The sequence below is a fragment of the Mesorhizobium sp. P2_E10 genome (genome assembly GCF_056404235.1).
This window is the reverse complement of record NZ_JBFUEK010000007.1, coordinates 162,036-217,136: the sequence shown is the minus strand read 5'-3', so window position 1 is coordinate 217,136 and position 55,101 is coordinate 162,036. Positions and strand designations below refer to the sequence as shown.

The 55,101-nt window shown below is 62.0% G+C and carries 54 protein-coding genes and 1 tRNA gene (2 of these 55 running past the window's edge); 24 read left to right on the top strand and 31 right to left on the bottom strand.

Features of this window, described 5'->3' with window-relative positions; all coding sequences use genetic code 11:
* Both AC1D0N_RS20450 and AC1D0N_RS20445 read left to right on the top strand, forming a co-directional pair.
* Positions 1-581, top strand: partial view of a uracil-DNA glycosylase family protein gene (locus AC1D0N_RS20450; RefSeq protein WP_477247035.1) — the 3' portion only. 37 nt of this gene lie to the left of the window's left edge; the window shows 581 of its 618 coding nt (coding positions 38-618); its start codon lies off the left edge, out of view; its stop codon occupies positions 579-581.
* 207 nt (positions 582-788) lie between these two features.
* Complete coding sequence (locus AC1D0N_RS20445; RefSeq protein ID WP_477247033.1) at positions 789-1,280, top strand: Lrp/AsnC family transcriptional regulator; 492 nt, start codon at positions 789-791, stop codon at positions 1,278-1,280.
* 13 nt (positions 1,281-1,293) lie between these two features.
* On the opposite strand, the gene AC1D0N_RS20440 is transcribed toward AC1D0N_RS20445, so the two are convergent.
* The 14 genes from AC1D0N_RS20440 to moaA all read right to left on the bottom strand — a co-directional run bounded on the left by AC1D0N_RS20440 (position 1,294) and on the right by moaA (position 11,315).
* Positions 1,294-1,542: a hypothetical protein gene (locus AC1D0N_RS20440; RefSeq protein WP_477247031.1), complete on the bottom strand. Its 249-nt coding sequence runs from the start codon at positions 1,540-1,542 to the stop codon at positions 1,294-1,296.
* A gap of 110 nt (positions 1,543-1,652) precedes the next feature.
* Positions 1,653-2,219 carry a DUF3299 domain-containing protein gene (locus AC1D0N_RS20435; protein ID WP_477247029.1) on the bottom strand — a complete coding sequence of 189 codons (567 nt, stop codon included), beginning with the start codon at positions 2,217-2,219 and terminating at the stop codon, positions 1,653-1,655.
* Positions 2,220-2,265: 46 nt separating this feature from the next.
* Positions 2,266-2,841, bottom strand: a complete 576-nt coding sequence (locus AC1D0N_RS20430; RefSeq protein WP_477247027.1) for a GNAT family N-acetyltransferase — start codon at positions 2,839-2,841, stop codon at positions 2,266-2,268.
* Positions 2,804-3,505 carry a DNA alkylation repair protein gene (locus AC1D0N_RS20425; RefSeq protein ID WP_477247025.1) on the bottom strand — a complete coding sequence of 234 codons (702 nt, stop codon included), beginning with the start codon at positions 3,503-3,505 and terminating at the stop codon, positions 2,804-2,806. The genes AC1D0N_RS20430 and AC1D0N_RS20425 overlap by 38 nt, the downstream gene beginning before the upstream one ends.
* Positions 3,506-3,513: 8 nt before the next feature.
* Entirely contained in the window at positions 3,514-4,383 is an 870-nt protein-coding gene (locus AC1D0N_RS20420; protein WP_477247023.1) for an NAD(P)-dependent oxidoreductase, read from the bottom strand.
* A gap of 106 nt (positions 4,384-4,489) precedes the next feature.
* The gene (locus AC1D0N_RS20415) at positions 4,490-5,308 is read right to left on the bottom strand and encodes an ABC transporter permease (RefSeq protein WP_477247021.1); all 819 of its coding nucleotides are present in this window, start codon (positions 5,306-5,308) and stop codon (positions 4,490-4,492) included.
* Positions 5,305-6,018, bottom strand: a complete 714-nt coding sequence (locus AC1D0N_RS20410; protein WP_477247019.1) for an ABC transporter permease — start codon at positions 6,016-6,018, stop codon at positions 5,305-5,307. The genes AC1D0N_RS20415 and AC1D0N_RS20410 overlap by 4 nt, the downstream gene beginning before the upstream one ends.
* A gap of 119 nt (positions 6,019-6,137) precedes the next feature.
* Entirely contained in the window at positions 6,138-6,920 is a 783-nt protein-coding gene (locus AC1D0N_RS20405) for an ABC transporter substrate-binding protein (protein ID WP_477247017.1), read from the bottom strand.
* Positions 6,921-7,077: 157 nt separating this feature from the next.
* Positions 7,078-7,587 carry a molybdopterin-guanine dinucleotide biosynthesis protein B gene (gene mobB, locus AC1D0N_RS20400; protein ID WP_477247015.1) on the bottom strand — a complete coding sequence of 170 codons (510 nt, stop codon included), beginning with the start codon at positions 7,585-7,587 and terminating at the stop codon, positions 7,078-7,080.
* On the bottom strand, positions 7,584-8,216 hold the full coding sequence (gene mobA / locus AC1D0N_RS20395) for a molybdenum cofactor guanylyltransferase MobA (protein ID WP_477247013.1): 633 nt from the start codon (positions 8,214-8,216) through the stop codon (positions 7,584-7,586). Before mobA ends, mobB begins: the two co-directional genes overlap by 4 nt.
* Before the next feature lie 29 nt (positions 8,217-8,245).
* Entirely contained in the window at positions 8,246-9,166 is a 921-nt protein-coding gene (locus AC1D0N_RS20390; RefSeq protein WP_477247011.1) for a DMT family transporter, read from the bottom strand.
* Between the two features lie 147 nt (positions 9,167-9,313).
* Complete coding sequence (locus AC1D0N_RS20385; protein WP_477247009.1) at positions 9,314-9,673, bottom strand: hypothetical protein; 360 nt, start codon at positions 9,671-9,673, stop codon at positions 9,314-9,316.
* Between the two features lie 119 nt (positions 9,674-9,792).
* Positions 9,793-10,266, bottom strand: coding sequence for a hypothetical protein (locus AC1D0N_RS20380; RefSeq protein WP_477247007.1), 474 nt, complete (start codon positions 10,264-10,266; stop codon positions 9,793-9,795).
* Between the two features lie 53 nt (positions 10,267-10,319).
* Complete coding sequence (gene moaA, locus AC1D0N_RS20375) at positions 10,320-11,315, bottom strand: GTP 3',8-cyclase MoaA (protein WP_477247005.1); 996 nt, start codon at positions 11,313-11,315, stop codon at positions 10,320-10,322.
* Between the two features lie 198 nt (positions 11,316-11,513).
* On the opposite strand from moaA, the gene AC1D0N_RS20370 reads away from it, so the two are divergent.
* Together AC1D0N_RS20370 and AC1D0N_RS20365 are read left to right on the top strand one after the other, a co-directional pair.
* On the top strand, positions 11,514-11,867 hold the full coding sequence (locus AC1D0N_RS20370) for a gamma-butyrobetaine hydroxylase family protein (protein WP_477247004.1): 354 nt from the start codon (positions 11,514-11,516) through the stop codon (positions 11,865-11,867).
* A gap of 66 nt (positions 11,868-11,933) precedes the next feature.
* Entirely contained in the window at positions 11,934-12,545 is a 612-nt protein-coding gene (locus tag AC1D0N_RS20365; RefSeq protein ID WP_477247002.1) for a pyridoxamine 5'-phosphate oxidase family protein, read from the top strand.
* A 22-nt stretch (positions 12,546-12,567) separates the two neighbouring features.
* On the opposite strand, the gene AC1D0N_RS20360 is transcribed toward AC1D0N_RS20365, so the two are convergent.
* Positions 12,568-13,020: a MarR family winged helix-turn-helix transcriptional regulator gene (locus AC1D0N_RS20360; protein ID WP_477247000.1), complete on the bottom strand. Its 453-nt coding sequence runs from the start codon at positions 13,018-13,020 to the stop codon at positions 12,568-12,570.
* Positions 13,021-13,068: 48 nt separating this feature from the next.
* Here AC1D0N_RS20360 and AC1D0N_RS20355 point away from each other — a divergent pair, with 48 nt between their 5' ends.
* Positions 13,069-13,980, top strand: coding sequence for an alpha/beta hydrolase (locus AC1D0N_RS20355; protein WP_477246998.1), 912 nt, complete (start codon positions 13,069-13,071; stop codon positions 13,978-13,980).
* A gap of 7 nt (positions 13,981-13,987) precedes the next feature.
* On the opposite strand, the gene AC1D0N_RS20350 is transcribed toward AC1D0N_RS20355, so the two are convergent.
* Positions 13,988-14,392: a rhodanese-like domain-containing protein gene (locus AC1D0N_RS20350; protein WP_477246996.1), complete on the bottom strand. Its 405-nt coding sequence runs from the start codon at positions 14,390-14,392 to the stop codon at positions 13,988-13,990.
* 276 nt (positions 14,393-14,668) lie between these two features.
* On the opposite strand from AC1D0N_RS20350, the gene AC1D0N_RS20345 reads away from it, so the two are divergent.
* The gene (locus AC1D0N_RS20345) at positions 14,669-16,549 is read left to right on the top strand and encodes a L,D-transpeptidase family protein (protein ID WP_477246994.1); all 1,881 of its coding nucleotides are present in this window, start codon (positions 14,669-14,671) and stop codon (positions 16,547-16,549) included.
* A gap of 29 nt (positions 16,550-16,578) precedes the next feature.
* Here the strand turns inward: AC1D0N_RS20345 and AC1D0N_RS20340 are convergent, their stop codons facing one another.
* The 3 genes from AC1D0N_RS20340 to AC1D0N_RS20330 form a co-directional block, all read right to left on the bottom strand.
* On the bottom strand, positions 16,579-17,025 hold the full coding sequence (locus AC1D0N_RS20340) for a hypothetical protein (RefSeq protein WP_477247198.1): 447 nt from the start codon (positions 17,023-17,025) through the stop codon (positions 16,579-16,581).
* Between the two features lie 147 nt (positions 17,026-17,172).
* Complete coding sequence (locus AC1D0N_RS20335; protein WP_477246992.1) at positions 17,173-17,916, bottom strand: lysozyme inhibitor LprI family protein; 744 nt, start codon at positions 17,914-17,916, stop codon at positions 17,173-17,175.
* Between the two features lie 84 nt (positions 17,917-18,000).
* Positions 18,001-18,258, bottom strand: a complete 258-nt coding sequence (locus tag AC1D0N_RS20330; protein WP_477246990.1) for a PepSY domain-containing protein — start codon at positions 18,256-18,258, stop codon at positions 18,001-18,003.
* 429 nt (positions 18,259-18,687) lie between these two features.
* Between AC1D0N_RS20330 and AC1D0N_RS20325 the strand changes: the two genes are divergently transcribed.
* Positions 18,688-20,460, top strand: a complete 1,773-nt coding sequence (locus tag AC1D0N_RS20325; protein WP_477246988.1) for an adenylate/guanylate cyclase domain-containing protein — start codon at positions 18,688-18,690, stop codon at positions 20,458-20,460.
* A 127-nt stretch (positions 20,461-20,587) separates the two neighbouring features.
* Positions 20,588-24,913 (top strand): cytochrome P450, encoded by a 4,326-nt coding sequence (locus AC1D0N_RS20320; RefSeq protein ID WP_477246986.1) that lies wholly within the window; start codon positions 20,588-20,590, stop codon positions 24,911-24,913.
* Positions 24,914-24,929: 16 nt separating this feature from the next.
* On the opposite strand, the gene AC1D0N_RS20315 is transcribed toward AC1D0N_RS20320, so the two are convergent.
* Together AC1D0N_RS20315 and AC1D0N_RS20310 are read right to left on the bottom strand one after the other, a co-directional pair.
* A complete protein-coding gene (locus AC1D0N_RS20315; RefSeq protein ID WP_477246984.1) occupies positions 24,930-25,616 on the bottom strand; it encodes a Crp/Fnr family transcriptional regulator in 687 nt (228 codons plus the stop codon).
* 158 nt (positions 25,617-25,774) lie between these two features.
* The gene (locus tag AC1D0N_RS20310; protein ID WP_477246982.1) at positions 25,775-26,077 is read right to left on the bottom strand and encodes a hypothetical protein; all 303 of its coding nucleotides are present in this window, start codon (positions 26,075-26,077) and stop codon (positions 25,775-25,777) included.
* 269 nt (positions 26,078-26,346) lie between these two features.
* Here AC1D0N_RS20310 and AC1D0N_RS20305 point away from each other — a divergent pair, with 269 nt between their 5' ends.
* The 3 genes from AC1D0N_RS20305 (at position 26,347) to AC1D0N_RS20295 (ending at position 31,920) form a co-directional block, all read left to right on the top strand.
* A complete protein-coding gene (locus AC1D0N_RS20305; protein WP_477246980.1) occupies positions 26,347-30,012 on the top strand; it encodes a S8 family serine peptidase in 3,666 nt (1,221 codons plus the stop codon).
* Positions 30,005-31,525, top strand: a complete 1,521-nt coding sequence (locus tag AC1D0N_RS20300; RefSeq protein WP_477246978.1) for an MBL fold metallo-hydrolase — start codon at positions 30,005-30,007, stop codon at positions 31,523-31,525. The genes AC1D0N_RS20305 and AC1D0N_RS20300 overlap by 8 nt, the downstream gene beginning before the upstream one ends.
* Before the next feature lie 119 nt (positions 31,526-31,644).
* On the top strand, positions 31,645-31,920 hold the full coding sequence (locus AC1D0N_RS20295; protein WP_477246976.1) for a hypothetical protein: 276 nt from the start codon (positions 31,645-31,647) through the stop codon (positions 31,918-31,920).
* Here AC1D0N_RS20295 and AC1D0N_RS20290 read toward each other — a convergent pair.
* From AC1D0N_RS20290 to AC1D0N_RS20275, 4 genes are all read right to left on the bottom strand, one after another.
* Positions 31,917-32,297 carry a hypothetical protein gene (locus tag AC1D0N_RS20290; protein WP_477246974.1) on the bottom strand — a complete coding sequence of 127 codons (381 nt, stop codon included), beginning with the start codon at positions 32,295-32,297 and terminating at the stop codon, positions 31,917-31,919. The two genes, AC1D0N_RS20295 and AC1D0N_RS20290, sit on opposite strands and share 4 nt — an antisense overlap.
* Positions 32,298-32,317: 20 nt before the next feature.
* Entirely contained in the window at positions 32,318-32,992 is a 675-nt protein-coding gene (locus AC1D0N_RS20285) for a peroxiredoxin-like family protein (protein WP_477246972.1), read from the bottom strand.
* Positions 32,993-33,482: 490 nt separating this feature from the next.
* Positions 33,483-33,557 (bottom strand) — tRNA-Val (locus tag AC1D0N_RS20280).
* Between the two features lie 140 nt (positions 33,558-33,697).
* Positions 33,698-34,384: a phosphoglycolate phosphatase gene (locus AC1D0N_RS20275; protein ID WP_477246970.1), complete on the bottom strand. Its 687-nt coding sequence runs from the start codon at positions 34,382-34,384 to the stop codon at positions 33,698-33,700.
* Between the two features lie 149 nt (positions 34,385-34,533).
* On the opposite strand from AC1D0N_RS20275, the gene rpiA reads away from it, so the two are divergent.
* From rpiA to gor, 3 genes are all read left to right on the top strand, one after another.
* Positions 34,534-35,265, top strand: a complete 732-nt coding sequence (rpiA, locus tag AC1D0N_RS20270) for a ribose-5-phosphate isomerase RpiA (RefSeq protein ID WP_477246968.1) — start codon at positions 34,534-34,536, stop codon at positions 35,263-35,265.
* Positions 35,252-35,851: a DUF2059 domain-containing protein gene (locus AC1D0N_RS20265; protein ID WP_477246967.1), complete on the top strand. Its 600-nt coding sequence runs from the start codon at positions 35,252-35,254 to the stop codon at positions 35,849-35,851. Before rpiA ends, AC1D0N_RS20265 begins: the two co-directional genes overlap by 14 nt.
* A gap of 121 nt (positions 35,852-35,972) precedes the next feature.
* On the top strand, positions 35,973-37,364 hold the full coding sequence (gor, locus tag AC1D0N_RS20260) for a glutathione-disulfide reductase (protein ID WP_477246965.1): 1,392 nt from the start codon (positions 35,973-35,975) through the stop codon (positions 37,362-37,364).
* A gap of 66 nt (positions 37,365-37,430) precedes the next feature.
* Here gor and mgtE read toward each other — a convergent pair whose 3' ends face one another.
* Complete coding sequence (gene mgtE, locus AC1D0N_RS20255; protein WP_477246963.1) at positions 37,431-38,795, bottom strand: magnesium transporter; 1,365 nt, start codon at positions 38,793-38,795, stop codon at positions 37,431-37,433.
* A 394-nt stretch (positions 38,796-39,189) separates the two neighbouring features.
* A complete protein-coding gene (locus AC1D0N_RS20250; protein ID WP_477246961.1) occupies positions 39,190-41,076 on the bottom strand; it encodes an ABC transporter ATP-binding protein/permease in 1,887 nt (628 codons plus the stop codon).
* Between the two features lie 591 nt (positions 41,077-41,667).
* On the opposite strand from AC1D0N_RS20250, the gene AC1D0N_RS20245 reads away from it, so the two are divergent.
* Positions 41,668-42,102, top strand: a complete 435-nt coding sequence (locus AC1D0N_RS20245; RefSeq protein WP_477246959.1) for a hypothetical protein — start codon at positions 41,668-41,670, stop codon at positions 42,100-42,102.
* Between the two features lies 1 nt (position 42,103).
* Here AC1D0N_RS20245 and AC1D0N_RS20240 read toward each other — a convergent pair whose 3' ends face one another.
* Both AC1D0N_RS20240 and AC1D0N_RS20235 read right to left on the bottom strand, forming a co-directional pair.
* On the bottom strand, positions 42,104-42,784 hold the full coding sequence (locus AC1D0N_RS20240; RefSeq protein WP_477246957.1) for a DsbA family oxidoreductase: 681 nt from the start codon (positions 42,782-42,784) through the stop codon (positions 42,104-42,106).
* 24 nt (positions 42,785-42,808) lie between these two features.
* Positions 42,809-44,629, bottom strand: a complete 1,821-nt coding sequence (locus AC1D0N_RS20235; RefSeq protein WP_477246955.1) for an extracellular solute-binding protein — start codon at positions 44,627-44,629, stop codon at positions 42,809-42,811.
* 244 nt (positions 44,630-44,873) lie between these two features.
* Here AC1D0N_RS20235 and AC1D0N_RS20230 point away from each other — a divergent pair, with 244 nt between their 5' ends.
* Positions 44,874-45,500: an invasion associated locus B family protein gene (locus AC1D0N_RS20230; RefSeq protein ID WP_477246953.1), complete on the top strand. Its 627-nt coding sequence runs from the start codon at positions 44,874-44,876 to the stop codon at positions 45,498-45,500.
* Between the two features lie 83 nt (positions 45,501-45,583).
* On the opposite strand, the gene hspQ is transcribed toward AC1D0N_RS20230, so the two are convergent.
* Both hspQ and AC1D0N_RS20220 read right to left on the bottom strand, forming a co-directional pair.
* Positions 45,584-45,907 (bottom strand): heat shock protein HspQ, encoded by a 324-nt coding sequence (hspQ, locus tag AC1D0N_RS20225; protein WP_477246952.1) that lies wholly within the window; start codon positions 45,905-45,907, stop codon positions 45,584-45,586.
* Positions 45,908-46,128: 221 nt separating this feature from the next.
* Entirely contained in the window at positions 46,129-47,340 is a 1,212-nt protein-coding gene (locus AC1D0N_RS20220; RefSeq protein WP_477247196.1) for a UbiH/UbiF family hydroxylase, read from the bottom strand.
* A gap of 60 nt (positions 47,341-47,400) precedes the next feature.
* Here AC1D0N_RS20220 and AC1D0N_RS20215 point away from each other — a divergent pair, with 60 nt between their 5' ends.
* The 8 genes from AC1D0N_RS20215 to AC1D0N_RS20180 form a co-directional block, all read left to right on the top strand.
* The gene (locus AC1D0N_RS20215) at positions 47,401-48,339 is read left to right on the top strand and encodes a DUF2182 domain-containing protein (RefSeq protein ID WP_477246950.1); all 939 of its coding nucleotides are present in this window, start codon (positions 47,401-47,403) and stop codon (positions 48,337-48,339) included.
* A 15-nt stretch (positions 48,340-48,354) separates the two neighbouring features.
* Entirely contained in the window at positions 48,355-48,969 is a 615-nt protein-coding gene (locus tag AC1D0N_RS20210; RefSeq protein ID WP_477246948.1) for a DUF1326 domain-containing protein, read from the top strand.
* On the top strand, positions 48,966-49,799 hold the full coding sequence (pcsA, locus tag AC1D0N_RS20205) for a phosphatidylcholine synthase (protein WP_477246946.1): 834 nt from the start codon (positions 48,966-48,968) through the stop codon (positions 49,797-49,799). Before AC1D0N_RS20210 ends, pcsA begins: the two co-directional genes overlap by 4 nt.
* Before the next feature lie 25 nt (positions 49,800-49,824).
* Positions 49,825-50,802, top strand: a complete 978-nt coding sequence (locus AC1D0N_RS20200) for a quinone oxidoreductase family protein (protein ID WP_477246944.1) — start codon at positions 49,825-49,827, stop codon at positions 50,800-50,802.
* Positions 50,803-50,934: 132 nt separating this feature from the next.
* Positions 50,935-52,512 carry an ABC transporter ATP-binding protein gene (locus AC1D0N_RS20195; RefSeq protein ID WP_477246943.1) on the top strand — a complete coding sequence of 526 codons (1,578 nt, stop codon included), beginning with the start codon at positions 50,935-50,937 and terminating at the stop codon, positions 52,510-52,512.
* On the top strand, positions 52,509-53,621 hold the full coding sequence (locus tag AC1D0N_RS20190; RefSeq protein ID WP_477246941.1) for an ABC transporter permease: 1,113 nt from the start codon (positions 52,509-52,511) through the stop codon (positions 53,619-53,621). The genes AC1D0N_RS20195 and AC1D0N_RS20190 overlap by 4 nt, the downstream gene beginning before the upstream one ends.
* Positions 53,621-54,541: an ABC transporter permease gene (locus tag AC1D0N_RS20185; protein WP_477246939.1), complete on the top strand. Its 921-nt coding sequence runs from the start codon at positions 53,621-53,623 to the stop codon at positions 54,539-54,541. The genes AC1D0N_RS20190 and AC1D0N_RS20185 overlap by 1 nt, the downstream gene beginning before the upstream one ends.
* A 49-nt stretch (positions 54,542-54,590) precedes the next feature.
* Positions 54,591-55,101: the 5' portion of a BMP family ABC transporter substrate-binding protein gene (locus AC1D0N_RS20180; RefSeq protein WP_477246937.1), read on the top strand. The gene runs 557 nt beyond the window's last position; the window shows 511 of its 1,068 coding nt (coding positions 1-511); the start codon lies at positions 54,591-54,593; its stop codon lies beyond the right edge, outside the window.

The following is a 55,101-nucleotide window of genomic DNA, read 5'->3' as shown; positions in this document are numbered from 1 at the left end:
TGGCCTGCCGCATCTGCGTTGACAATTCGGTCGGCCGCCCGCTGCCGCATGAGCCGCGCCCAGTGCTGCGCCCCTCGTCGAGCGCACGCATCCTGCTCGCCAGCCAGGCGCCGGGCACCAAGGTGCATATCTCTGGCATGCCGTTCACCGACGCCTCCGGCGACCGCTTGCGAAGCTGGCTGGGCGTCAGCAGCGAAGAGTTCTACGACACGGAAAAATTCGCTATCGTGCCGATGGGTTTTTGCTTTCCCGGCCAGAACGCCAAAGGCGCGGACCTGCCGCCGCGGCGCGAATGTGCGCCGGCCTGGCGCGCGCCGCTGATGGCGCTGATGCCGCGCATCGATCTCGTGCTGACGATCGGGATCTATGCGCAATCCTGGCATATGGGCACTGCGCGTCGGTCCTCTCTGACCGAGACGGTGATGGATTGGCGTGCCGTCTGGGATGCGCCGACCAGCCCGAAAGTGCTGCCGCTGCCGCATCCATCATGGCGTAACACAGGCTGGCTGAAGAAGAATCCATGGTTTGAAATGGATTTGCTGCCGTTTCTGAGGTCGGAAATCCGCTATCGCATCGGTTGAGCTTTCAGCAAGAAATCACTCGCTTTTGCACCATCCGGCAGAATTTCTTTCTTGTGAAAGGCCCAGATAAGAGGGACTATAGGCAATCCATTCCTCAAAGCGCGTCGCGCCTGAGGGAAGTAACGCGCTTTGAATTTTGTTTTTTATGCATGTCGTTGTCCCAAAACCGCTACGCACTTTTGGGCGACAGGCATCAGGGAGCACCCAATGGACCGCCTTGACAGAAAAATTCTCCGCCTCCTGCAGGAGGACGCGACGCTTGCGGTCGCCGATGTCGCCAAGAAGGTCGGTCTGTCGACCACGCCGTGCTGGCGGCGCATCCAGAAGCTCGAGGAAGAAGGCGTCATCAAGCGGCGCGTCGCCATCCTCGACCATGAAAAGGTCAATGTGCGCGTCACCGTCTTCGTGTCGATCCGCACCAATTCGCACAGCCATGAATGGCTGCGCCGCTTTTCGGAGGTCGTCCAGGAATTTCCGGAAGTGGTCGAATTCTACCGCATGAGCGGCGACGTCGACTATCTCTTGCGCGTGGTGGTGCCCGACATTGCCGCCTATGACGCCTTCTACAAGCGGTTGATCGCCAAGATCGAGATCCGCGACGTGTCGTCGTCCTTCGCCATGGAGCAGATCAAGTACACGACCGAAATGCCGCTGGACTACATGGTGCTGGACAAGGAGTCGGGCGCCAACGCCGCTTGAGGGGAAGTGGCCCTCACGACGGAGACTTTCTAAACAGTTCCAAGGCGACGCCGAGAGGAATCATGATCACGAGGTACCCTATCGCCGCGTAAATAAGATGTATGTTTTCGTGATGTTTAGGGAGAACGAATACGTTTAACAGGAAGGTGTAAAATATTGCGGCCACCCACAAGAGGTGGCCGTTGGTTATGGTCTTGATCTCCCTGCTCAGCAGTTTTGATAGCAGAGCGAAGTACCATTCCTTCACGGTCGTCATGTTCATTTGTCGAAATGTCTCCAAACGCATACGAAGCCTACGCCTTGCGTTTAGAATTGCAACGAACTTGAGCAGAGGCCCAGGAGCTAGCGCTGGAACGCCAAATGCTCTGGCGCTTAGTTCTTCTTTTTGTTGAGGAAACTCCACGGCGAGTTCACCGGCAGCGTGATCGTGTCCGGCACCGTGTCGACGCTCGCCACGTCGGCCCTGCGCACCGTGTATCCCGACTGGATGACGCTGACGCCGTCGAGGATGAACAGCTGGCTTTTCTCCAGGCCCGGCTGCAGCGCACCGGTGACGGAAACCGGCTGGTAGGCCTCCGACATCCGGTAGGGGCGGGCGGGCGTGACCAGCACGATCTGGTTGGGCGGCGGCGTCGGCATGTGGCTGCACGCACCCATCCACGGCACCAGCAGGAACTGATAGACAAGGTCGCCATCGCGATCGACCGGAAGGGCATAGCCGGCTAGCTGTACGGTGCTGCCCTGCAGATTGAGCGACAGCGTCTCGCCATGGTCGGGCATTTTGGCCGCGATCACCGGCAGGCCGACGCTTTCGGCGGCTTGTTGTGTCGCCGGGCGCAGATCCTTCCAGAATATGTGCGCGGTCTCGGCCGAGGCGTCGGCGGCGGACACAAACAACGCGACCGCGAGCGCCGTGGTTGATTTGAGACGGTTGCTCATTGGCCGCTCCCTTTGCAGTTGAGTAAAGCCGGCGCTACCGGGGGCGTCAACGCTCGAGCCGCATCACATGTCGGCGAGCACCGGCCACTCCGACCTCGTGGAAACCTCGGGCCTTGAACATGTCGGAAAACCCCATGAAACGGTAGCTCGGCGAGGCCCGGTCGACCGGATATGCCTCGATCGTATGTGCGCCTTTGGCAAAGGCATGATCGATGGCAGCGTCGAGCAGCGCCGCCGCCAGCCCGCCGCCGCGCAAGGCTCTGGGCACATAGAAGCAGACGATCGACCAGATACCGGTCTCAGCATCGTCCTGTTGCGGCGACAGCTTGCGATAGGTCTCGCGCGGCGCGACCGAGCACCAGCCGACGGTCCGGCCTTCAAGCTCGGCGACAAGGCCGACGGGCGTGCCGGCCTCGATCCGCGCCATCATCATGCGTTTCTTCTCATCGTTCTGGATGTGCTCGCGGCTGGAGTGGCGCCAGGCCATGCACCAGCAATATTTCGGTCCACCCGGCGCTTCGAACAGGCTTTCGAAATCGGCGCGCGTTTCCCGATTTACCTCAGCAAAATGGATTTTTGCCAGATCAGACTTTTCTGGCGATCCGCTCGAGCGTCTTGGCATTGGTCAGCTCCCTCACTGCGTCCTTGCCGATCCAGCGCGCCGTCTTGTCGGTCGACTGCGCCAACCGCTCGGCGACAGCAAGGGCAGCGCCGTGCATCTCCATCGATCGTTTGCCGATTGAGCGAAGTGCCCAGTTCACGGCCTTCTTCACGAAATTCCGGCCATCGGTGGCATGCGTTTCAATGACCGGCAGGAAGTCGAGGAAGGTCGCTATCGGCTCTTTCTTCCGGTGGACCACCGACCAGGCGATCATGGCAAAGGCTGTGCGGCGAACGAACTCCCGGTCGTCGGCCGCGAACTCGCCGATCAATTCCTTCCAGCTGTCCGTATCGGCGAAGAGATCGGAGACGCCGTCGACGATATCCCACGAATCGAAGGACGCCGCCCATTGCCTCGCATCCGCGGCAGTGAACCGCTTCGGGTCGGCCGTGACGGAAGCGATGAACTGCGCCTCCATGATGCCGGTCTGCCAGAGTTCGAAGGCGCGTTCATGGTTGCGCTTTATTTTCCTGGCAATCTGCCGCTGCACCCCATGTGGAATGCCGAGCGCACGTTCGATCTTGATGCCGTAGCGCAGCATGCCACGGCGATTTTCCTCCGAACCGATCGAGCGCAGATGCGCGACGATGTCGTCGGCACTGGATTGAGGCGAAAGCTCGGCCACCGCGAATCCTATTTCTCCAGGCGCGCCAGCAGCGAAGAGGTGTCCCAGCGCTTGCCGCCCATCGCCTGCACATCCTTGTAGAACTGGTCGACAAGCGCTGTCACCGGCAGCTTGGCGCCATTGCGGTCGGCCTCGGTGAGGCAGATGCCGAGATCCTTGCGCATCCAATCGACGGCAAAGCCGAAATCATATTTGCCGGCATTCATCGTCTTGTGGCGGTTCTCCATCTGCCAGGAACCGGCGGCACCCTTGGAAATCACCTCGATGACCTTTTCGATGTCGAGCCCGGCCTTCTTGCCGAAATGGATGCCCTCGGCCAGCCCCTGCACGAGGCCGGCGATGGTGATCTGGTTGATCATCTTGGTAAGCTGACCCGAGCCGGCCGGTCCCATCAGCCCGACCATGCGGGCGAAGGCATCGATGACCGGCCTGGCCTTGTCGAAGGCCTCCTGTTCGCCGCCGACCATCACTGTCAGCACGCCGTTTTCGGCGCCGGCCTGGCCGCCGGAGACCGGTGCGTCGAGGAAGGAAAAGCCGCGCGTGTCCGCCTTCTCAGCCAGCTCGCGCGCAACTTCGGCCGACGCCGTGGTGTTGTCGATATAGATTGCGCCCTTCTTCATCGAGCTGAAGGCGCCTTGCGGGCCTGTCGTCACCGAGCGCAGATCGTCGTCATTGCCGACGCAGGAGAAGACGAAATCCTTGCCGTCGGCAGCTTCGGCAGGCGTTGTGGCAAGGCTGCCGCCGTGCTGGCCAACCCATTGCTCGGCCTTTGCCGTCGTACGGTTGTAGACGGTGACGTCATGGCCGCCCTTGTTCCGGAGATGCCCGGCCATTGGATAGCCCATGACGCCAAGACCGAGAAATGCCACCGATGCCATAGTTCTACCTTCCGACGGGAATTTGATCGCCCGAACGTCTAGGCCTTGCGGCGAATTCGTCAAGCCGCCGCAGCGTCAGGATCGGGTGGTGCAGCCGCAAACCCGGTCAGCGCTTGAGATGTATGGTGATCCGCCGCTCGATCCATTCGATCGCGTGCCGCAATATCTCGACCATCACGAGATAGACGAGGGCGACCCAGATATAGGCCTGGATGTCGAAGGTGCGCGCATAGGTCAGCTTGGCCATCCCCATCAGGTCGTAGACGGTGATGATGGCGACGATGGCCGAGGCCTTGACCATCAGGATGAGCTCGTTGCCGTACGGCCTGAGCGCGACGATCAGTGCCTGGGGCAGGATGACCTTGCGCAGCGTCTGCAACTTGTGCAGGCCGAGCGAAGCAGCCCCCTCCCATTGGCCTTTCGGCACGCTTTCAATCGCGCCGCGCAGGATCTCGGCCTGATAGGCGGCGGTGTTGAGGGCGAAGGCAAAGACGCCGCAGTTGAACGCCTCGCGGAAGAAGCCCCATAGGCCGACCATTTCGAGCTGTGGCTTGAACGAGCCGACGCCATAATAGACCAGAAAGGTCTGGACCAGCAGCGGCGTGCCGCGGAAGAAATAGACATAACCGTAGGCCAGACTGGAGAGAATCCGGTTATTCGACATGCGCGCATAGGCGACCGGCAGGGACAGGATGGCACCAAGGACAATCGAGATGCCGACCAGCGAAAGCGTGACGCCGAGCCCTTCCAGGTAGCTGGGACCATACTTGGCAAAGAGTTCGCTGTTTCCGGCCAAAACCAGATAGGCGACGATGCCGGCGCCGGCGGCAATCCAGACGCCAACCAGAACGTACCCGACAATTCGCGAACGCGGCCAGCCGCGCGCACGCGCCGGAGGCCGTTCCACAGCGGCTGCGATGCTCATCGCTGTGCCTCCCGCCGGCCAAGCGAGCGCAGTATGGCGCCGGTGGCAAAGGATGAAATGATGGCCAGGATCAGAAATACCATTGCGGCCACGCTAAAGAACAGGAAGGTGTGTTTGGTGACGCGTGCGGCCACGCCGGCTTGACGCAGAGTTTCGGCCAGGCCGACCACCGATACCAGAGACGTGTCCTTGAGCAGGCTCAGCCAACAATTCTCCAGGCCCGGAAACGCGATTCGAAGCAATTGCGGCAAAATCACTTTGCGCATCGTTTGCCCGTATGACAGGCCGATGGCGTAGCCGCCTTCATACTGCCCTTTTGGAATGGCCCGGAAAGCCGAGAGGAATACCTCGCTGGCATAGGCCGAGAAGATGATCGCAAGCACGATCATGCCGGCGACGAAGCCGTTGATGTCGATGGTCGCTTCAGGGTTTATCAATCTGACGAGATATTGCAGGATCAGCGGGCCGCCGAAAAAGAACAAAAACAGCGTCACCAGCTCCGGAAGTCCGCGAAAGATCGTCGTATAGATGTTGGCGGCAACCCGCAGCGAAGGTTCCTCGGATTGTTTGCCCAGCGCTACAAAAAAGCCGATCGTCAAACCGATTGGAAGCGTGGCCAGCGCCAGAATAACAGTGACGGCGGCACCAGAGACGATATCGTCAAGCCAGCCATCGGGTCCCCAACTGAGAAGCGTCCATACGCTCTGCATCCGCTCGCCTGTTCTCCCGCATCCGCTCTTTGGAGAGCCACGCCGCGTCACCCCTCGTGCCCGGCATCTTGCAAGAACGGCGGGACTATCCCGCCGTTCTCTTGATCAGAAAGCTGCGATCAGGAATCGCCGCCATAGACGTCGAACTTGAAGTACTTGTCGTTGATTTCCTTGTACTTTCCGTTGGCGCGGATGGCGTCGATCGCCGCATTGAACTGGTGGACCAGATCGGTCTCGCCCTTGCGCACCGCGATGCCAGCGCCCGGGCCGTGGATCTTGACGTCAGGCTTGATCGCACCGATCAGCTTGCAGCAGGCGCCGTCCGGCGAATCCAGCCATTGCTGCAGCACGACGATGTCGTCATTGGCGGCGTCGAGGCGGCCATTGGCCAGGTCGAGCTGGTATTCCTGCGCAGTCGGATAGGGCTTGACCGTGCTGTCGGTGTAGGTTGCGGTCGAGTAGTTGAAATGCGTGGTCGAAGCCTGCACGCCGATCGTCTTGCCGGCCAGGTCTTCCTTGGTCACGCCCTTGATGTCGCTGTCCTTGGGCGCGACGATCGCCGGCGGGGTGTTGTAGTATTTATTCGTGAAGTCGACCTTCTCGGCACGCTCCGGCGTGATCGACATCGAGGCAATGATGGCGTCGAACTTGCCGGCCTGCAGCGCCGGGATGATGCCGTCCCAATCCTGCGCGACAAAGGTGCACTTCACCTTCATCTCGTCGCAAAGCGCCTTGGCGATATCGATGTCGAAGCCAACGAGTTGGCCGTCGGCGGTCAGGTTGTTGAACGGGGGGTAGGCGCCTTCGGTGCCGATCCGCAGGGTCTTTTCCTGGGCCTGGGCTACGCCGAGCGTCAGCAGCGCAGCCGATGCGGCGAGCGCGATACGCAGTGCAATACGCATGATAGTCCTCTCTTTATGGTCCCGGCCGTGGTTCCGTACGGCTCTGTGGGGCGGTGCTTTGACCGCCCGCTGATCGGGATACTCCCACTCTTTCCGGGAAAAAAGCAACTGTAAAACCATCGCGATCGGCAAAGCTATTCTGCCGCTGCGTCACGGCTCAAGTAACGAGACCAGTCGTACCCTCGATGAAGTCGGCTATCGATTTCACATCGTCGAGATCGAACACCGGCAGCCTTTCGCCGGGAACCGCAAAGTCGGCAGCGATGGCGACGATGTGCGGGTCGTTTGCCGCGAGCGGCGCCCGGTCGCTGGCCTCCAGCCGCCGCGTTTCGATCTTGTTGTGCGCCTCGCGCTTGTAGCCTTCGACCAGCACGATGTCGCACGGCGCCAGCCGCGCCAGGATCGCCTCCAGCGTCGGTTCATCCTCGCCGCGCAATTCGTGCATCAGCGCCCAGCGCTTGCCGGAGGCGATCGCGACTTCCGTGGCGCCGGCCTGCCGGTGGCGAAAGCTGTCGGCCCCGGGCTTGTCGATGTCGAAATCATGATGAGCGTGCTTGACCGTCGACACCTTCCAGCCGCGCCGCACGAACTCGGCGACCAGTTTTTCGGTCAATGTCGTCTTGCCGGAATTCTTCCAGCCGGTGATGCCGAAGACGCGTCTGTTCATGGGGTCATGCTTTGCAGCAGCAGTTCGGCTTCGGCAAGGTCGTCCGGCGTGTTGATGTTGAAGAACGGGTCGATCTCGTGCCCGCCGGCTGCAAGCATCGGAAAGTCCACCTCGACAAAATCATGCCGGTCGATGAAGGCGGAAACCCGCCTGTTGTTCTCGTCGACCAGAAAGCTTCGCAAGGCGTCGCGCAGATCCATAGGCCACAGCGAGAAGGTCGGATGCCGCTTGCCGCCCGAACTGGCGACGGCAATCGAACCTGGACGCTTTTCAGTCGCCGCCGTCAGTCGTTCAACCAGATTGTTTGGCAGAAAAGGCGTATCGCCAGCGGCCGTCACAAGTGATTTGCACCCTGTGTTCGCGGCAGCCCATTCGAGCCCGGTCAGGATTCCGGCAAGCGGTCCGGCAAAGCCTGTTACCGTGTCGGCGAGCACCGGCAGTCCGACTTGGGCGAATCGCGCCGGGTCGCCATTGGCGCTGAGCGTCAGCAATCCGACCTGCGGCGCAAAACGCGCAACGACGTGGTCCAGCACGCTGTCGCCGCCAAGGGTAAGCAGGCTCTTGTCGCCGCCACCCATGCGCCTTGACTGACCGCCGGCCAGAATGATCCCTGCAACGTCTCGGCTCATCGCTCACTGTCTGTATGTATCGGCTGGGCCTATATGCCGTCCGGCGCCATGTCCGGTCCAGCGCTTTCGGCGGCGGTTTTTTGCCGGCCGACGACGCGCTCGCGGTAGAGGGCATAGAGGCCGGAACCAATGATGATCGTGGCACCAAGAATCATCGGCAGATCGGGGAGGTCGCCAAAGATGAACAGGCCAAGCAAGATCGACCACAAAAGGGCGGTGTAGCGGAACGGCGCGATGAAGGAGATGTCGCCCACCCGCATCGCCATAATGATGAACTGGTAGCCGATCAGCACCAGCACTGCCGCCAGCGCCAGCAGCGCCGTGCTTTTTGCCGTCATCGGTGTCCAGCCGCCCATCGGTGACAGCAGCGCCGCGCCCAGCACCGTCATGGCAAGCGCCGTGGCGGTCGACACCAGCAATGTTGGAATGGCCTGCGGTATTCGCTTGGTGGCGAGGTCGCGCACCGCGCAGCAGGCGACGCTGGTCAGCGCCAGCAGCGAATAGACGCTGAACCCTTCAAACCCAGGCCGCACGATGATCAGCACGCCGGCAAAACCGACGGCAATGGCCAGCCAGCGCCGCCAGCCGACACCTTCGTTGAACACCAGTGCCGCGCCCATGGTCACCGCCAGCGGCAGCGCCTGCAGCACGGCCGAAACATTGGCAATCGGCAAATGGGCAAGGGCGACGAGGAAGGCCACGGTGGCGCCGGCCTCACCGATCACGCGGATCGCCACCAATGGCTGCAGCATCGAGCCCGGCCGGGCCAGCGCCCCGCGCTGCCAGGCGAGCAGACCGACGAACAGCGAAGCAAAGGCACCCCGGATGAACATGACCTGCGCCATGTTCATCGATTCCGACGAGAATTTGGTGATGGCGTCGTTGAGCGTGAAGCCGACCATCGCCACGATCATGAACAGCGCGCCGCGAATGTTTGGGGAAAGAGGCAAGGGCGTTACCGGTTTTGGGTGGATCAAGCCTGTAACAGCCGGTTTCCAAACAGCAACGCCAAAGGACTGGGCCACAGCGTTTCGTTGTGGCCCGCAATGTTTCCCGGACAGGCCGCGAGATCACGACCGCGGCTGGAGCGGTAGAGCTTATTTCTTCGGCGTCAGCACCTCGGTGCCGTTGCCGTCCTTGCCGGCGATCGTCCACAGGCCGTGCAGCGAGCCGTCTTCCTGCACCTTGTAGACGACGAGGCCGATTTCCTTGCCCATCACATAGCCGGCGGAAAAGGCGTCATCATTGCGCATGCAGATGCCGTCCGAGGACGATCCACCAGTCTCCCAATGAATTGTGCAGGTCGTCTCGCTGGTCAGCGTGATCGTCGCTTCGCCGCCATAGGCCGATCCGTCGAAATTGGTGCCGGCGACAGCGTAGGTGCCGCCAATCGATTGGGCTGCCGCCGGGACAGTCGCGAGTCCGAGCAAGGCGAGAGAAAGAATGAGTTTGCGCATGGTGTATTCCCCCTGTGAGCGACGATTCCGCTGCGCGGAAAGCTAGGCCGGAACATGCTGGCGGTAAATCAGGCAACCGCTTGCGGACGAGACTTTTTCGGGGGCGTTACCGAAAATGCTCATGGCCCCTTTAGGCTGCCAGCGATCGGCCCGACCAGAGGGTCGTATTTGGATTTTAGCGCAGGCGGATAATCGATCCAGACGGTGCGGATGACGCCATCCTTGCCGAACAGGCGGCGCTCGTAAAAGATGTTTTTGTCCTTGACGCCCGACAGCACCGCCCAGTCCTTGCCGGTCTTGCTGTAGGTGATCGTGTAGCCCGGCACCTTGCTGGCTTTCTCGGCGGCGACAAAGCCTTTCGGTGTGTCATCGTCGACGTTGTATATGCCCGAGCAGGTCAGGCTGGCGCCGTCGGCGCTGAGCCACACCTGTCCGTCGCCATTGTCCGGTTCGGGTTGGCGATCGGTGAAGACCTCGTCGGGAAAAGTGCAGACCGTGCCGAAACGCTCGTTGACGTAGGTGAATGGCGCGGCAACAGCCGTGGTCGTTGCAATCGCTGCGAAAGACGCCAGGGTCGGGAAAAGTCGTTTCATGCCATGCCTCCAGCCAATGACGGAGGCGATCTTGCACGAGATCGGCGAAAAAATCAGCCGCCGGTGACGCTCATATGCCGGGAAACCGAGGGGCGGCTGGTGCGGCGGTCGATGATGAAATCATGGCCCTTCGGCTTACGGCCGATGGCCTCGTCAATGGCATCGGCGACCAGTTCGTTGCCTTCGGATGCACGCAGCGGTGCGCGCAGGTCGGCGGCGTCTTCCTGGCCGAGGCACATATAGAGCGTGCCGGTGCAGGTCAGGCGGACGCGGTTGCAGCTTTCGCAGAAATTATGCGTCATCGGCGTAATGAAGCCCAGCCGTCCGCCGGTTTCAGTGACCTGGACATAGCGGGCCGGGCCGCCGGTCTTGTAGGGGATGTCGGTCAGCGTGAACTGGCGCTCCAGCGAAGCGCGCAGCAGCGACAGCGGCAAATACTGGTCGGTGCGGTCGGCTTCGATCTCGCCCATCGGCATGGTTTCGATGACCGTCAGATCCATGCCGCGGCCGTGCGCCCAGCGCATCATCTCCGGCAATTCGACGTCGTTGAAATCCTTCAGCGCGACCGCGTTGAGTTTGACCTTCAACCCCGCCGCCTGTGCCGCGTCGATGCCTTCCATGACTTTGCCGAGATGGCCCCAGCGGGTGATCTTGTGGAACTTGTCGGCGTCGAGCGTGTCCAGCGAGACGTTGATGCGCTTGACGCCACAATCGGCGAGCTCGGCGGCAAAGCGCGAAAGCTGCGAACCGTTGGTGGTCAACGTCAATTCTTCCAGCGCGCCGCTCTTCAGATGCCGTGAAATCTGGCGCACCAGATGCATGATGTTCTTGCGCACCAGAGGCTCGCCGCCGGTCAGGCGCAGCTTGCGCACGCCCTTTTCGATGAACACGGTGCAAAGCCGGTCGAGTTCCTCCAGCGACAGCAGGTCCTTCTTGGGCAGAAAGGCCATGTCCTCGGCCATGCAATAGGTGCAGCGGAAATCGCAGCGGTCGGTAACCGACACGCGCAAATAGCTGATTGTGCGACCGAATGGGTCGATCATGTTCATGCTTGTGCGTTTCCCGTGGCCGCGAACGGCGGCGTTATATACCGCTATGTGATACGATCCAGCTTCGCATTCAAGATAGCGGCTCTCGATCTTTGGTAACATTCCCTGGCCGACATGGCATGTCGGTTGCCCCTAAGGCGCCTTTTCCCGCTGCGCGAAGCAGCGTAGGGAAGGGCGATCGATGCGGGGGCTACCATCATGACGGCACCAAAGGAACTCAGGGTCTCGAAAGACCGCAGACTGCTCTCGGTGACCTTTCCGGATCACCGGCCGTTCGAACTGCCGGCCGAGCTGCTGCGCGTCGCCTCGCCTTCGGCCGAGGTGCAGGGCCATTCGCCGGAACAGCGCGTGACCGTTCCCGGCAAGCGCAACGTCGCCATCCTGAAGATCGAGCCGGTCGGCAACTATGCTGTGCGCATCACCTTTGACGATTTCCACGACACCGGCATCTTCACCTGGAACTACCTGCATACGCTAGGCCACGAGAAGGACGCGCGCTGGAACGCCTATCTCGCGGAGCTCGAAGAAAAGGGCCTGAGCCGCGATCGTTAGCTCTGGATTGTCGTCAAAACGTCACGGATCTGGGATAGCGCCGGCAAAGGTTCGGAGGTGAACAAGATGTCCGTCATCACTTCGGTCGAACAGCTCGAAGCCCTCTATGGCCTGCCCGGCGAAGCATCGGTGGTCAAGGAGCTCGATCATGTCATTCCCGTATATGCCGCCTTCATCGAGGCCTCGCCCTTTGTCGCGCTGGCGACCAGTGGTCCCGAGGGGCTGGATTGCTCGCCGCGCGGCGATCTCGCCGGCTTCGTGCGCATCCACGATCCGAAAACCCTGATGATGCCGGACCGGCGCGGCAACAACCGGGCTGACTCGCTGAAAAACATCATTCGCGATCCGCGCGTCGGCCTGCTGTTTTTGGTACCCGGCTCCGGCACCACGCTGCGCGTCAATGGTCGCGCCCACATCACCACCGATGCGGCGCTTTGTGCGTCGTTCACCGTCGAAGGCAAGCCGGCGCGCTCGGTCACCGTGGTCGATGTCGATTCGGTCTATTTCCAGTGCGCCCGCGCCATCGTCCGCTCGGAACTGTGGAACCCGGCAAAGCATGTCGATCCAAAATCGCTGCCGACGCCGGGACAAATCCTGGAAGTCACCAGCCGCAAGAACATTGACGGCGAGACCTACGACAAGGAATGGCCGGAGCGGGCGAAAAAGACGATGTGGTGAGTGGGTCGCGAGGCCGGTTGGATCACGCTTCCTTCAGTACGTCATAGATCTTGCGCATCTGCTCGCCGATCATGTCGCATTGTTCCGGCGTCGACTGGCTCATCGCCTTCTCGATCAGCGCCATATGCACCTTCAGCGCTTTCATCAACAGGTCCGTGCCGGCTTCGGTCAGGGTCAGCCGCAAAACGCGCTTGTCCTTCTCGTCACCTTCGCGGCGCAGCAGGCCGCGGCTCTCCAGCTGCGGCAAGAGCATGGTGATGTTGGAGCGCCCGACCAGCAGGCGGCGGGCGAGATCGTGCTGCGACATGCCGGGGTGGCGATAGAGGTTCATCAGCACGTCGAGCTGCGCCGGCTTGAGGTCAAGCGGCGCCAGCTTTGCCGCCAGCGCCCGTTCCAGTGCATGGCAGGCGCGCGCCACCGCGACCCAGTTGCGAAAACGCGGGTTGTCCCAGGGTAGCTCTTGCTTAATGTTCATGTTTGAACTATTATGTTCATGCTTGAACGGAATGGATGGATCGCCACTATGGCATCATTTGGGCTGAAGGTCATCCGGGGCGTGTTCGCGGCGACCGAGTATGTCGCTCCGCGCCTGAGCGGCCGCGCGGCATTCGAATTGTTCTGCCGCACGCCGAATGTGAAGGCGCTTAGCGATGGCGAACGGCGCGCTGTCGCGCGCGCCGCCGATTTCATGGCCGAGGCGCGTCATCACCGGCTGAAGACCAAGACCGGCTGTGTGATGGTGCATGAATTCAGGCCCGAGCCGGGCAGGGCGTCCGCCGGCACGGTGCTCGTCATCCATGGCTGGCGGTCGCGCACCGAATATATGCGCACGCTGATCGAAGGCTATCGCAGCGCCGGCTACAAGGTCGTCTCGCTCGACCTGCCGGGCCACGGGCAGTCGCAGGGCCGTCGGTTGAACCTGGTCAATGCCGTCGAAGCCGTGCGAATCGCTGGCGAATGGTTCGGACCGTTCGCAGCAGCGGTCGGCCATTCCTTCGGCGGTGCCGTTGCCGCCAATGCCGTTGCCGGTTCGGTCAGGAACATTGCGCCGCTGGCGGCCGAACGGTTGGTGCTTATCGCGGCGCCGAGTTCGTTGCCGACGATCTTCGCCGACTTCAGCCGCATGCTCAATGTCGGCCCGCGCTCGCAAATCGCGATGGCCGATCGGGTTGAAAAACTATCCGGCCGGCCGCTGCACGAATTCACCGGCGACCGCCAGCTTGCGCACAGGCCGGTGCCGACGCTGGTCATCCATGCGCCGGACGACCGTGAAGTCTCCGCCGATCACGCAACGCGCTATGCCGGCGCCGGCGACCATGTGCGGCTTCATTGGGCCGATGGACTCGGCCATCGCCGCATCCTCGCCGACAAGGGCGTGGTCGAGCGCGCCGTCGGCTTCATTGCCGACCATCGGGAATCGGTGCTGCTGCACTGAGTCGGGCTTACACGGTCTGTTTCTTCTTCTCGCCGGGCTCGACCGGCAGCCCGGCCGCTTTCCAGGCGGTGTAGCCGCCGAGAATATGCTTCACCGGCGAAAGCCCCATATCCTGCGCCGTCTTGGTGGCAAGCGCCGAGCGCCAGCCGCCGGCGCAGAAGAAGACAAAACTCTTTCCTGAGGCGAAGAACGGCTTGTGGTACGGGCTTTCCGGGTCGATCCAGAATTCCAGCATGCCGCGGGTGACATGTTTTGCGCCGGGGATCTTGCCGTCCCGCTCCACTTCGCGCGGATCGCGCAGGTCGACGAAGATCGTTGCTTCGTCGTCAAGCAGATCAGCCGCTTCCTCAGGCGAGACCACTTCGATCTCGGCATTGGCCTCATCGAGCAGCTCACGATATCCCTTTTTCACCGGCTATCCTCCCGACCGCGTGTTTGCCGGCCTTGCGGATTTCCAGCACAACGGCCGGCCTTTGTCACGCCGTGTCGGGGCCGGTCATCGCCCCTGCCAAAATCGCTTCGACCGTCACGATGTTGTGAAACCGTTCTGCAACAGACCCACCGAAATTTATGGAAGCTTAACGAAATCAGTATGAATCGGTATAGTTGCGCCTTACATCCGCCATGCGGTGGGCGAGACAATCTAGCGGCGCGGAACGGGGCCGGTTGCGACCGGAGCGGGTGATCCATGAAATTCCTTGGAAAAAGAGCAACCTTGGTGCCGCTCGCAGCGGTTGCAGCGACGCTGGCCTTCGGGGCGCCGCAGGCAGGCGCACAGGGGCTGTTCGATATGCTTTTTGGCGGCGGCATCAAGCACGGGCAGCAAGGCGAATTTCCTCCGCCGCCCAAGCGCAAACCCCCGGCAGCTGGCGGTGGCGGCGGCACCAGGATTAGCAGCCCGTCCTACTACACCTACAAGGCCGACCGGCTGGTGCGCGTCGACTTCGCGTCGCTGGTTGCAGCGCAGCCCCAGGTGGCGACGGCCGAGGACGCCGCCTTTGTGCCATCGGCGACGAGCACCGCCTTCCGCGAAGCGGTTGCCGGGCTGAGCGACTATGAACTCTATGCAGAACCCGACATCGCCAAGGCGCTGATCGCCTACTATTCGGCCAACCCGGATTTCATCTGGGTGACCGGAACGACCGTCAACAGCCGCGCCCAGGATGCCGTGCGCGTGCTCGGCGAAGCGGCGAGCTACGGCCTCACGCCTGCTGACTACACGGTCGAAGTGCCGGCCGCCAGCGCGTCGGCCGGCGATGCCAATGCCCAGATGAAGGAACTCGTCCGCTTTGAGATGGCGCTGTCGGCGCGCGTCCTGCGCTACGCCCATGATGCCCAAAGCGGCCGCGTCGATCCCAACCGCATGACCGGCTACTACGAATTTCCGCCCAAGCCGGTCGACATGGAAGCCGTGCTGAAGACGCTGGCGCACACCCAGGAAGTGCGCACCTATCTCGAATCGCGCCATCCGCAGAACCCGGAATACCAGGCGCTGCGCGTCGAACTGGAATCTTTGCAGGCCAGTGCCGAAAACGAAATCGTCGTCGACCCCAAGCTGTTGTTGAAGCCGGGCGAAACCAGTCCCGAACTGCCGAAGCTGCTGACGCTCATCGCGCGCAATCTCGATGACGAGATGGGCGGGGCCTATGGCGAGATCCTGGCCCGGCTCGGCGCCAGCGAAGTCTATGTTCCCGAACTGGTGCCGGTCATCAAGGCCGTGCAGGTGAAGGCCGGCATGAAGGGCGATGGGGTCATCGGCCCGCGCACGGTCGCGTCGCTGGCCGGAACCTCCAAAGCCGACAGGCTGCAGAAAGTGCAGGTCGCGCTGGAAGAGTTGCGCTGGATGCCATCCGATCTCGGCAGTCCGCGCGTTTTCATCAACCAGCCCGCATTCACCGCAACCTATATCGACAATGGCGAGGAAAAGCTGAAGACCCGCGTCGTCATCGGCAAGACCACCAACCAGACCGCCTTCTTCTTCAAGGAGATCAAGCAGGTCGATTTCCACCCCTATTGGGGCGTGCCGCAGTCGATCATCGTCAATGAGATGCTGCCGCGCTTGCGCAACGATCCTGGCTATCTCGACCGTGCTGGCTACGAAGTGACCGATTCGCGCGGCAAGCGGGTTCCTTCGTCCTCGGTCGATTGGGGCGCCTACGGCGCCAACATTCCCTACAGCGTGCGCCAGCAGCCAAGCGAAGCCAATGCGCTCGGTGAACTGAAAATCCTGTTTCCCAACAAGCACGCCATCTACATGCACGACACGCCGCAAAAGTCGTTCTTCGAGCGTGACATGCGGGCGCTGAGCCACGGCTGTATTCGCCTGCAGGATCCGCGCGGCATGGCGGCGGCAGTGCTCGGCGTCTCTGTCGACGACGTCGCCGAGAAGCTGAAGCACGGCCATGCGACCGAAGACGTGACGCGCAAGATCCCGGTCTATGCCGCCTATTTCACCGCCTGGCCGAACCTGTCCGGCAATGTCGAATATTTCAACGACGTCTATGATCGCGATACGCGGCTGATGCAGGCGCTGGATGCGACCGAGGCAGTGCGCTCGCCGACGAGCTGAATCCCATCCCAATTCGGAATGGGCCAATTCTAGGTTTGATCAAAGCGTTGATAAAGCGGGCGACGAAACCCGGCTTCGCGCCCGGCAATCAGCCAATAGATCAGGCCTGCGACAAGGCCGGCGGCGGCGATGATGCCTATATCGGCCCAGCGCTCCGTATCTTCCGGCGCGCCTGGCCAGATCAGAAGAAAGCCCGCAGCCGCCGATGTGGCGCCGAACAGCATGTGCAGTACGAAATTGCGCAGCGAAAAGAATTCGGCGATCAGCGCAAAGATCAGTGATTGCAGGCCTGTCAGGATGATCGTCAGGAAGTACACGAACATGCCGACCGGCGGCACCAGCAGCACCGCGATGGGCGTGACGCCCATGGCATCGAAATAGTCCGGCGCATTGGGCAATGAACTCAGCGCGCCGTAGATCGCCGCCACCGCGACCAGACCGACCAACACCGCAACGAAATAGCCGGCGAGCATCATCAGGATGCGTTTCAAGACATGCCCTACAGTAGCCACGCGCGCCCCCGTGCGATGCAATCATAAGGCGCAGTCAGCCATCAAAGACGAAATGGCGCAAGTGGTGGCTGAAGAGACTGTTGCCGCTGGCTCCGCCTTTGCCCGGTGCGCTCAGGCACCGCCGCACAGATGCTCCGAATCCGGCAGCACCCACCAGGCACTTTCAAAATTCAGATCGACGCCATAATAGACCCTGCCGCGCAAATCGCCTTCGGGGCAATCCCTGGGGATGGACATCAGGCACAGCACGGCGGGGTCACCGACCGTCGAAGCGGCCAGCCCCGGATCGCGCTCATAGGAAACCGCCGAGCCACCATTGACGAAGGTCGCGGCGGCACCACCGTCAGCCGAGGCGGTGGCGAGAGGATCGTCGCCGAGCCGTGTCGTAAGCGTGGCGATATGGGTGACCGAGCATTGGCCGATCGCGGCGGGGAGGGGCTGGTTGGCGCCTTTGGGTTCGCGTGCCCCGGTGTCCAGTGCCTTCTTGCCGATCAGTCCTTCATTGTAGGCTTCGACCCAATGCGGCGAGAAGCCGAATGTTTGCAGTGCGTTGTTCTGCGCGCTGACGATACAAGCGACGTCGCTCTTGCAGGCGTCGCGGTCGGCGACCAGCGCGCGGGCGATCTTGCGCTTGTCGCCACCAAAGGCCGGCTCGAAATACTTGAAGGCCTTGGCTATCAGCGCCTCTATTGCCGACAGTTGCGGGTCTGCACAGATCGCCTTTTCCGTTGGCGAACTCGCCCTTCCACAATCGAAGGACGGCCCCTCGGCGCGTGCCGGACCAAGAACGGCAAGGCCGCCGGCCATGACGACGGCTGGCAACAGCCGGTTGGAAATTCGGCTGCAATAACGCATGACCGCCCCCATTGTTCGATGGTGGGCACTCTAGGGAAAATGCGCGCCAAACGGAATGTCCGGCATAACAATCCAGCTGCGATGCTATTTCGGCGCGGCGGTCACCGGGTCGTAGGTGATCTCAACCTTTGCCTTGTCGGTCGTGTAGTAGGTGACGGTGTAGCCGTCGCTGTCCCAATCGACCTCCTTCACATAGCGAAAGCCGTCGCGCTGCTCGACCTTGGCGATGATTTCCGAGAGCTTTTTTGCATTCGGCGGCGGCAGCGGTTTGTCGTCGGCCGCGAAAGCCGATCCGCTGACGAGGAGACCTGCCAGACCGATCGCCAGAACAACAATGCGCATGATTGCCCTCATTTCATGTTGGCGTGAATTGTGTAGGAAAACTCGCTTCCATGCCGGTTTGTTCCGTCGCGCCCAGAACCGGTTTCGCCTCCTGATTGAGCCGGCGATCCAGGTCCATCTAAAAGTAGGTCCAATATGTCCATGAGCATCGTCTAATATTGGTAAAAGCCATTTTGTTTCAATGCGTAGGACGAATATGCCGTACAGAATATTAGGTAACGATCAAGTAACCATTGATGCTGCCGCGCTATGCCTTCCATTAGCTGATCGTGGTAGAGCTTTCACCAAGACCCTGTTAGACTTCCTGATGGGACAGGGCGGCATCGGCGCGCCGCACCTGCTGATATTTTCTTTCAGAAAAGCGGCGAAAATGTTCAGGAGCGGGTAGTCCCTGTGCTGGAGCAGAGCCAGAAGGACCGAGGCGTGAAAATGGCTGAACGGAATTACACCCGTCAGCTGGCGACGATTATTTCTATCGATGCTGTCGGATTTTCGCGCTTGATGGGTATCGACGACGAATCCGCCGTCGCCGCCTTCGAGGAGCGCCGCGACATTATCGCCGACAGCTGCGGCACATTTGGCGGCCGCACGTTCGGCGATGCCGGCGACAGCATCATGGCCGAATTCGGCAATCCGATCGAGGCGCTGCGCGCGGCCTTCGATTTCCAGGGGCGGATCGTTACGCTCAATGCATCGGTTGCCGAAGACATGCGCATGCCCTTTCGGGCCGGCATCAACACCGGCGACGTCATCGTTCGCGAAGGCCGCCTCTACGGCGACGACGTCAACATCGCCGCCAGAATCCAGGAATTCGCACCGCGCGACGGCCTCGCCGTTTCAGAGACGACATGGCACCATGTGAAAGACAAGACGGCAGCCGAGTTCACCGATCTTGGCGAATTCATGCTGAAGAATATCGCGCTGCCGGTGCGCGTTCTGATCGCGGGTCGCAGCGACAACGGTTCCTCGCCGGCGGCATCGTTTGCGGCCATTCCTCAGGTTAATGCACAGCAGAAGCTGTCGCCCAAAGGTCCGCCCGCGATCGCCGTCCTGCCGTTCCAGAGTGATGGCGACGAGCGCGACGTCGGCTATATGGCGGACGGCATCGCCGAGGACATCATCTATGGTCTTTCCAACACCAGATGGCTCTCGGTTATCGCCAAAGGCTCCAGCTTCCAGTTCCGCGACGATACTCTGGGAACGCGGGTGATCGGCAACGCGCTTGGTGCACGCTACATCGTCAGCGGCACGTTGATGCGCAACGGCGGCCAGATACGCCTGCACACCTCGCTGGCCGATGCGTCAAACGGGCGACTCGTCTGGTCGCAGCGCTTCGATCGCGATCTCGTCGACATATTCGAGCTGCGCGACCAGATCGGCGCGGAGATCGTCTCGATCCTCGACAAGGAGGTCGACCGGGCGGAGCAGGCGCGAACGTTCCAGGTGCCGTGGGAAAGCCTCGAAACCTGGCAGTTGGTGCGGCGAGGGCGCTGGCACATGAACCGGCGCACCCGCGGCGACACCGAAACCGCGCTGGAATTTTTCGAGAAAGCCTACCAGGAAGACGCCAATTCGAGTGCCGTGCTCAACGAACTGGCATGGTGGTATTTCTGGCGGGCGTGGCTGCGTTCCGGCGATGGCGACGATTTAAACAAGGTCGAGCAGTTCGCGCGCAAGGCGCTGCTGATGGACAGTCTCGATGCGCGTCCGCATGCCCATCTCGGCGCCGTCGCGATCATGCGGGGAAAACCCGGAGTCGCGGTCGAGCATCTGGCGGAAGCGATCCACATCAATCCGAGCTTTGCCTTTGCGCGCTCGGGGATGGGCAGTGCCCATCTGCTGCTCGGCAATGCCGCCGCCGCCATACCGTTCTTTGTTGATGCCGAGCGACTGAGCCCCTTCGATCTCTACCGGTTCCACAATCTGGGGGAATTGACGGCGGCTTATAGTTTCGTCGAGGACTGGCCGTCTGCCATCGCCACCGCCGACCGTTCGCTCAACCTGTCGCCCGGCTATTTCTACGCCAGGTTCCTGAAGATCGGCGCGCTGATGCGAAGCGGTCGGCCGGAACAGGCGCGGCACGAAATGGCCATTTTCGCTACGAGGCACCCCGATTTTTCCGAGCAGAGGGTTCGCTGGATACCGTTCGCGGACAAGGCGGCAAACGAATTCCTGATCGCCAATTTCGAAGGCGCCAAATGAGCTGCTGTCATTGGCTCGCCGAACGCTGACAACTGTGAAAAAATTCACATACGCAGAGCCGATGCAACCATAGGCCTTTGAGAGCCGGCATCGCAATGACGTGGACAGCCGGGGGGCTTGAACGCGCATGACAAAATATTTCGACGGCATTCGCAAGGCCCAAGAAAACCAGCGCCCGCTGTCGGAGATGCCGGCATTCGATCTGGGTCGGCTCCGCAAAACGGGCCTGTTGGCGCGCATCGGTGAATTCATCGTCGAAGATCATCCACGCGTCTGGTTGGCCTTCTTGCGACGCTTCCGCCCGAACATCACCGTGCTCGGGGTTCTGCTCGTCACCAAGAGCGCCGATGTCCGCGACATACTGGAGCGCGGCGACGAATTCCAGACCCCGTACGGCCCGGAAATGACCGAGTTCGCGCGGGGGTCCAATTTCATCCTCGGCATGCAGGACGGCGCCGACTACCGCCGCATGAAATCGTCGGTACTGAGCGCCTTTCCGCCAGCCGAAGTGGAAGCCGCCGTCAGGCCGATCGCCGCGCGCCATTCGCAGGAGATCATGACCCGCGCCAGGCCCGGATTCGATGCGATCTCTGGATTGATGAAGCTCGTTCCGGTGCACATCTGCCGCGACTATTTCGGTATCGAGATCGACAATGAATCCGAATTTGCCGACTGGTCCATAGCTTTAAGCGCGTTGTTTTTTTCCGATCCGAGCGGGGAACCCACCGTACGCCAACTTGCAGTGGTCGCCGGCGATCGGCTGATCAAGGTTATCGACCGGTCCATCGATGCGATCAGGGACAAGGGGGGCAACAGCCAGCAGCCGCTGGCGAGGCTGGTTGCCCAGATGGATCAAGGGCGTCTGTCCAAGGCCGACCTTCATTCGATCATGCTCGGCATGATCGCCGGCTTCGTGCCGACCAATGTGCTGGCCGCCGGCAATTGCCTTGACGTGATCCTGTCGCGGCCGGATGCACGGCAGGCCATCGACGCGGCGCTCGCCGAAAACGACACCGGCAAGCTCGACCGGGCCGTTCTCGAAGCCATGCGCTTCAAGCCGATCTGGATCGGCCCGTGGCGCTACACCGCGCGCGACGCAATCATCGGCAAGGGCACGCACCGCGAGCGCCTGGTGAAGGCGGGCACTGTGGTGATGCCGGCAACGCTGTCGGCGATGTTCGACGCGGACGCCGTACAGAACCCGAACGCGTTCGACACGTCACGCCCGCACCGCGACTACATGGTCTTCGGCCACGGCATCCATCAGTGCATCGGTGCCGAGATCGCCAGGATCCAGATCGGCGAGAGCCTGCGCGCTCTATTCCAGAAGCAGGGTCTGCGCCGCATGCCGGGCAAGGCCGAGCGGATGACGCGCATCGGTGCTTACCCCGAAACCCTGAAGGTTGATTTCGAACCGGACGCCCTTTGCAAGACGGTCGACCAGTCAATGGTGACAGTTGTTTGTCCAGTCACCCGGGGCACCTCGTTGGACACCATCCGCACCAAGGTGGCAGAGCTCGGCAACCCCGCCGGCGACGCGATCCGCGACGCGCTCAACAGTGCTGGCACCATTCATTTCTCCAGCCTCGCTGTTGTCGGCACCGGCGAGACGGACAAGGCGTCAGGTCTTGAAAGAGGTGCGCTCGTTCTCGAGATCTCCGGCGACGGCAGCGCCGCTGAGGTGATCGCTGCTGTCGCGCAGGCAATCGAAAGCAGGCTGCGGCCGATCTTCAAGGCCTGCGGCTTGCCGGAAGGCGGAGCGCTGAGCGACTTCCTGCGCAAACACAATGTCGACATCTCGCCCTCTTTCGGCAGCAATGCCGGGCTGGTATTTTCGGGCACGCCGGGGCACTCGGTCCAGCGCATCAAGGCCGAGCAGGCGCTTTTCGAAGCCGTGCGCGACATTGTGGAGAAGCCACGCAAGGGCACCGGCAACGCCCCGGCCGTGCTCGCTGAAGTTCGCCAGCATGTCCAGTCATTGGGAACGTTTGCCTGGGCATTCAAGCCGGCCGAAAGCAAGCTGGAAAAGCCGCCGGGCCATTGGGGCCGTGCCTTGATGACGACCCTGCTGGTGCCGCCGGTCTTCGTGACGGTGGCGGTCATCTGGGCCGCTTGCTGGTACATGACTTACAGCGTGGTGTTCGGCAGATCGATCGACATCAGTTCCCATGAAATCTCCTTCACCGCCATAGCCGTAGCAGTCACGTCGCTCCTGTTGTCGGGACTTGGGGTGTTGGTCGCGGCGGCGCTGCTGGTGTTTTTGTGCTTGCTGGCGCTGCGGCGCCGCGAGGACAAGGACCATGCGGAAAGCACATCGATCGGCATATCTGCATTGAACGCGATACTCGCCAAGGAGGACCACGCGGCACAGAACCATCTGACCGCGATTTCGACGATGAAGGCCGGCATCCTGCGGCGGCTGGCGCTGAGGTTTTCCTTCTACCTGATCTCGATCGCCGCGCAGAAGGTGTTCAAGCCAGGCTTTCTCAACACCATCAACACAATCCATTTCGCCCGCTGGGTGCTGCTGCCGGGCTCCAACAGACTGATATTCTTCTCCAACTATGGCGGCAGCTGGGAAAGCTATCTCGAGGACTTCATTGCCAAGGCATCCGCCGGCCTGACCGGCGTGTGGAGCAACACCGTGGGCTATCCACGCACACAATGGCTGTTCCTCGACGGCGCGCGCGACGGCGATCGCTTCAAGCGCTGGGCGCGGCGCCAACAGGTACCAACTCTGTTCTGGTACTCCGCCTATCCCGATCTCAACACCACGCGCATCCGGATCAATTCCCGGATCAGGCGCGGCATTGCTTCCGCCGTCGGCAACGAGGCGCGCGACTGGCTGAGCCTGTTCGGTTCGCTGCAGCGTCCGGCGAGCGAAACGACCACCGTTCAAAAGACCACCTCTGTGCTGGCCAACGTCAGTTCGGCCTTTCCGCCGCCTCTCGAGCAGCAGCTGGAAACCGGCGAGATCCAGTCCATCTTCTTCGGCCCGTTCGGCCCGCTTGGTTATTCGCATATGCTTGCGATCCAGGTGCCGGACAAATTGCCGGCAGCCAAACGCCGGGCCTGGCTCGATTTTATTATCGAACAGACGAGTTTCGGCGAAGGCAAGCCTGCCGGGCGAGCCATGACGGTAGCCTTTGGTCCCGGTGGCCTGCGGCAGCTTGGGCTCGACGAAGGCGTGGAGGACGATCCTCTGGACACATTCCCGATTGCCTTTCGCCATGGCATGGGCAACCCCGAGCGTAGGCGCATCCTGGACGACCGAGGCGACGCAGCGGACGAATGGGAGTGGGGGTCGCTGAAGAAACCTGTCGACCTGGTCATCGTCTGCTATGCGGAAGAACCGGGAAAGTTGCAGACCGAGATCGCCGCCGTGAAACGAAAGACGACCGGTGCAGGCATGAAGGTCGCCGCTGAACTGCCGCTCGCCGTCAATCGGGGTCCGACCAACAAGCAGACGAAATCGTCGAGTGCGGCGTCGAATGCGGCAAAGGGTGACGACAAGTCGGAACGTGGGCCAGCCTATGAGCATTTCGGCTTCGCCGACGGCATTTCGCAGCCGATTGTCCGCGGCACCACCCGCGCCAGCAGGGGCGCTGCATCAATGCATCTGGTCGCGCCCGGCGAGTTCCTGTTCGGCTATCGTGACGAGCACGGGTTCTATCCGTCCTCGCCCTCGGTAAGCGCATCACGCGATCGGACCGGCATCCTTTCGCAGGTGCGCCGTAGCCGGCTTGTTCCAGGCCTGCCGCCACCGCCGCGCGATTTCGGTCGCAACGGCTCGTTCCTCGTCATTCGCCAGTTCGAGCAGCATGTCGACACCTTCAACGACTATTGCAAAAAGGCCGCGGCGTTGGCGGCAAGCCAAACCGGCAACCAGGCCATCACGCAAGATTGGGTTGCCGCCAAGATGCTCGGCCGTTGGCAGAACGGTAGCTCGCTGGTGCGCAACCCCGATCATCCGGGACCCGTCATCGACAACAACTTCGCCAGTGGCGCCGAGGATCCGCAAGGGCATCGCTGCCCGCTCGGGGCTCACATACGCCGTTCCAACCCGCGCGATTCGCTGGGCGAGGACCGCGACACGCAGATCAATATCGGCAAGCGCCACCGTATCCTGCGGGTCGGCCGCACCTATGAGAAGCAGGACGGCGAGACTGGAAAGGTCGAGAAGGGGCTGCTCTTCATGTGCCTTAACGCCGACATCGAGCGCCAGTACGAATTCATCCAGCAGACCTGGGTTTCGTCGAGCTCGTTCCAGGGCCTCGTTGCTGAAAAGGACCCGACGATCGGTTCGCGCGACGGTGATGGCAAGTTCACCATTCCGTCCTGGGAAAAGGTCACGACGCTCCGGGACATGCCGCAATTCGTCACCACCAAGGGCGGCGGCTATTTCTTCATGCCGAGCCGGTCTGCGTTGCGCTACCTGATTTCGCGGCTGTGATTCGCCACCGAAATCGTCACTCGTCGTCCTGAGACTCGGCGATGTGGCGAAGAACGCCGCCGTCGGTTATGCGCAGGCCGCCGCGCTTAATGGCAATGATCGAGCGGTTGCGCCAGTCATTGAGCGTCTTGTTGACCGACTCGCGCGTGGCGCCGAGGAATTCCCCGAGCTCCGACTGCGAGATCGGAATCCATCCGGCGCTGTCCGCCATCACCTCAGCCAGAAACACCAGCCGCTTGGCGAGCCTTGCCTCGATGCCGAAGAAAGCCTGGTCGCCGAGCTCGCCGCTGACCCAGCGCAGCCTTGCGCACAGCAATTCGATCATGGCGCGCGCCAGGGATGGGTTTTTTTCAATACGATCAAAGAGTTGCGTTCGACTGAGCGAGACCAGTTCACAACTGGTGAGGCAGATGGCGGTGGCGGTGCGCGGACGTCCGTCGAGCGCGCCGATCTCGCCGACGAGACTGCGCGACAGTTCGATATTGGCCACCAGCTTCTGGCCACCCGGTGAATAGATCGAGATTTCCACCGTGCCGCTCATCACGCCGTAGATGCGGTCGCCGGCATCTTCCTGGACAAAGAGATGCTGGCCGACGGCATAGCGTTCGATCTTGCAGCCGCTGAAGAGCAGATCGAACTGGCGCGGATCAATCCGCGCGAGGCGCGGCAGATCGCTTCTGTCGTTCGCGCTGGCGGTCGGCATGATGAAATCCGTCTGTCGTGGCTGTGATAGTTGTACGACAACGGCGCGATCGATCAAAGCAAATGTGGCAGAAGGCCGTCTGCACGCCCAGCCGGGAGGTGTCTGGAAGCGTGCAGACGGCAACTGTGAAAATGACTAGGTGATCGAAATTCCTGCATTTACTGGTTGTTGCCCAGCATCCACAGGGTGACGCGCTTGACGCCCTGCTTGGCTGGGATGTCGACGCCGACGGCCTTGTTCAGGCTGGCAAGGTCGTCGCAAGCAATCTGGACGACGATCTCGTCAGGGCGAAAACTGTGGGACAGTCCCAAGCATTGGCCAAAACCCCAATTGGTGGCCAAGATGTCGCCTGCCGCGCCGGATTCCGTTTCGATGAGGACATAGGCATCGGTGTTCGCCATCGCCGGAGCGGTGAACACTATTGCCGCGATAAATGTGCCAAAGGCAAACAAGATCCGCATCTGTCCTCTCCCGGCTGACCTCTCCCGGCTGAAAAATACTGTCATAAATCGCGGCGGGACTGGTCGCATTGGCGATGCCCGTTTCCGTTGATGCCCGTTTCCGTTCGAGCCATAGGGACGCGCAAATCGCTTCCCCGTCTGTGAAAGGGATCACAGAGATGACACGCAAAGGGTGCGATGGTCTTATCTTGCTTGTCACTCGGCATTGCTTCAGTCTGAAAGCAGTACCGCAGTTTTCTACTTTGACAGCTCGGGAAGTGGGGCGTGCCATGGCACTGGTGACAGGGCTCCTGATCAAGGTTCGTGGTGACGGTACCGGCTTTGCCGCAGGCAGCCCTTCGCTTGGCCTCGGCGCTGTCGAGGTCGAGCCGATCCTGACTGTGCCGCCCGGCACCGCCGGCAGCGATTTCGGCGCCGGCGCCGATCGCGGCGCAACCTGGTTCAGGCTTGCCGCGCAACACGCGCAAAACCCCTGGGATGACGCCCATGATCTCGTCGCTCGCGGCGAGGCTTTCGGGGCGGCCGGCGGACCCGAGGTGCTGGCCGTGGAGCCCGACCTCGTCCAGCAATGGGATTACAAGGACGCCAACGGCGACCGTGGCATGGCGGCAAGCGCAAGTCCCGCCTGTACCTTTGACGACCAGAACCCAAGCGGCGGACAGGCCACCGTGGCCGCCGGCGTCGCCTGGAATGCGGGTGCGGCCTTCAGCCAGTTCGCGACCGCCCGCACCAAGGTCGGCGCCAAGCAGGCCAACATCACCATCGCCCATCTCGACACCGGCTTCGATCCGGCGCATCGCACCGTGCCGGCCGCGCTGGCCACGGCGCTGCAGCGCAATTTCGTCAATGACGGCGCCGGGCCGAACAACGCTACCGATCACGCCCCGGCAGGGACGCTGACCAGCAATCGCGGCCACGGCACCGGCACGCTCAGCCTGCTCGCCGGCAACAGGCTCGACGGAACATCACCGCATTGGCCGGGCTTCACCGATTTCGTCGGTGGCGCCCCGCAGGCAAACATCATTCCGGTGCGTATCGCCGACTGGGTGGTGCGGCTCACCACCGGCACCGTGGTGCAAGGCATCGACTATGCCCGCTCGAAAGGCGCGCAGGTGCTGTCGATGAGCATGGGCGGTCTCACCTCGCAAGCGCTGGTCGACGCGGTCAATCTTGCCTACGACAACGGCGTCGTGATGGTCACTGCGGCCGGCAACAACTTTACCATCACGCCGAGCAGCATCGTGTTTCCGGCCCGCTACAACCGCGTGCTGGCGGCTTGCGGCGTCATGGGCGACGGCGGCGCCTATTCCGGCCTCAGCTTCGGCACCATGCAAGGCAATTACGGGCCGCAATCGAAGATGGCGACGGCGCTTGGCGCCTATACGCCGAATGTGCCATGGGCGGAGATCGACTGCGCCAAGATCGTCGACATGGACGGGTCCGGCACCTCAGCCGCAACGCCGCAGATCGCCGCAGCCGCCGCACTCTGGCTGGCCGAGCATTGGGATGTCGTGAAGAACTATTCACAACCGTGGATGCGCATCGAGGCGGTTCGCTTCGCGCTGTTTTCCGCGGCGGCCAAGTCGACGGCCAAGATGGGAGCCGCCGAGACATTGAAAAAAATCGGCCAGGGCGTCGTCCGGGCGGATGCCGCGCTCGCGGTGATGCCGCGGGCCGAAAACCAGCTGCAGAAACTGCCGCCGGCCAAATATTCCTGGGGTTGGCTTGATTTGATCATCGGTGGCGGCAATTCCGTGGCGCCCTTGTCGCCTGTGGAGCGACAGCGCCGAAAGATGTTTGCGCTGGAGCTGACCCAGATGGCGCAGCGTGTCGCGTCGGTCGACCAGGCGATCGCCGACCCGGATGGCGATCCAGCAGGCATCTCGGCCGCCGCGCGCAACCGCTATCTCGAGGCCGCTCTCGATGAGGGCAAGCCGTCGAAGCCTCTGCGCGCTTTTCTCGAAAGCACGCTGGGCAGGGCGGGCGCCAAGCCGGTTGCCAGCAAGGCGACAAAGCCGGCGCCGCCGATCAAGCGCAAGCCGCGGCCATTGCCGCCACCAAAGCGCCGGCTGCGCATCTACGCGCTCGATCCGTCAGTGGCCAAGCGGCTCGATTCCGTTTCCATCTTTCAGGCAACGCTGTCCGTTCCGTGGGACGACAAGCCGTCGACCGCCAATGCCTTGTTGCCTGGTCCGGTCGGCGAATATCTCGAGATCGTCGATGTCGATCCGGCGTCCAACCGCGTCTACGATCCGGTCGACCTCAACGACAAGATGCTGCTCGCCCAGGACGGCTTGCCGCCATCGGAAGGCAATCCGCAGTTCCACCAGCAGATGGTCTATGCCGTCGCCATGACCACCATCGGGCATTTCGAGCGTGCACTGGGCCGTCGGGCGCTGTGGGCCCCGCACTATGCCGCTGGGCGCAGCGGCGACATGACGATGAAGGCCAACGAAGTGCGGCGGCTGCGCATCTATCCGCACGCGCTGCGGGCCGAAAATGCCTATTACAGCCCCGACAAGAAGGCCTTGCTATTCGGCTATTTCCCCGCCGAGGGCGGCGCGGGTGACGTCACCACGCCGGGCACGACGGTGTTTTCCTGCCTGTCGAGCGACATCGTCGCCCACGAAATGTCGCATGCGCTGCTCGACGGACTCCACCGGCGTTTCCAGGAAGCGTCCAACCCGGACGTGCCGGCCTTCCATGAGGCCTTTGCCGATATCGTTGCCCTGTTCCAGCATTTCACCCTCAAGGAGCTGGTCTCCTTCGAGATCGCCAAGGCGAGGGGCGATGTCTCGGCGGCAACGCTTTTGTCCGGCATCGCCAAACAATTCGGCGAGGGCAGCGGCCGCGCCGGTCCATTGCGTGACTACGGCAGCGCCGGCATGGCCGATCTCGACTACGACAAGACATTCGAGCCGCACGACCGCGGCTCGATCCTGGTGTTCGCCGTCTACCAGGCGTTTCTGGCAATCGCCAGCCGCCGCACCGACGATTTGATACAGCTGGCCACCGGCGGAACCGGCGTGCTGCCCGCCGGCACGCTGCACCCCAGCCTGGTCGAGCGCCTCACCGACGAGACCGCCAAGACCGCGCAGCAGATGCTGACCATGTGCATTCGCGCGCTCGATTATTGCCCGACCGTCGACATCACCTTTGGCGAGTATCTGCGCGCGCTGATCACGGCCGACATCGACGCCTTCCCCGACGACCCGCTCCACTATCGCCTGGCCTTCATGGAATCCTTCCGCAAATGGAAGCTGTTGCCTCGCGACGTGCGCACCATATCGGAAGAGACGCTTGTCTGGAGCGCACCCGACGACCCTTCGCCAAGCTGGCTGACCGGCTTGTTGCGCGACATCGATCTGAGCTGGAACCAGAAGCTCGATCGCTCAGAGATTTTCGCGCTCAACGAGAAGAACCGCTACACGCTCTGGAAAGCCATGCGGCAGGCTTTCGTCGCCAACCCCGATCTCCATAGCCAATTCGGCCTGCTGCCGCATTTGCCGCGCTACGATGAGCATGGCGCGCTGATGCACAAGGCGCGCAAGGGCGAGACCACGTTCGACATTTTCGGCGTGCGACCGACCCGCCGAGTCGAGCCCGATGGCTCGTTCCGCACCGAGGTGATCGCCGTCATCCAGCAACGCGTTCCCGTGGGTCTAGACGGCACGCCGGCGCTGAACGGCGTGAAGAAAGGCGACGGCTTTTTCTGGTTCCGGGGCGGCGCCACCGTCATCATCGACCCGCGCCAGGGCCAGGAAGAAATCCGCTATTCGATCATCAAGAACACCGGCAGCGCCGATCGGCTGAAACGCCAGTCGCAGACAGCGACCGCGAACTTCTTGTCGCCGCTTCGGGCGCTTTATTTCGGCCGCGAGGTTTCTGAACCCTTCGCCATGCTGCATGCCAGCCATGGAGACGACGATGTCTAGAAAACCGTCAACCCGCAGGGCGCCCCGGCCTGCCGCGCCCGCGCCGGCCCAATTGCCCGCCGTCACCGTGCGCCATTATTGCCAGGGCATCGGCGACTGCCATTTGCTGAGTTTTCCCAAGCCGGACGGCTCGCTGTTTCGCATACTCATCGACTGCGGCATTCACGTCTCGATCAAGGGTGGACCGGCGCTGATCGGCGACATCGTCGCCGACATCAAGGACGAGACCGGCGGCAAGATCGACGTTCTCGTCATCACCCACGAGCACTGGGACCATGTCTCGGGTTTCCTGACCTCGGACGAATTGTTCGCGGGTTTTTCCGTTGGCGAGGTCTGGATGGCCTGGACCGAAAACCCTGGCGATGCCGAGGCGATCGAGCTCGATAAATTCAAGGCCCAGGCTTTGACGGCGCTGCAGGGCGCCAGCCAGAGGCTCGAGGCCGAGCAGGGCTTGAACCCGTTCATGGCCGGCGTCCGCGACGGCCTGCAATCCGTCCTCGGCTTCCAGTTCGGCGCCACCGGCGAAAGGGTGCGCGCCGCGCGCGATGCCGCCAAAAAGCTTTCGGCAAAACCTCCCGTCTATTTCGAACCCGGCGGGCCATTGCCGTCCGTTCCGGCGCTGCCCAATCTGCGCGTCTACGTGCTCGGCCCGCCGCGCGACAAGGCGGCGTTGCGCCTGGAGGACAAGGCGAGCGAAATGTTCCCGCTCAGCCTCGGCGGCCCCTTCGCGCGGGCGCTAAGCGCCGGCGTGGCCGTGAACGAAAACAGCGACGGAACCTATATCGACGAGCTCAGCCCCTTCGAGCGCAGCGTCGGCACCGAACTGTCGGCGGCGTTGAGCGCCGGCGCGGCAGCCGATGCGCCAGGCGACACGTGCGCCTTCGTCTGGGACCACTATTCCGGCCCCGCAGCCAACGCCCGGCCCGATGACGATCCCGACCAGTCCTGGCGCCGCATCGATGCCGATTGGCTCGGCATTGCCGCCGACCTCGCCATGCAGCTCGACCGCGGCGTCAACAACACCAGCCTGGTGCTGGCGTTCGAATTCATCGACACCGGCAGGGTTTTTCTCTTCCCCGGCGATGCCCAGATCGGCAACTGGCTGAGCTGGAAGGATCTGAAATGGCCGCAGGGGCAGACGACCGTCACCGCGGCCGATCTGATGGCGCGCACCGTCTATCTGAAGGTTGCCCATCACGGCAGCCAGAACGCGACGCCGCCAAAGCAAGGTCTCGATTTGATGACCAGCGCCGACCTGTCGGCCTTCATCCCGACCAACAAGATCGATGCCGTCAACGTGCACTGGGGCGCAATGCCCTACGACGCCATCCTGACCGCACTTGCCGCCAAGACCAGCGGCCGCGTCATCCGCGCCGACGATGCCTGGCTGGCCAACAAGAACGGCAAGCCGGCCTTTGCCGCGCCCTCCGGCTCGATCTTGGCCGTCCGCAGTGCCCCGCGTGATGAGGCGCGGGGTACGGGTGGGCTTTGGGTGGAACTGGATCTGGCGTGAGAGGCCCTAAACCGGATCGCCGCCGAGCCCGGCGCTAGCCTCGTCGCTGGCTACGCGCCAAAAAATGTCATGATGCGCGGCGACAATAGCGCGGCAAATCACTCAAGGGGGTCTTTCTCATGCGCACGCGTCATGCCGTCATGCTTGCACTTTCCATGCTGTCAATTCCGGCCGTTTTCATACCGGTGCAGAAAGCCAGGGCGCTGGAACCTGACCGCTACACGGTCTATTGCGCCAACGATCACATCGAGGTTTCATTCTGGGATCTCGAGCAGATGAAGGTGCGGAACGGCTCCAATGTCTGCCAGTTCCAGAGCTACAGCAGCGCCTTGAATTTCGCCCAGAAGAATTTTGGTGGGGAAGGGGCGAGTTGTGCCTCAGGTCTCTCAGGCTAGAGCTTGGCAGACATGCGCAGGCATACAGAGACCTCACCCTTCCAGCCGACCATCGATGTCGGTGAGAAGGTAAGTCCATACCTTCCGGCTTGGGGAACCCGTGTGACCTGCCACTTCTGGTCGTACTCAGTGAACACATGCTTTTCATCATCGGGTAGGTCAGCCACGCGCCAAAAGACAGGCTCACGGTATTCCCAGGTGTTGCTATCTTCTTCTCTGTTTTCGGTGGTGGCGCCACGCATAGCCAGGAACACGAAGGTTCCGGGCTTTGCGACTTTGATTCTGAATTCGTGATCTTTCGAAATCGATGTCCAGCAACCGGTTTCCTTGTCGACCGTGATGGTGATCCAGGAGCTCGCCTGCGCTGGTCCGTGCACCCGCTCAGCGCACTGCGCCGCTACTGACCAATATGCGACGCGACCGACATCATGGCCTCAGAGTTCGGGTGGGCGCCCAAGCCGCCATCGAAAACCTCGGAGAACGTCCAGCGAACGACGCCGTTGCGGTCGAGCAGGAACTGGCCCATGAGCTGGCCCACGCCGGTCGCCATCATTTGCTGGTCCGCTTCAGTGATGTCGTAGTTGTCTTTTTTGTTCAGATATTCGAGCGTGGCAAACGGATCCATCGGCTCAGGCATTTCGCCCGGGACGTTGACCCGCATCGCCTTCACATCGTTCATTGAGACCTTGTGCGGCAATGCGCTCTCGCCCTCAGTTATTTGCATATTGGGCAATCCAAAGGCGCGGTGTGAAACGCGCTCCGGATCGGATGCGGCAAGCAAACCAACCATCGGATGGTACCGGAGATAAAGGCGCGCCCGCTCAATGGGCGTGTTCACCACCGTGAGGCTTTCGATGCCCTTTGCGTTAAGGGCTGGTGTAAGCAACGAAACCGTCGCGATATGACGCCTGCAAAACGGACAATGCAGACCTCGATACAGCCCAACCAGCACTGGCCTTTCGCCGCGGAAATCGTCGATAGCTATCTTGCCCTCGCGAGTAATTGCGTCGAGTACGAAATTGGGCGCTCGTTCGCCCAGTTGCAGAGGGCCTACGTCGGTGCGGTCGGACATGCCTGATCCTCCTCGCGGGTCAATCCAGTAACGGAAGCGCGGCGGTGCATTGTAGCACAGAGATGGCGGACGTTGGGGCGCTAACGCCTACCGTGACCCAAAACATGGTCAGCTGGGGTAGTGTGACAGGTATAGCCGCATACAAATGACCGGCGAGTTGTGCTTCCGGGAAAGGGTAGCCACTGCCGACAGCACCCTCGAAGCTTCTCAGAGCCCGGCCCCAAACGGCGATATCGGACGCACTCGCTTTGATCGGCTGCACTACTGCACCTGTCTTTCGAAGACCTTTGCGTAGCAGGATTTGTGGTTATTAGCACCCGCGCTACGCGCCCCCACAGCCACCCACCCAAAGTGGATGCGGCAGTGGAGCACCTGGGAGCGTCGAGTTTTTCCGGCCAAGATTCTCGGGTTGCGCGCCAGTTACGCGCCAGTGCCGATTTTCAGGGATTTCTCTGAAGGCCAAATCATCTAACCATTTCGTGAGGTTAGATGGTGGGCGATGCAGGGATTGAACCTGCGACCCCACCCGTGTGAAGGGTGTGCTCTCCCGCTGAGCTAATCGCCCGCTCGTTGCCCGAAGGCCAAGCGAGCCGCGATATAAGGGAGCCCGGCAGTTGAAGTCAAGGCGCTGTGCGGCGTTGCGACCAGGATCGGATTTGCCGTGGCTTCGACCCTGTTTGCGACGTGATGCTGCCCCTTGCCCGATCAGCGTCCGGCCGCGGCCTTGATCAGCCGTTCCGCCAGGTCGAGCGTCAGCGCATCGAAATGCGAGATCACCGCCGAGGGTTCGAATTCGCTGACGTGGCGGTCGGTGTAGCCGAAATCGACGGCCACCACCGGAATGCCGGCGGCCTTGGCCGTATCGATGTCGGTTTGCGAATCACCCACCATCAGCGCACGATCGGGGTCGCCGCCGGCCAGCGCGATGGTTTCCGTGAGATGGCGCGGGTCGGGCTTGCGGAACGCGAATGTGTCTTGTCCGGCGATTGCCGCGAAATGCTTGGTCAGGCCGAGCGCCTCGATCAGCGCTACCGAATTGGCCTCATATTTGTTGGTGCAGATAGCCAGGAGATAGTCGGCCTTCTCGAATCGGGCGATGGCCTCGACGACGCCGGGGTAGGGGCGCGACCTGCCGGGAATGTTGTCGGTGTAGTGATCGAGAAACAGCTTTAGCAGCCGGTCGTGTTCGTCCACCGCCAGCGACTTCTGCTGCGCGGTATGCGCCCGCTCGATCATCACCCGGCCACCCTGGCCGACAAAGCGCTTGAAGCCGGCTTCGTCGACCGCGGCGAGTTCGCTGGCGGCAAGGCTGTGGTTGAGGCTGTCGAGCAGATCCGGCGCGGTGTCGACCAGCGTCCCGTCGAGGTCGAACACGATGATCGGTCGGGTCATGGCCTGTCCTGTGGAGAAATGCGTTGCCGGCAGGCGATAGCCCTTGCTGCCCATTCAGGCAAGCAGGACCGGTCAGTCCACAGGCAAAGTCTTTGACCACGCGGGCAAAAATGCTACGAGCGCGCAAACAAGCAAGATCCGGGGCATGCATGGATGCGAGGCAACTGAAGGTCGAGGCTGCGCGGGCAGCCCTTGCCCATGTCACCGATGGCATGCGGCTCGGCATCGGCACCGGCACGACGGCCGAGGAATTCGTGCGGTTGCTCGCTGAAAAAGTAGCGACCGGGCTTACCGTCGTCGGCGTGCCGACTTCGGAGCGCACCGCTGTCCTGTGCCGCGAGCTTGGCGTGCCGCTGTCGACGCTGGAGGAAACGCCGGAACTCGATCTCACCATCGACGGCGCCGACGAGGTCGACCCGGCGCTGACCCTGGTCAAGGGCGGTGGCGGCGCGCTGCTGCGCGAAAAGATCGTCGCGGCGGCGTCCAGGCGCATGATCGTCATTGCCGACCGCTCGAAAATGGTCGAGACGCTCGGCCGTTTTCCACTGCCGATCGAAGTCAATCAATTCGGCCTGCGCGCCACCGAAATCGCGGTAGGTGCCGCGGCGCAAAGCCTCGGTCTTTTCGGGCCCGTTACATTGAGGATGACGGGGAGCCAGCCTTTTGTTACAGACGGCGGCCATTTTATCCTCGATGCATCTTTTGGCCGCATTCCGGATACAAGAGCGCTTTCGAATGCTCTCCACGCCATTCCTGGTGTGGTCGAGCACGGTCTTTTCATCGGGCTGGCGTCAGCGGCCATCATCGCCGGCGGCGACGGCATCCAAACCGTCCATGCCGCCCGAAAACCAGGGAGTTCTACCGATCATGATGTTGCATAACCGGGTTCGCAACCTTTCCGCCATTCTGATGGCTTCGGCTGTCTTTGCGTTTTCGTCGCCGGCGTTCTCGCAGGACGTCACCGAAGCACATCTGAAGGCCGCGCGCGCCGCAGTCGCTGCCATCCACGCAACGGACCCGTTCGACAACATCCTGCCGCAGGGCGCCGCCGCACTCGAGCAGCAGCTGATCCAGAAGAACCCTGACATGGAAGAGTTGATCACCAAGACGGTGGCCGAGAAGGCCCTGGCGCTGGCCTCGCGCCGCACCGATCTCGAGAAGGAAGCAGCACTCGCCTATGCCAAGGTGTTTTCCGAAAAGGAACTCACCGACATCGCCGCCTTCTACAATTCCGATGCCGGCAAGAAGCTGCTCGACAACGGCCCGATCGTGACGCGTGAACTGGTGAAGGCCGCCGACATCTGGCAGAACGGCGTCGGCCGCGATCTCGCCCAGCAGGTTGGTGAAACGCTGGCCGCGGCAGCCAAAGCCAAGGCGCCGGCGCCGGCTGACGCCACTGCGCCTGCGGATGGTGCGGCCCCGGCCGATGGCGCGGCTCCCGCCGATGGCGCAGCGCCCGCCAACTGATCCCCTTTTTCGAGCGGCGTTATCGTCACTGGACCAGAAAGCCCGGCTTTGTCCGGGCTTTTCTTTTGGAACTTTGCAGCCTACCTGTGGCGCAAGTTCATCGCGCTTCGGGAGCCTCGTCATGGCCGGTTACGACTACGATCTTTTCGTCATCGGCGGCGGTTCCGGCGGGGTAAGGGCGGCGCGGGTCGCGGCAGCGCTTGGCAAGCGCGTCGGCATCGCCGAGGAATTCCGCTATGGCGGCACCTGCGTCATCCGCGGCTGCGTGCCGAAAAAGCTCTACGTCTATGCCTCGCAATTCCCCGAGCATTTTGCCGACGCTGCCGGCTATGGCTGGACGGTGCCCGAGGCGAGCTTCGACTGGCAGACGCTCGTCGCCAACAAGGATCGCGAGATCAGCCGGCTGGAGGCGATCTACGAGAAGAACGTCAAGGGCGCCGGCGGCGAGACGTTCCATTCGCGCGCCATGCTGGTCGACAAGCATGTGGTGCATCTGCTGGGCGAGGACCGCACCGTCACCGCCGACCAGATCCTCATCGCCACCGGCGGCCGCCCGGCGCCGCATCCGGCACTGCCTGGGCATGAACACTGCATCTTTTCCAACGAAGCCTTTGACCTCAAGCAACTGCCGAAGGCGATCATGATCGAAGGCGGCGGTTATATCGCCGTCGAATTCGCCAACATCTTTCATGGCCTGGGCGTCGACACCACGCTCGTCTATCGCGGCAAGGAGATCCTCTCGCGCTTCGACATGGACCTGCGGCGCATGCTGCACGACACGATGGAAAAGAAGGGGATCAAGATCCTCTGCCACGCTGTCACAGAATGGATCCGCAAGCGCCCGGACGGCCGGCTCGATGCACTGGTCACCGGCGGCAGGATACTGACCGTCGACCAGGTCATGCTCGCCATCGGCCGCATTCCCAACACCGAAAACATGGGCCTGGAAGGCATCGGCGTCGAGCTCGGCCAGACCGGCGCCATCAATGTCGACAAATATTCGCGCACCAACATCGACAACATCTGGGCGATCGGCGACGTCACCAACCGCGTGCAATTGACACCGGTGGCGATCCACGAGGCGATGTGTTTCATCGAGACCGCCTTCAAGGGCAATCCGACCGCGCCCGATCACGAGACGATCGCCACAGCGGTCTTCTCGCAGCCGGAGATCGGCACCGTCGGCCTGTCGGAGGACGAGGCCGTCAAACGCTTTGCCGACATTGAAATCTACCGCGCCACCTTCCGGCCGATGCGCCACACGCTGTCGGGTCGCGATGAAAAGATGCTGATGAAGCTGGTGGTCGACGGCGCCTCGAAAAAGGTGCTGGGCGCCCACATCCTCGGGCCGGATGCCGGCGAGATGGCGCAGCTTCTCGCCATCCCGCTGAAGGCCGGGCTGACCAAGGACGCTTTCGACCGCACCATGGCCGTGCATCCGACGGCGGCGGAGGAACTCGTGACCATGTACAAGCCGACCTACCGGGTGAAGGACGGCGTGCGGGTCGATTGATTTAAAACGCTGAGGGTGTGTTGAGATTCAGGTCAGGCCGGCATCACCTGAATATCAGCACACACCCTACAGCAGCGTGCCGCGCAGGATCACCATCGCCACCGAGAAATAGATCACCAGGCCAGTGACATCGACCAGCGTGGCGACGAACGGCGCCGATGCGCTGGCCGGGTCGAAGCCGATGCGTTTCAAGGCGAACGGCAGCATCGATCCCGACAGCGAGCCGAAGGTGACGATGCCGACCAGCGCTGCGCCAACCGTGGTGGCGATCAGCGGCCAGTGCGGGCCGTAGTCGTAGAAGCCCATATATTGCCACAGCGAGATACGGCAGATGCCGACTACGCCAAGCATGGCCCCCAGCACGAGGCCGGTGGGCAGTTCGCGCAAGGCGACCCGCCACCAGTCGCCAAGACCGATCTCGCGCAGCGCCAGCGCCCGGATCACCAGCGAGGTCGCCTGCGACCCGGAATTGCCGCCGGAGCTCATGATCAGCGGGATGAACAGCGTCAGCACGATCGCCTTTTGCAGCTCGCCCTCATAGCTCTGCATCGCATTGGCGGTCAGCAACTCGCTGATGAACAGCGCGCACAGCCAGCCGCCGCGTTTCTGGATCATGGCGAGAAAGCTCATCTTCATGTAGGGCTCGTCCAGAGCCTCCATGCCGCCGAAACGATGCACGTCCTCAGTCGTCTGCTCGACCATCGTATCGATGATGTCGTCGACGGTGACGATGCCGAGGATCTTGCCGTGGTCGACGACCGGAACAGCGAGCAGATCGTATTTCGAGATCAGCTGCGCCACGTTTTCGCGGTCGGTCAGCGGTGAGACCGTGACCGGCACGCGGTCCAGCGCGACGTCGATCACCAGGTCGTCCGGCTCGCCGGTGATCAGCCGGCGCAGGCCGGTCGAGCGCACCAGGACATGCGTCTCGGGGTCGACGATGTAGATGGCATAGATGGTCTCACGCGTCCGCTCCACCTTGCGGATGTAGTCCAGCGTGCGGGCCACGGTCCAATCCGCGGGAACGCTGACGAACTCCGTCGTCATCAGTGACGCAGCACTGCCTTCGGGGTAGCCCAGAATGGCAAGCAGGGTTGCCCGCAGCGGCGGCGCAAGCCCGCCGAGCAGCTCGGAGCGGGCCGACTCCTCCAGCTCGCGCAGCAGGTCGGCGGCGCGATCGACCGACATGGCGGTGAGCAGCTTGCCCGCCTTGGCGCGGGGCAACGCCTCGACAAGCTCGGGCGCAGCGTCGAGCTCCGGCTGGTCGAAGATTTCGACCAGCCGCTCGAACGGCACTTCACACAGCAGCTCTATCGCTGTTTCGTGAGGCTCCCGGTTCAGGGCCTCGACGACGTCGGCGACGTGGTCGTTTGCAAGGATACGGGCGATCGCGACGGCATCGTCGCCCGCTACGGGGGAAAATTCGTTCATGGTTCACTCCTTGCCATCCGGCAGGACGTGAACCGGTCAGGTCACGTCTAGGCGGACGGCGGTTGCGTTCGACTGTGACTGTCGCCAGGCATGGCGCGGTGACCTTTCTGCTCGCGGGCTAGCGCATGACCCCGAAAATCGGTTTCGATTTTCGGAAAGGATCATGCGCAAATGCTAAGTTTCTACAGCGTCCTTTGCGCGTCCGAAGTGACGCACGGCGCTGTAGGTTGGAATTCTGCGAGCCGGCGCAACATAGGAGCGCGTTTTGCCGAGTCAATCGCGATAGGGGCCGAAAACGCCAGCGAACCGGGCCAATCGCGAGACTGTGATCGCTGTCGGTGTATGGCAACCGCTCAAGGATAGTCTGCGGCGGCCAGAGCCCTTGGCGCCGCTGCTATTTCTGCTTCAGCCGCCGCGAGAATCGCAGCCATTTGTCCTCGGCCGGCCTTGGCTGGGCGAGAATGGTGGTGAGTTCGCGCGGCAGGTTCGGCACCAGCGGCTTCTTGGTGGCGACGCCGTCGGCGATCGACACCACGCTGTGGTAGAATTCGGCCCCCGACAGCGATCTCGGCGCCACCGCCTCATGCATGATGCTGATTACTGTGACATCGGGGCAATTGTCCTTGATCGCCTGGTGGAAAGCGATCTTGCCGTCGGGATCGAGGGCGCCGGTGGCTTCGTCGAGGAACAGCAGCCCCGGCTGCTGCAGCACGATACGTGCGACGACCAGCTTCTGTTTCTGGCCGCCGGAAAGAATCTGATCCCAGTTCTTCCCCTCGCGGTTTTCGTCGGCCATGTGTTCGATGAAATCGCCAAGACCGGCTTTGTGCAAGGCGGATGCGACCTGTGCGTCAGTGTGGTCGTATTCGGAGCCGGGCAGGCAGACCAGCTGCTTCAGCGAGACCTGCTGCAGTTTGACCTCCTGGGCGGCGAAGAAACTGCGCACACCGTCGGGGAAGACGATGGTGCCGCGGCCATAGGGCCACAGGCCGTTGATCGCCTTGATCAGCGAGGTCTTGCCGCAACCGGATTCGCCCTTGAGGAACGTCCACTCGCCGCGCCGGAAGCGCAGATTGGCAGCACTCAGGAACGGCGTGGCGTCTTCGCCCTGATGCGCCAGTTCGAGTTTCTGGATGGTCAGGCCGAAAACCGGGTTCTGGCGGTCGTAGCGGAAATCCGAACGTCCGGTCTGGCTGTAGAACTCCTGCGGATGCTGGACGTTTTGGATCGCATTGGCCAGTTCGGTGACACGCTGGCTGTTGGCCCGCAGCGTGGCGATGGCCGGCATGACATGGATGAACCAGGAACATTGACTGATCAGCGAATTGACCATCTCGGAGCCGGTTATGTAGCCCTTGAGGTCGAAGCCGTTGTGGATGAAGGGCACCAGGCCAGGTCCGTAGGCGACAATGCGGGCGCCGATGAAATTGTAGATCAGCTCGAACGAATTGTAGCTTGTGTTGACGATGTTCAGCCGCGCCCACGTGCGATCGATATCGACATAAAGCTGGCTGTGCATGGTCTTCTGCACATTCTCGCCGTGCGACGCGGCGACATGGAAACTGCGGCGCAGGAAGGTGATCAGCTCGCCGCGATAGCTGCCTTCGGACTGCTGCATCTTGACGTTGAGCCGTTCCAGCAACCTGCCCAGTTTGACCGCGATCCAGGTGTTCAGCGGCACATAGGTGGCGACCGCCACGAAGGCCAGGACCGCGCTGCCATAGCTGCCGAGGAACTCAAGTCCTTTTACTTCGACAGAGTTTGTCAGCAGCGCTCCGCCGACAAAGTAGAGCGAGGTGGCGACGCCCAGGACACCCATGGCAAGGCCGATGGCGCCGCCGGTCATGTCCTTGATCGATTCCTGGACGCGCTGGTCGATGTTGTCGGGAGCGGCGTTGCCGGACGAACCGTGCTGGGCATGGAAATGCGTGTGATTGGGGTCGAGCAGCGCTTCGTTGAACCGGCTGTCCAGCCAGCCGCGCCATTTGCGATGCAGCGTCGCGGAGACAAGGCTGCGGATGCCGGTAAAGCCCGCATCCTTGAGCACGACCAGCAGCACCAGGATGCCGGCATTGGTCAGCAGCGATTCAAGCGGCGCGGTGTTTGCTGCATCGTGGAAAAAGGCGATCGAGTTGACCAGTTCTCCCGATGCTTCGGCGAACCAGACCCCGGACTTGCTGGACAGCGCCGTGAGCAGCGCAATCACCAGCGTCAGTGTCCAGGCTTCCTTCCAGCGGTCCGAGAACCAGTAGGCCCGCATCAGCCCCCAGAAGGTCCGCATCGACGAAACCGGCGTCAGGGACGACGGCCTTGCGGCATCGCCAGGTGTTTTTTCAGGTACTGACTCTTGCGATGGTCTACCGACCCGAATCACGATCCCGCCCAAACCTTTTTTCTTTTGTTACGGATAGTAACACCAATTGATCATTTTCTATTAATTTTCTCCCGGCGACTGTGAACAGGCGCACGCAACGTTGCCGCTGGGCAACAGGTCCGGCTGCGGAGCCTGTATGCGGAAAGGAAATATTGCTATTTATTACAATGGGTTGAGCAGTGGTGAGGCGATCGTCTTTACCTTCCCTTGGGGAAGCTTTTCACACGGTTTTGTGAACCTCTCCGCCTTGCCGGTCAGCCAATTCTCCTCCTAAGGGCTGAGTGGCAAGCCCCCAAATTGGCTGTCTCCAACCACATCAGGAGTACCGTCGTGATCGCTGACCGGCAGCCCTATCTGCCTCGATTCGTTTCGGGCGAAGGGTTCCGGGCGTCTGGGCGATCCGCCAAATCGCACTTTCCCAGATGCACGCCAAACCGCGTTTGACAACGCTGCCATCCGGATCGAACCTGATGCGGCGCATCGGATTGAGGGGCTTCCATGTCTACACGAACATTTTCAGTCGCGACACTTGCTGCCTTGGCCTGGCTGCCTTTGGCGCATGCCGCCGAACAGTCCATTCCGGCGAGTGCCGAAGGGCAGGTCGAGTTCAACACCCCGTCAGGCAACATTGGCTGCATCTACACGCCCAAGGGCGGCACCAGCACCTATGAGCCTCAGGACGGTGGTCCGGAACTGAGTTGCTCGCGCGTCGAGCCAAGCTACATCACGGTTATCTTGGGACCGAAGGGACCAGCCATATTGATCAAGAACCCCGGCGAGCAAGGCTGCTGCAGCGATGTCGCCAAGCTGGCCTACGGAAACAGCTGGAGCAAGGGCCCGTTCAAGTGCGAGTCGTCAACTAGGGGGCTGACTTGCACCGGCTCCAACGGCCATGGCTTTTTCGTCAGCAAGGCCAAGGTGACGGTGAACTAGTTCAGCCGGTCTTTTCCAGTTCGCCCTTCGCCTTTGCCGCAGCAACCTGGCGGATGGCGTCCGCCAGTGTGTCGGCGTCCTGTGCTCCCATCACCGCATATTTGCCTTCCAGCAGGAAGCACGGCACGCCTGTGATGCCCATGCGTGAAGCAGTGGCGATTTCGGTGCGCACCGCGTCGACATCGGCGTCGGTCGGCAAAAGCGTCTCCACCACGGCGGCATCCATGCCGGCTTCGCGGGCGGCCTCGATCAGCACGGCATGATCGCCGATGTTGACGCCTTCCTCGAAATTGAGCTGGAACAGCCGGCGTACAAGCCGGTTCTGCACGGCCTCGCCGGCCGCACCCGCCCAGCGGATGACGCGATGCGCGTCCAGCGTGTTGGGCGCGACCTTGATGGCGTCGAAAGCGAAGTTGATTCCCTCCGCTTCGCCCAGCGGCTCGATGCGGGCATGGATTTCGCGGATGCGCTGCTCGCTGCCGAACTTGCCCAGCATATATTCGCGGCGATCCTTGCCTTCGGGCGGGATGGTCGGGTCGAGCTGGAATGGCCGCCAGCGTACATGCACATCGATATCGCCGGCGGCGGCAATCGCCTTGTCGAGCCGCTTCTGGCCGATGAAACACCATGGGCAGACGACATCGGACACCACATCGACGGTGATCGAGTTCAGTTCGCTCATTCCTTGATCTCCTGTCGAGGAAGTTCAGTTCGCCTTGCGCCACCAACTTGGCAGTTCATAGCCGGCCAGGGGAGTCTTTTGCGGATGTTCCAGATAGTTCCAGTAGGCAATCCATTGCTGCGTGTTGTGCTGCATCGGCACCACATAGTTGCCCGAGATCAGCAGCCTGTCGAGGACGCGGACAGCAGCCACATAGTCTTCGCGGCTGCGGGCATTGAGCATTGCGTCCAGCGCAGCGTCCACCGCCGGGTCGGCAACGCCGGCAAGGTTGAAGGAACCTTCCGCCTTGGCGGAAGCGGATCCCCAGCGCCCAAGCTGCTCGATGCCGGGCGACAGCGAGTTGTTGAAACCGCCCGAGCCGATGAGGACGTCGAAATCGAAACGCTGCTTGCGCGACTGGATCTGGTCGCCCTCGAGGCCACGGATACCGACTTCGATGCCGATTTTCTCCAGCGTGCGCTGATAGATGGCGGCAAGGCGTTCCTCGTCCTGCGAGGACGTCAGGATCTCGAACGCGAAAGGCTTCCCCTCGGGATCGAGCATCACGCCGTCCTGAACGGTGTAGCCCACGCTTTTCAGCAGATCGAAGGCGGCCTTCAGCACCTTGCGGTCCTGGCCCGAGCCGTCGGTGACTGGCGGCCGGTACGTGCCGTCCATGACGTCGGCCGGAACGCGGCCGGGGTAGGGCGCCAGCAGGGCCTTTTCCCTGTCGTCAGCCGGATGGCCGAGCGCGGAAAGTTCCGAGTTCTGCCAAAAACTCATGGTGCGCGTATATTTGCCTGCGAAGAGGTTCTTGTTGGCCCATTCGAAGTCGTAGAGCATGCCGAGCGCGCGCCGTACGGTGGGGTTGGAAAACTTCTGCAGCCTGGTGTTGAACAGGAACCCGGTGACGACAGGCGGAATACCGGTGTCGAAGGTCTCGGCGACCACATCGCCCTTGTGGAAGGCTGGGAAGTCGAGATCGCGCTCGCGCTTGACCGGATCGCTCTCGTCGTCGATGGCGCAGATGCCCTTCTTGAACGCCTCAAGCTTGGCGTTGGCGTTGAGGAAATATTCGATGGTGATCTGGTCGTAATTGTCGAAGCCGCGCTTGGAAGGAATGTCCTTGCCCCAATAATCCGGGTTGCGCTTGAACACGATGCGCTGGCCGGGCTGCACTTGCGCCACGGTGTAGGGCCCGCTGCCGATCAAGGGTTTCAGCGTTGTCTTGTCGAAGGTCTCCTTGTCGAAGGCGTGCTTGGGCAGGATCGGCGTCAGCGCGATGATCAATGGAGTCTCGCGGTTGGCCTTGTCGTTGAAGGTGAAGCGCACGCTGTGGTCGCCGGTCTTTTCGAGCTTGGCGATCAGGCTCATGCGCTGGCTGTAAGGCGGCCGGCCCTTGTCGGTGTAGACGTCGTAGGTGAACAGCACGTCTTCCGGCGTCACCGGCTGGCCGTCCGACCATTTGGCCTTGGGATCGAGGTGGAATTCGATGCTCTTGCGCTCGGGATCCATGTCGGCGCTTTCGGCGAGCAGGCCGTAGAGGCTGAAGGGCTCGTCGTCATTGCGCTTCATCAATGGCTCGAAGACGAGATTGCCGTAGTTCTGGTCCATCATGCCGCGCGCGGTGGTGCGCAGGCTTTTCAGGATGAACGGGTTGAGATTGTCAAAGCTGCCGACGACGCAATAGGTGATGCTGCCGCCCTTCGGCGCGTCGGGATTGACGTAATTGAAATGTGCATAGTCGGCGGGCAGCGCTGGCTCGCCATGCATGGCGATCGCGTGCTTCGGTTCTGATGCGGCCGGCTGGAGCGAAAGGGTGAAAAACGAGAGGGCGGCGATCAGCCAAACAAGAACGCGGTCCATGACCGTCTCCTTACTGGGCGGCTTGATGATTCGCAGTGCACCCTAGAGCAAAGGATGGTCAAGTTGAACCATTCCGCCGGCCAATCGCACCGCCAAGAATTCCAGGCGCCGGGCTGGATTCGGCCGCACATGCAGTGTAACACGCCGTCCAAAGTCATCCTGTTGCCTCAATTCGGCAACAGGTAGCTGGACCGCACGGCACGAAAAAGCCGGTCCTGAGATCATTTGAGAGGAAGCGCACGACATGACGAGCCTGAACAGCAACGCGTACCGCCTGACGGTCATGGCCGCAGGTGTGGTCGGCTTTCTGGGCGCCGAACTTCCCGCCGCTTCCGCACAGCAACAGCAGATTCCACAGGGCTGGTTCAAGGCCTGCACCAAGCAGGAAGATGTCGACATCTGCAACGTCCAGAACATCACCACGGCCGGCAACGGCCAGCTGGTCACCGGCGTCAGCTTGATCGAACTGAAGGGCAAGGTGAACCGCAAGGTGTTCCAGGTAACGGTTCCGTCCGGTCGTCTCGTGCCTCCCGGCATCGGCCTGCAGATCGACGCCAACAAACCGGTGAAGCTCGACTACGTGGTCTGCTTCCCCGATCGCTGCGTCGCCGAAGTGCCGTTGACCGACCAACTCGTCCAGTCCTTCAAGAAAGGACAGGCGATCACGCTCACCTCGATCAATTTCCAGAGCCAGCCGAACCCGATCAAGGTTGCGCTCAGCGGCTTCAGCGGCGCCTTCGACGGCCCGCCGCTGCAGCAGTCCGACATCGAGGACCGGCAGAAGAAGCTCCAGGACTTCGTTGCAAAGAACAACCAGGATTTCGCCAAGAAGCTCAAGGACGAACAGGAGAAGGCGAAGGCCGCCAACTGATCGACCGACAGTCCAGGATTTAAGAAGAAAGCGGGGTCATGCCCCGCTTTTTTCGTTCCTGCCCATCTTAATGTCTGGCCGTATCAATGCTTGGATTGGCGTTTCGGCTCGTAGCGACCGTCCGGCCGCTTGTCGAACATCTCGCCGATCTGCGGATGCCGCACCGGCTCGCCCGACTGGTCCTCGAGCAGGTTCTGCTCGGACACATAGGCGATGTATTCCGTTTCCGAATTCTCGGCCAGCAGATGGTAGAAGGGCTGGTCCTTGCGTGGCCGCACATCCGCCGGGATCGCCTCGTACCATTCGTCGGTGTTGGCGAATTGCGGATCGACATCGAAGATCACGCCACGGAACGGAAACAGCCGGTGGCGAACCACCTGTCCGATCGAGAATTTGGCTGTCTTCATCTTACTCACCACTTAAGTCCTAGAGCGCTATGCGTCCTTTGGAAGGGTCAAAGACGCTCTAAGGCTTTGAATCTACGCAACACGCTGCCAAAAATCGAGCCCGACTTTAGGGCTGATTGCCAGTCCTATTTGGCGCAGACACCACATCAATTCAATCCCGACGCGATTGACGCCTCGTTAAGCTACGCGCCGAATGGATCGAAAGTTTTGGCACAGGCCTGCTAGCGTCGGGCCGGCCTTCGCAAACCGCCGGCGAGGGCAGCAAAGCCGCTGCCGGGCCGCAGCCCCTCGCGCATGAAGAAGGCGCGCAGCGGCGCGAAACTGCCGAGCACGCCAAGGCCGGCGCTGCGCGCCATCTGGGCCGGGAGCATGTCCGAGAGCAGCGACATGTTGAGCAGATTGACCGCGCCGCTGCGCGCCAGAATGTCGGGCCGGCGTCTGGAATCGTAAGCCGCGAGCGCTGTCGCTGCTCCTGGATCAGAGCGATTTTCGCAAGCGATTCCAATCAGGTCGTCGATGTCCCTGATGCCGAGATTGAGGCCTTGGGCGCCAATCGGCGGAAACACATGCGCGGCCTCGCCGACCAGCGCCACCCGGTTCCGCGCGAAGCGCCCGGGCGACGCCGCCGAAAGCGGGTAGATCTGCCGGCCGGGTTCGACAGTCACGCGGCCGAGCATCGATTGCATCTGCTGTTCGACCCGCTGCGAGAGCGTGGCATCGTCGAGGGCTGCAAGCTCCTTCGCCGTCTCCGGCTTCACCACCCAGACCAGGCTGGAGCGGTTGCCGGGCAGCGGGACCTGCGTGAACGGGCCGGTTTCGGTGTGGAATTCGGTCGAGGTGAAGGCGTGCTCGCTGCGATGGCCGAAATTCAGCACCAGCGCCGCCTGCGGGTAAGAGCGCACGGATGCGTGAATACCCGCTGCCTCGCGCGCCGGCGACAGGCGCCCGTCGGCCGCGACCGCCAGCGACGCGGTAACCTCGCTGCCGTCGGCGAGGGCGGCATGGGCACTGTCGGCGTCGAGGCGCCATGTCTGCACCATCGATTTTCGCCACTCGATGCCGGCATGGGCGGCAACCGCCTTGGCAAGTGCCGGATTGAGAACGCTGTTGGGCAGATTGAGCCCGAATTGCTCCTCGTCGATTTCCGTGGCGCGAAAGGTGACCACCGGGCTGCGGATCAGCCGGCTGGTTGCATCGATGATGCGCATCACCTTCAACGGCGCCGCCTTGGGCCTGATATCCGCAAGGACGCCCAATCGCTCGAGGATTTTCAGGGCCGGGTTCATCAAAGCGGTGGTGCGGCCATCGGGGCCGCCTGCCTCAGGTCCGACGAGCGTGACGGGAAAGCCAGCCTCGGCAAAGCCGAGCGCCGCGATCAGCCCTGCCGGGCCGCCGCCGGCAACCAGTATCCGCGCTGTCTGCTGATGGTCCAAATTCGGTTTCCGCATCACGATGCAGGCACGTTCGGCCTGCTGATGGATATAGGTCAGATCATGCGGCTTGATCAACGCGGCGATTCGGCTCATTCGATTGCCATGACCGGCCAGGATCATGATTTCAGCCATCTCGACCGTGCCGGTCGCGCCACGGCGGGCGTTGCGCGCAATCCGCGGCTGGCGATCAACATCATCCTCGGCGCGGGCATCCTGCTTGCCTGGCTGCTGCTCGGCAGCATCGCGATCCGCAGCGCCGAAAGCCGGGTCCCAGGCACCGATGCACCCGGAGATTCCATGCTGAGATACCTGCCGCATCTGCCGCTGCCCGATTTCCTCGATCGATTCTTCGCGCTTTGCCTTACGCCTGCGACGCTTGATGGAACTGTCGGCACAAGGGCGCTGGCGCTCATTGCCATGTGGTTCCTGATGGCTGTCGCGACCATGCTGCCGTCGGCGGCGCCGATGATCCGAATTTATTGCGAGATCGCCGACACGGCGCGGATCAAGGGCGAACCGGTCGTCCATCCGCTTGTTCTGGTCGCCGGCTACCTCGGCACATGGCTGGTCGCCGCAGCAGGCTTCGCGGCTCTGACGCTTGCCGTCCATGCTTTCGCCACGTCAGTGCAATTGCTGGCTCCAGTGGTTGGGCTTGCCGGAGCGGCCGCCTTGCTGGTTGCTGGCCTCTACCAGTTCAGCGGTCTCAAGGAGGCCTGCCTGACGAAATGCAAAAATCCGTTCTCGATCCTGTTCGCGAACTGGAGTGCCAAGCCTGTGCGCATTTTCCAACTCGGCCTGCAGCAAGGCGTGTGGTGCCTCGGCTGCTGCTGGGCGCTGATGCTGGTGATGTTCGCCGTCGGCACCATGAACGTGTTCTGGATGGCACTCATCGGCCTGTTCACCCTGATCGAAAAACAAACGGCGGGCAGGCTTCCAACTCGGCTGGCCGGTGCGATACTGCTTGTCTGGGCCGCCGCCCTGCTAGTAGTCTCGGCGTAGGGGGAGAGAATTTCGATGGCAGATCACGGCTGGGCAATGAAAGGAGAGCTCGTACTCTCCTGCAATTGCACGGTTTTTTGCCCTTGCGTGCTGTCTCTCGGCAACCATCCGCCGACCGAGGGCTATTGCCAGACCTGGGCGGGATTCCGCATCGACGCCGGCCATTTCGGCGAGGTCGACCTGTCCGGCCTCAATCTGGGGCTGATCATGGAAATCCCCGGCTATATGAGCCGCGGCAACTGGACGGCCGGCCTGTTCATCGACCAGCGCGCCTCGGTCTATGCCGTCAAGGCGCTGACGAAGATTTTCACCGGCAGGGCCGGCGGGACCACGTCGCTGCTCTCCATCCTTGTCGGAAAGTTCCTTGGTGTCGAGCAGGTGCCAATCACCTATGAGACGCGTGACAAGACGCGTATCTTCCAGATACCGAGGATCATCGACGGGGCGGTGACGCCGATTCCCGGCAAGGATCGCGAGAAGGATACGGTGATCGCCAACTCGGAATACTGGATCGCACCGGAAATCATCGTGGCCAGGTCCGAAAAGAGCAAGCTGCGGGCTTTCGGCCGCAACTGGAATTTTGCCGGCCGCTCGGCCGAAATCTGCAAGCTGGACTGGCGGGGCCCGTGAGCAAGAACACAACGGCAAGGAAAACGGCCAAGAAAATCGCGGACCGGATTCCAAGGCCGAAAAAGAAAGTCACCTGGCCGCAGGCGCGTGCGTTTTCGGTCCATCTCTTGACTGCATCGGGTTCGTTCCTGGCATTCCTGTCGCTGGTCGCGGCGAGCGAGCAGCGCTGGACGGCGATGTTCTGGTGGCTCGGCCTGGCACTGTTCGTTGATGGCATCGACGGACCTATCGCCAGGAAGCTCGAGGTCAAGGAAATCCTACCGACATGGTCGGGCGAAATGCTCGACAACATCATCGACTATGTCACCTATGTGCTGATCCCGGCCTTCGCGCTTTACCAGCGCGGCTTCATGGGCGAGCGGTTGTCGTTCCTGTCGGCGGCGATCATCGTCGTGTCGAGCGCGATCTACTACGCCGACACCGGCATGAAGACCAAGGAGAACTTCTTCAAGGGTTTTCCGGTGGTCTGGAACATGGTGGTGTTCACGCTGTTCGTCATCGAACCGGGACAATGGGTTTCTTTCGCCATCGTCGTGGCGGCCGGCATTCTCACCTTCGTGCCGATCAATTTTATCCATCCGGTCCGCGTGGTGCGGCTGCGGCCGCTCAATCTCGGCATGACGCTGCTATGGTGCGCTTTTGGCGCGCTCGCGCTAGCGCAGGCCGCCCTTGCCGCCTTCTACGACCAGATCGGCGTGTTGGGCGAGCAGGTCAGTGTCTTCACCAAGGTCGGCATCACCTTCACCGGTCTTTACCTCGCTTGCATCGGCGGTATCATGCAGTTCTTCCCGGCGCTTGGCGCCAGGAAAGATGATCCCGACAAAGCCTGATCCTGATTCCAAGAAAGCCTGTTCAATGTCCAAAGCAATCCGTATCCACGCCCATGGCGGTCCGGAGGTTCTGACCTATGAAGACGCAGATCCCGGACAACCCGGCGCCGGGCAAATCCTGATCAGGCACACGGCGATCGGCCTCAACTTCATCGATGTTTATCATCGCTCGGGCCTCTATCCGCCGCCTGGCGGCTTCCCGCTGACACCGGGCAGCGAAGCCGCCGGCGTTGTGCAGGAAGTCGGCCAAGGCGTCGACTGGCTGAGACCGGGCGATCGCATCGCCTATGCCGTCACTGTCGGCGCTTATGCCGAACAGCGTGTGATTGCCGCGGACCGTGTGGTGAAGGTGCCGGATGGCATCAGCGACGAGGTGGCGGCGGCCATGATGCTGAAAGGCATGACGGCGGAATATCTGCTGCGCCGCACCTTCAAGGTGAAGGCGGGCGACACCATCCTGTTTCACGCCGCCGCAGGCGGCGTCGGGCTGATCCTCGGCCAATGGGCCAAGCATCTCGGCGCGACCGTTATCGGCACCGCTGGCACCACCGACAAGATCGAACTCGCCAAGGCGCATGGCTTCGACCATGTCGTCAACTATCGCGAGCAGGATTTCGTCGCCGGCGTCGCTGCTATCACCGGCGGCAAGAAATGCGATGTCGTCTATGATTCCGTCGGCAACGACACGTTTCCCGCTTCGCTCGATTGCCTGAAGCCTCTCGGCACGTTCGTCAGCTTTGGCCAGTCGTCCGGACCGATACCGCCTTTCAGCATGTCGCTGCTGGCGCAAAAGGGCTCGCTGTTCGTGACCCGACCGACACTGTTCGTCTACAACGCCACACGCGAAGCCCTCGAGACCTCCGCCAAGGCGCTGTTCGACATCGTGCTGAGCGGCGCCGTCAAGATCAAGATCAACCAGCGCTACGCACTCAGGGATGCCGGCAAGGCACATTCCGACCTGGAGGGCCGCAAGACGACCGGGACCACCATTCTCATCCCTTAGTCCCCTAGCCTTGCTATCCCTTGAGTTTCCGCTGAAATTCTTGAAGCTCTTTCAAGTCGTGTGCCGCTTTCCGACAGGAGCCGGCCGCGCCTACCATGCTTGCGGGAACACAGAACATATCTGGCAAACCAGATGGGAGGCACTGTGAGTGCAAATCAGGACGACGCGACCTTGCTTGAGGTTCGCGGGCTCACCAAGATATTCGGCACGCTGACGGCGTGCGACCATGTCGATCTCAACATCGCCAGGGGTGAAATCCACGCGCTGCTTGGCGAAAACGGCGCCGGCAAGTCGACGCTGGTCAAGATGCTGTTCGGCTCGCTCGAGCCCAATTCGGGCGAGATCTTCTGGAACGGCCAGGCGGTCAGGATTTCCAGCCCGGGCCTTGCAAAGAAACTCGGCATCGGCATGGTTTTCCAGCACTTTTCGCTGTTCGAGGCGCTGACGGCGGCCGAGAACATCGCTTTGTCGCTGGATGACGGGTCGCCAATCAGCACCATCGCCGCCAAGGCGAGGGCGCTCTCGTTCAGCTACGGTCTGCCGCTCGATCCGGAATCGCTGGTCGGCGACCTCTCGGTCGGCGAACGCCAGCGCATCGAGATCATCCGCTGCCTGCTGCAGACGCCGCAGCTCATCATCCTCGACGAGCCGACATCGGTGTTGACACCGCAGGAAGCCGACAAACTGTTCGAGACGCTCGAGCGTTTGCGCTCGGAAGGAAAGTCCATCCTCTACATTTCGCACCGGCTGGAAGAGGTCAAGCGCATCTGCGACCGCGCCACCGTGTTGCGTCATGGCAAGGTGGTCGGCCATTGCAACCCGCGCGAGGAAACCGCCTCGTCGCTGGCCCGTATGATGGTCGGCAACGAAGTGCAGGCGGTGGTGCGGGCGCCGGCGGAGGGCATCGAGACGGCCCAATCGTTGCTTGAGATCCGCGCGCTGAGCCGCAAGCCGGCGACGCCGTTCTCGATCCCGCTGAAGAACATCAATCTCAATGTGCGTGCCGGCGAGGTGATCGGCATTGCCGGCGTGGCCGGCAACGGCCAGGGCGAATTCTTCGAATCCGTCTCCGGCGAGGTGCTGCAGCAGGACATCGCCTGCGTGCGCATCCGCGGCAAGGATGCGGGTGGCCTCTCGATTACCGGCCGTCGGCTCATCGGTGCTGCCTTCGTCCCCGAAGAGCGGCTGGGCCACGGTGCCGCGCCGCGCATGAAGCTTTCGGAAAACCTGCTTCTGTCGCGCCACGCCACCGACGGCAAGGTTTTCGTCGGCGCCGGAGGCGTGGTCAAAAGCGCCGCGATCTACAGCGCTGCCCAACGCATCATCGAGGCCATGGACGTGCGTAAGAGCGCGCCGGACCCCGAAGCGGCAGCCCTTTCGGGCGGCAATCTGCAGAAATTCATCGTCGGCCGTGAGCTCGACCGCAAGCCCAGCGTCATGGTCGTCAATCAGCCGACCTGGGGTGTGGACGCCGGTGCAGCCGCCCACATCCGCCAGGCATTGATCGAGCTGGCGCGTAGCGGCTCGGCGGTTCTGGTCATCAGCCAGGACCTCGACGAGCTGTTCGAGATATCGGATGCCATCGCGGTCATGCACAATGGTGAGTTGTCAAAACCGTTGCCGATCGCCGAGGCCACTTTCGAGAAGATCGGACTGCTGATGGGCGGCGCCGAGCCCGGCCACGCCGAACATGTTCTGGAGATCGCATGATGCGCCTCGAACTCGTCAAACGCCCGCAGCGCTCGATGCTGTTTTCAGCACTGTCGCCCTTCATTGCCTTCGTGCTGACGATGATCGCCGGCGCGGTTCTGTTCGCGTTGCTTGGCGTCAACCCGCTGACTGCATTCCAGATTTACTTCATCGAGCCGATCAGCCAGGTCTGGCAGCTGCATGAGCTGGCGATCAAGGCAGCACCGCTGATCCTGATCGCGGTCGGCCTGTCGGTCTGCTACAAGGCCAACATCTGGAACATCGGCGCCGAGGGCCAGTTCATCCTCGGCGGTATTTTCGGCTCGATCATTCCGGTGCTGTTCCCTGAGTTCGAGGGCCCCCTGGTACTACCGATGATGCTGCTGTCCGGCATGGTTGGCGGCGCTGCCTATGCGGCGATCCCTGCCTTGCTGAAAACACGCTTCGGCACCAACGAGATCCTGACCAGCCTGATGCTGGTCTATGTCGCCCAGCTGTTCCTTGACTGGCTGGTGCGCGGTCCGTGGCGCGATCCGCAGGGCCATGGTTTCCCGCAAACGATCCAGTTCAACGACTCGGCCGTATTGCCGGAATTGATGCCGGATGCCGGACGGGCAAACTGGGGCTTTGTGTTTGCGCTGGTTGCCGCGGTGCTGATCTGGATCCTGATGAGCCGGCTGCTCAAAGGCTTCGAGGTCCGTGTGCTGGGCTCCAGTCCACGGGCAGGGCGCTTTGCCGGCTTCGGCCTCAACCGCATGGTGTTCTTCGCCTTCCTGTTGTCGGGCGCACTGGCCGGTCTTGCCGGCATCTCGGAAGTCTCTGGCGCCATCGGGCAATTGCAGCCGGTGATCTCACCCGGCTACGGTTTCACCGCCATCATCGTGGCGTTCCTTGGCCGGCTCAATCCGCTCGGCATCGTCGCCGCCGGTCTTGTGCTGGCACTGACCTATCTCGGCGGCGAGGCGGTGCAAAGCGCGCTCGGCATCTCCGACAAGGTGGCGCGGGTGTTCCAGGGCATGCTTTTGTTCTTCGTGCTCGGCTGCGACACGTTCATTCACTACCGCATTCGCCTGATCGGCTTCACCGCACCAAAACTTGAAGCCGCACCGAAGCTGGAGGAGGCCCGCTGATGGACATCGTCGTCAACATCCTTTTGACCGTTGCCACAGCGGCGACGCCGCTGCTCATCGCGGCGATCGGCGAGTTGGTCGTCGAACGCTCCGGCGTGCTCAATCTCGGCGTCGAAGGCATGATGATCATGGGCGCGGTCGGCGGCTTCGGCGCCGGCTACCTCACCGGCTCGCCCTGGATCGGCCTTTTGGCGGCAATCGCCATGGGGGCGGTATTCTCGCTGCTATTTGCCGTCATGACCTTGTCGCTGGCCACCAACCAGGTGGCGACCGGCCTGTCGCTGACGCTGCTCGGCCTCGGCCTGTCCGGCATGATGGGAACCAGTTTCGTCGGTCAGCCCGGCGAGCGGCTGCCCAATCTCGATATTCCCGGCCTGACCTCGATCCCCATCGTCGGCAGGCTTTTTTTTGGCCAGGACCCGATCTTCTACATCTCGATCGCGCTGACCGCTGCCGTCATGTGGTTCCTGTTCAAGACCCGCACCGGGCTCACGCTGCGCTCGATCGGCGACAGCCACACCTCGGCGCACGCGCTCGGCATCCATGTCATTCGCTATCGCTATCTCGCAGTGATCTTCGGCGGCGCCTGTGCCGGCCTCGCCGGCGGCCACCTGTCGCTGGTCTACACGCCGCAATGGGTAGAGAACATGAGCGCCGGCCGCGGCTGGATCGCGCTGGCCCTGGTCGTGTTCGCTTCGTGGCGGCCGTGGCGGGTGCTGGCCGGCGCCTATATCTTCGGCGCGGTCTGGATCGGCCAGCTTCATGCACAGGCATTTGGCATTCCGGTCCCTTCGCAGCTGCTTTCTTCGCTGCCCTATCTGGCAACCATCGTGGTTCTCGTTCTAATCTCGCGCAACAAGCGTCTGACGATGATGAACACGCCGGCTTCCTTGGGGCAGCCATTCGTTCCGGATCGTTGACAATAAAAACAAACGGGAAGCTCCAAGGCTAACACAGAGAGGTAACACAATGAAAAAACTGCTTATTGCCCTGATGACCACGACCGCCGCCGTCTCGCTGGCGGCGTCGGCGCAAGCCGCCGACAAGCTCAAGGCCTGCTGGGTCTACACCGGCCCGATCGGCGATTTCGGCTATTCCTACCAGCACGACCAGGGCCGTCTCGAAGTGGAAAAGGCGCTCGGCGACAAGGTCGAGACCGCCTATCTCGAGAACGTCTCCGAAGGCCCTGACGCCGACCGTGCTTTCGAGCGCCTGGCACGCGAAGGCTGCAAGATCATCTTCGGCACGTCCTTCGGCTTCATGGATCCGGAAGTGAAGGTCGCCAAGAAGTTTCCCAAGGTGATGTTCGAGCATGCAACCGGCTACAAGACCGGTGACAATCTCGGCATCTACAATGCCCGTTTCTATGAAGGCCGCTATGTGCTCGGCCAGATCGCCGCCAAGGAATCGAAGGCCGGCGTTGCCGGCTACATCGTATCCTTCCCGATCCCCGAAGTGGTGATGGGCATCAATTCCTTCA

What these genes read in the sequence shown, in the direction of transcription:
- AC1D0N_RS20370 (WP_477247004.1), top strand. Translation starts at nt 11,514, where the DNA reads ATGACGGCACCAAAGGAACTCAGGGTCTCGAAAGACCGCAGACTGCTC.
- AC1D0N_RS20325 (WP_477246988.1), top strand. Translation starts at nt 18,688, where the DNA reads ATGGCTGAACGGAATTACACCCGTCAGCTGGCGACGATTATTTCTATC.
- AC1D0N_RS20215 (WP_477246950.1), top strand. Translation starts at nt 47,401, where the DNA reads ATGCGGCTTGATCAACGCGGCGATTCGGCTCATTCGATTGCCATGACC.
- AC1D0N_RS20195 (WP_477246943.1), top strand. Translation starts at nt 50,935, where the DNA reads ATGGGAGGCACTGTGAGTGCAAATCAGGACGACGCGACCTTGCTTGAG.
- AC1D0N_RS20410 (WP_477247019.1), bottom strand. Translation starts at nt 6,018, where the DNA reads ATGCAGAGCGTATGGACGCTTCTCAGTTGGGGACCCGATGGCTGGCTT.
- mobB (WP_477247015.1), bottom strand. Translation starts at nt 7,587, where the DNA reads ATGAACAGACGCGTCTTCGGCATCACCGGCTGGAAGAATTCCGGCAAG.
- AC1D0N_RS20330 (WP_477246990.1), bottom strand. Translation starts at nt 18,258, where the DNA reads ATGCGCATTGTTGTTCTGGCGATCGGTCTGGCAGGTCTCCTCGTCAGC.
- AC1D0N_RS20360 (WP_477247000.1), bottom strand. Translation starts at nt 13,020, where the DNA reads ATGAACATTAAGCAAGAGCTACCCTGGGACAACCCGCGTTTTCGCAAC.
- AC1D0N_RS20435 (WP_477247029.1), bottom strand. Translation starts at nt 2,219, where the DNA reads ATGAGCAACCGTCTCAAATCAACCACGGCGCTCGCGGTCGCGTTGTTT.
- AC1D0N_RS20345 (WP_477246994.1), top strand. Translation starts at nt 14,669, where the DNA reads ATGAAATTCCTTGGAAAAAGAGCAACCTTGGTGCCGCTCGCAGCGGTT.
- AC1D0N_RS20300 (WP_477246978.1), top strand. Translation starts at nt 30,005, where the DNA reads ATGTCTAGAAAACCGTCAACCCGCAGGGCGCCCCGGCCTGCCGCGCCC.
- hspQ (WP_477246952.1), bottom strand. Translation starts at nt 45,907, where the DNA reads ATGAAGACAGCCAAATTCTCGATCGGACAGGTGGTTCGCCACCGGCTG.
- AC1D0N_RS20275 (WP_477246970.1), bottom strand. Translation starts at nt 34,384, where the DNA reads ATGACCCGACCGATCATCGTGTTCGACCTCGACGGGACGCTGGTCGAC.
- AC1D0N_RS20190 (WP_477246941.1), top strand. Translation starts at nt 52,509, where the DNA reads ATGATGCGCCTCGAACTCGTCAAACGCCCGCAGCGCTCGATGCTGTTT.
- mgtE (WP_477246963.1), bottom strand. Translation starts at nt 38,795, where the DNA reads ATGAACGAATTTTCCCCCGTAGCGGGCGACGATGCCGTCGCGATCGCC.
- AC1D0N_RS20445 (WP_477247033.1), top strand. Translation starts at nt 789, where the DNA reads ATGGACCGCCTTGACAGAAAAATTCTCCGCCTCCTGCAGGAGGACGCG.
- AC1D0N_RS20305 (WP_477246980.1), top strand. Translation starts at nt 26,347, where the DNA reads ATGGCACTGGTGACAGGGCTCCTGATCAAGGTTCGTGGTGACGGTACC.
- AC1D0N_RS20200 (WP_477246944.1), top strand. Translation starts at nt 49,825, where the DNA reads ATGTCCAAAGCAATCCGTATCCACGCCCATGGCGGTCCGGAGGTTCTG.
- AC1D0N_RS20385 (WP_477247009.1), bottom strand. Translation starts at nt 9,673, where the DNA reads ATGCGCAAACTCATTCTTTCTCTCGCCTTGCTCGGACTCGCGACTGTC.
- AC1D0N_RS20430 (WP_477247027.1), bottom strand. Translation starts at nt 2,841, where the DNA reads ATGCCAAGACGCTCGAGCGGATCGCCAGAAAAGTCTGATCTGGCAAAA.
- AC1D0N_RS20315 (WP_477246984.1), bottom strand. Translation starts at nt 25,616, where the DNA reads ATGCCGACCGCCAGCGCGAACGACAGAAGCGATCTGCCGCGCCTCGCG.
- AC1D0N_RS20185 (WP_477246939.1), top strand. Translation starts at nt 53,621, where the DNA reads ATGGACATCGTCGTCAACATCCTTTTGACCGTTGCCACAGCGGCGACG.
- gor (WP_477246965.1), top strand. Translation starts at nt 35,973, where the DNA reads ATGGCCGGTTACGACTACGATCTTTTCGTCATCGGCGGCGGTTCCGGC.
- AC1D0N_RS20380 (WP_477247007.1), bottom strand. Translation starts at nt 10,266, where the DNA reads ATGAAACGACTTTTCCCGACCCTGGCGTCTTTCGCAGCGATTGCAACG.
- mobA (WP_477247013.1), bottom strand. Translation starts at nt 8,216, where the DNA reads ATGAGCCGAGACGTTGCAGGGATCATTCTGGCCGGCGGTCAGTCAAGG.
- AC1D0N_RS20240 (WP_477246957.1), bottom strand. Translation starts at nt 42,784, where the DNA reads ATGAGCGAACTGAACTCGATCACCGTCGATGTGGTGTCCGATGTCGTC.
- AC1D0N_RS20420 (WP_477247023.1), bottom strand. Translation starts at nt 4,383, where the DNA reads ATGGCATCGGTGGCATTTCTCGGTCTTGGCGTCATGGGCTATCCAATG.
- AC1D0N_RS20365 (WP_477247002.1), top strand. Translation starts at nt 11,934, where the DNA reads ATGTCCGTCATCACTTCGGTCGAACAGCTCGAAGCCCTCTATGGCCTG.
- AC1D0N_RS20230 (WP_477246953.1), top strand. Translation starts at nt 44,874, where the DNA reads ATGACGAGCCTGAACAGCAACGCGTACCGCCTGACGGTCATGGCCGCA.
- AC1D0N_RS20320 (WP_477246986.1), top strand. Translation starts at nt 20,588, where the DNA reads ATGACAAAATATTTCGACGGCATTCGCAAGGCCCAAGAAAACCAGCGC.
- moaA (WP_477247005.1), bottom strand. Translation starts at nt 11,315, where the DNA reads ATGAACATGATCGACCCATTCGGTCGCACAATCAGCTATTTGCGCGTG.
- AC1D0N_RS20265 (WP_477246967.1), top strand. Translation starts at nt 35,252, where the DNA reads ATGATGTTGCATAACCGGGTTCGCAACCTTTCCGCCATTCTGATGGCT.
- AC1D0N_RS20335 (WP_477246992.1), bottom strand. Translation starts at nt 17,916, where the DNA reads ATGCGTTATTGCAGCCGAATTTCCAACCGGCTGTTGCCAGCCGTCGTC.
- AC1D0N_RS20310 (WP_477246982.1), bottom strand. Translation starts at nt 26,077, where the DNA reads ATGCGGATCTTGTTTGCCTTTGGCACATTTATCGCGGCAATAGTGTTC.
- AC1D0N_RS20415 (WP_477247021.1), bottom strand. Translation starts at nt 5,308, where the DNA reads ATGAGCATCGCAGCCGCTGTGGAACGGCCTCCGGCGCGTGCGCGCGGC.
- AC1D0N_RS20440 (WP_477247031.1), bottom strand. Translation starts at nt 1,542, where the DNA reads ATGAACATGACGACCGTGAAGGAATGGTACTTCGCTCTGCTATCAAAA.
- AC1D0N_RS20245 (WP_477246959.1), top strand. Translation starts at nt 41,668, where the DNA reads ATGTCTACACGAACATTTTCAGTCGCGACACTTGCTGCCTTGGCCTGG.
- AC1D0N_RS20405 (WP_477247017.1), bottom strand. Translation starts at nt 6,920, where the DNA reads ATGCGTATTGCACTGCGTATCGCGCTCGCCGCATCGGCTGCGCTGCTG.
- AC1D0N_RS20210 (WP_477246948.1), top strand. Translation starts at nt 48,355, where the DNA reads ATGGCAGATCACGGCTGGGCAATGAAAGGAGAGCTCGTACTCTCCTGC.
- AC1D0N_RS20295 (WP_477246976.1), top strand. Translation starts at nt 31,645, where the DNA reads ATGCGCACGCGTCATGCCGTCATGCTTGCACTTTCCATGCTGTCAATT.
- AC1D0N_RS20340 (WP_477247198.1), bottom strand. Translation starts at nt 17,025, where the DNA reads ATGATGCTCGCCGGCTATTTCGTTGCGGTGTTGGTCGGTCTGGTCGCG.
- AC1D0N_RS20235 (WP_477246955.1), bottom strand. Translation starts at nt 44,629, where the DNA reads ATGGACCGCGTTCTTGTTTGGCTGATCGCCGCCCTCTCGTTTTTCACC.
- rpiA (WP_477246968.1), top strand. Translation starts at nt 34,534, where the DNA reads ATGGATGCGAGGCAACTGAAGGTCGAGGCTGCGCGGGCAGCCCTTGCC.
- AC1D0N_RS20355 (WP_477246998.1), top strand. Translation starts at nt 13,069, where the DNA reads ATGGCATCATTTGGGCTGAAGGTCATCCGGGGCGTGTTCGCGGCGACC.
- AC1D0N_RS20285 (WP_477246972.1), bottom strand. Translation starts at nt 32,992, where the DNA reads ATGTCCGACCGCACCGACGTAGGCCCTCTGCAACTGGGCGAACGAGCG.
- AC1D0N_RS20250 (WP_477246961.1), bottom strand. Translation starts at nt 41,076, where the DNA reads ATGCGGACCTTCTGGGGGCTGATGCGGGCCTACTGGTTCTCGGACCGC.